43 protein-coding genes and 2 pseudogenes (1 of these 45 cut by a window edge) are annotated in these 57,671 nt (G+C 37.0%); 25 read left to right on the top strand and 20 right to left on the bottom strand.

Annotation, left to right across the window (positions count from 1 at the left end; translation table 11 throughout):
• The 4 genes from MCY_RS01170 to tsaD all read right to left on the bottom strand — a co-directional run.
• Positions 1–721, bottom strand: the 5' portion of a protein-coding gene (locus MCY_RS01170) for a YihY/virulence factor BrkB family protein (RefSeq protein ID WP_026087985.1). Its footprint begins 119 nt before the window's first position; 721 of the gene's 840 nt are visible here — the first part of the coding sequence; the start codon lies at positions 719–721; the stop codon falls past the left edge of the window.
• 1,756 nt (positions 722–2,477) lie between these two features.
• Entirely contained in the window at positions 2,478–3,410 is a 933-nt protein-coding gene (locus MCY_RS01165) for a prephenate/arogenate dehydrogenase family protein (protein WP_007346538.1), read from the bottom strand.
• Between the two features lie 1,196 nt (positions 3,411–4,606).
• Positions 4,607–5,041 carry an EVE domain-containing protein gene (locus tag MCY_RS01160; protein ID WP_007346537.1) on the bottom strand — a complete coding sequence of 145 codons (435 nt, stop codon included), beginning with the start codon at positions 5,039–5,041 and terminating at the stop codon, positions 4,607–4,609.
• 679 nt (positions 5,042–5,720) lie between these two features.
• Positions 5,721–6,815, bottom strand: coding sequence for a tRNA (adenosine(37)-N6)-threonylcarbamoyltransferase complex transferase subunit TsaD (gene tsaD, locus MCY_RS01155; protein WP_007346536.1), 1,095 nt, complete (start codon positions 6,813–6,815; stop codon positions 5,721–5,723).
• A 387-nt stretch (positions 6,816–7,202) separates the two neighbouring features.
• Between tsaD and MCY_RS01150 the strand changes: the two genes are divergently transcribed.
• The 5 genes and pseudogenes from MCY_RS01150 to MCY_RS01135 all read left to right on the top strand — a co-directional run bounded on the left by MCY_RS01150 (position 7,203) and on the right by MCY_RS01135 (position 12,767).
• Entirely contained in the window at positions 7,203–8,393 is a 1,191-nt protein-coding gene (locus MCY_RS01150; protein WP_007346535.1) for a COG4223 family protein, read from the top strand.
• 11 nt (positions 8,394–8,404) lie between these two features.
• Positions 8,405–9,976 (top strand): heme biosynthesis protein HemY, encoded by a 1,572-nt coding sequence (locus tag MCY_RS01145; protein ID WP_007346534.1) that lies wholly within the window; start codon positions 8,405–8,407, stop codon positions 9,974–9,976.
• A gap of 145 nt (positions 9,977–10,121) precedes the next feature.
• The gene (locus MCY_RS01140) at positions 10,122–10,868 is read left to right on the top strand and encodes a glutamine amidotransferase (RefSeq protein ID WP_007346533.1); all 747 of its coding nucleotides are present in this window, start codon (positions 10,122–10,124) and stop codon (positions 10,866–10,868) included.
• Between the two features lie 223 nt (positions 10,869–11,091).
• Positions 11,092–11,322 (top strand): annotated as a pseudogene (locus MCY_RS09875) (integrase); the annotation flags it as partial.
• 341 nt (positions 11,323–11,663) lie between these two features.
• Positions 11,664–12,767, top strand: a complete 1,104-nt coding sequence (locus MCY_RS01135; RefSeq protein WP_007346530.1) for a DUF2125 domain-containing protein — start codon at positions 11,664–11,666, stop codon at positions 12,765–12,767.
• Between the two features lie 1,184 nt (positions 12,768–13,951).
• Here MCY_RS01135 and MCY_RS01130 read toward each other — a convergent pair.
• Complete coding sequence (locus MCY_RS01130; protein WP_007346529.1) at positions 13,952–18,661, bottom strand: NAD-glutamate dehydrogenase; 4,710 nt, start codon at positions 18,659–18,661, stop codon at positions 13,952–13,954.
• A 278-nt stretch (positions 18,662–18,939) separates the two neighbouring features.
• Here MCY_RS01130 and MCY_RS01125 point away from each other — a divergent pair, with 278 nt between their 5' ends.
• The 4 genes from MCY_RS01125 (at position 18,940) to rpsP (ending at position 22,162) form a co-directional block, all read left to right on the top strand.
• Positions 18,940–19,596, top strand: a complete 657-nt coding sequence (locus tag MCY_RS01125; RefSeq protein WP_007346528.1) for a carbonic anhydrase — start codon at positions 18,940–18,942, stop codon at positions 19,594–19,596.
• Positions 19,597–19,838: 242 nt separating this feature from the next.
• Positions 19,839–21,416 carry a signal recognition particle protein gene (gene ffh, locus MCY_RS01120; protein ID WP_007346527.1) on the top strand — a complete coding sequence of 526 codons (1,578 nt, stop codon included), beginning with the start codon at positions 19,839–19,841 and terminating at the stop codon, positions 21,414–21,416.
• A 25-nt stretch (positions 21,417–21,441) separates the two neighbouring features.
• Positions 21,442–21,771 carry a chorismate mutase gene (locus tag MCY_RS01115; RefSeq protein WP_007346526.1) on the top strand — a complete coding sequence of 110 codons (330 nt, stop codon included), beginning with the start codon at positions 21,442–21,444 and terminating at the stop codon, positions 21,769–21,771.
• A 16-nt stretch (positions 21,772–21,787) separates the two neighbouring features.
• Positions 21,788–22,162, top strand: coding sequence for a 30S ribosomal protein S16 (gene rpsP, locus MCY_RS01110; protein WP_007346525.1), 375 nt, complete (start codon positions 21,788–21,790; stop codon positions 22,160–22,162).
• A 123-nt stretch (positions 22,163–22,285) separates the two neighbouring features.
• On the opposite strand, the gene MCY_RS01105 is transcribed toward rpsP, so the two are convergent.
• Positions 22,286–22,501 (bottom strand): DUF1674 domain-containing protein, encoded by a 216-nt coding sequence (locus tag MCY_RS01105; RefSeq protein WP_007346524.1) that lies wholly within the window; start codon positions 22,499–22,501, stop codon positions 22,286–22,288.
• 83 nt (positions 22,502–22,584) lie between these two features.
• On the opposite strand from MCY_RS01105, the gene htpX reads away from it, so the two are divergent.
• From htpX to MCY_RS01090, 3 genes are all read left to right on the top strand, one after another.
• Positions 22,585–23,631, top strand: coding sequence for a zinc metalloprotease HtpX (gene htpX, locus MCY_RS01100; protein ID WP_026087987.1), 1,047 nt, complete (start codon positions 22,585–22,587; stop codon positions 23,629–23,631).
• 47 nt (positions 23,632–23,678) lie between these two features.
• Positions 23,679–25,043 (top strand): RsmB/NOP family class I SAM-dependent RNA methyltransferase, encoded by a 1,365-nt coding sequence (locus tag MCY_RS01095; RefSeq protein ID WP_007346522.1) that lies wholly within the window; start codon positions 23,679–23,681, stop codon positions 25,041–25,043.
• Between the two features lie 64 nt (positions 25,044–25,107).
• A complete protein-coding gene (locus MCY_RS01090; protein ID WP_007346521.1) occupies positions 25,108–26,844 on the top strand; it encodes a heparinase II/III family protein in 1,737 nt (578 codons plus the stop codon).
• A 2,008-nt stretch (positions 26,845–28,852) separates the two neighbouring features.
• Here MCY_RS01090 and purH (MCY_RS01085) read toward each other — a convergent pair.
• The gene (purH, locus tag MCY_RS01085; RefSeq protein WP_007346520.1) at positions 28,853–30,472 is read right to left on the bottom strand and encodes a bifunctional phosphoribosylaminoimidazolecarboxamide formyltransferase/IMP cyclohydrolase; all 1,620 of its coding nucleotides are present in this window, start codon (positions 30,470–30,472) and stop codon (positions 28,853–28,855) included.
• Positions 30,473–31,547: 1,075 nt separating this feature from the next.
• Complete coding sequence (locus tag MCY_RS01080) at positions 31,548–32,330, bottom strand: SURF1 family protein (protein WP_007346519.1); 783 nt, start codon at positions 32,328–32,330, stop codon at positions 31,548–31,550.
• Between the two features lie 276 nt (positions 32,331–32,606).
• Between MCY_RS01080 and rpmB the strand changes: the two genes are divergently transcribed.
• The 4 genes and pseudogenes from rpmB (at position 32,607) to MCY_RS10285 (ending at position 37,160) form a co-directional block, all read left to right on the top strand.
• A complete protein-coding gene (gene rpmB / locus MCY_RS01075; RefSeq protein ID WP_007346518.1) occupies positions 32,607–32,900 on the top strand; it encodes a 50S ribosomal protein L28 in 294 nt (97 codons plus the stop codon).
• Between the two features lie 150 nt (positions 32,901–33,050).
• On the top strand, positions 33,051–33,734 hold the full coding sequence (locus MCY_RS01070) for a VUT family protein (protein WP_007346517.1): 684 nt from the start codon (positions 33,051–33,053) through the stop codon (positions 33,732–33,734).
• A 130-nt stretch (positions 33,735–33,864) separates the two neighbouring features.
• Positions 33,865–34,917, top strand: a pseudogene (purH, locus tag MCY_RS01065) (bifunctional phosphoribosylaminoimidazolecarboxamide formyltransferase/IMP cyclohydrolase); the annotation flags it as partial.
• A 2,087-nt stretch (positions 34,918–37,004) separates the two neighbouring features.
• Positions 37,005–37,160, top strand: coding sequence for a HaeIII family restriction endonuclease (locus MCY_RS10285; RefSeq protein ID WP_155887024.1), 156 nt, complete (start codon positions 37,005–37,007; stop codon positions 37,158–37,160).
• Between the two features lie 63 nt (positions 37,161–37,223).
• On the opposite strand, the gene cobT is transcribed toward MCY_RS10285, so the two are convergent.
• The 3 genes from cobT to MCY_RS01050 form a co-directional block, all read right to left on the bottom strand.
• A complete protein-coding gene (gene cobT, locus MCY_RS01060) occupies positions 37,224–39,122 on the bottom strand; it encodes a cobaltochelatase subunit CobT (protein WP_007346515.1) in 1,899 nt (632 codons plus the stop codon).
• 15 nt (positions 39,123–39,137) lie between these two features.
• Positions 39,138–40,118, bottom strand: a complete 981-nt coding sequence (gene cobS, locus MCY_RS01055) for a cobaltochelatase subunit CobS (protein WP_007346514.1) — start codon at positions 40,116–40,118, stop codon at positions 39,138–39,140.
• Positions 40,119–40,318: 200 nt separating this feature from the next.
• Positions 40,319–40,939 (bottom strand): J domain-containing protein, encoded by a 621-nt coding sequence (locus tag MCY_RS01050; RefSeq protein ID WP_007346513.1) that lies wholly within the window; start codon positions 40,937–40,939, stop codon positions 40,319–40,321.
• Positions 40,940–41,071: 132 nt separating this feature from the next.
• On the opposite strand from MCY_RS01050, the gene MCY_RS01045 reads away from it, so the two are divergent.
• On the top strand, positions 41,072–41,344 hold the full coding sequence (locus tag MCY_RS01045; protein ID WP_007346512.1) for a BolA family protein: 273 nt from the start codon (positions 41,072–41,074) through the stop codon (positions 41,342–41,344).
• 546 nt (positions 41,345–41,890) lie between these two features.
• Here MCY_RS01045 and MCY_RS01040 read toward each other — a convergent pair.
• Together MCY_RS01040 and MCY_RS01035 are read right to left on the bottom strand one after the other, a co-directional pair.
• Positions 41,891–42,859, bottom strand: coding sequence for a tyrosine recombinase XerC (locus tag MCY_RS01040; RefSeq protein ID WP_007346511.1), 969 nt, complete (start codon positions 42,857–42,859; stop codon positions 41,891–41,893).
• Positions 42,860–42,862: 3 nt separating this feature from the next.
• The gene (locus MCY_RS01035) at positions 42,863–43,687 is read right to left on the bottom strand and encodes a SapC family protein (RefSeq protein WP_007346510.1); all 825 of its coding nucleotides are present in this window, start codon (positions 43,685–43,687) and stop codon (positions 42,863–42,865) included.
• A 137-nt stretch (positions 43,688–43,824) separates the two neighbouring features.
• Between MCY_RS01035 and rimM the strand changes: the two genes are divergently transcribed.
• The 7 genes from rimM to MCY_RS01000 all read left to right on the top strand — a co-directional run bounded on the left by rimM (position 43,825) and on the right by MCY_RS01000 (position 49,938).
• The gene (gene rimM, locus MCY_RS01030; protein ID WP_007346509.1) at positions 43,825–44,412 is read left to right on the top strand and encodes a ribosome maturation factor RimM; all 588 of its coding nucleotides are present in this window, start codon (positions 43,825–43,827) and stop codon (positions 44,410–44,412) included.
• A 257-nt stretch (positions 44,413–44,669) separates the two neighbouring features.
• Positions 44,670–45,365 (top strand): tRNA (guanosine(37)-N1)-methyltransferase TrmD, encoded by a 696-nt coding sequence (gene trmD, locus MCY_RS01025; RefSeq protein ID WP_007346508.1) that lies wholly within the window; start codon positions 44,670–44,672, stop codon positions 45,363–45,365.
• A gap of 206 nt (positions 45,366–45,571) precedes the next feature.
• Complete coding sequence (gene rplS, locus MCY_RS01020) at positions 45,572–46,012, top strand: 50S ribosomal protein L19 (RefSeq protein WP_007346507.1); 441 nt, start codon at positions 45,572–45,574, stop codon at positions 46,010–46,012.
• Positions 46,013–46,487: 475 nt separating this feature from the next.
• On the top strand, positions 46,488–46,889 hold the full coding sequence (sdhC, locus tag MCY_RS01015) for a succinate dehydrogenase, cytochrome b556 subunit (protein WP_007346506.1): 402 nt from the start codon (positions 46,488–46,490) through the stop codon (positions 46,887–46,889).
• A gap of 18 nt (positions 46,890–46,907) precedes the next feature.
• A complete protein-coding gene (gene sdhD / locus MCY_RS01010) occupies positions 46,908–47,294 on the top strand; it encodes a succinate dehydrogenase, hydrophobic membrane anchor protein (protein WP_007346505.1) in 387 nt (128 codons plus the stop codon).
• Positions 47,295–47,299: 5 nt separating this feature from the next.
• Complete coding sequence (gene sdhA, locus MCY_RS01005; RefSeq protein WP_007346504.1) at positions 47,300–49,144, top strand: succinate dehydrogenase flavoprotein subunit; 1,845 nt, start codon at positions 47,300–47,302, stop codon at positions 49,142–49,144.
• A 14-nt stretch (positions 49,145–49,158) separates the two neighbouring features.
• Entirely contained in the window at positions 49,159–49,938 is a 780-nt protein-coding gene (locus MCY_RS01000) for a succinate dehydrogenase iron-sulfur subunit (RefSeq protein WP_007346503.1), read from the top strand.
• Between the two features lie 1,660 nt (positions 49,939–51,598).
• Here MCY_RS01000 and virB11 read toward each other — a convergent pair.
• From virB11 to MCY_RS09870, 6 genes are all read right to left on the bottom strand, one after another.
• Positions 51,599–52,660, bottom strand: coding sequence for a P-type DNA transfer ATPase VirB11 (gene virB11 / locus MCY_RS00995; protein ID WP_007346502.1), 1,062 nt, complete (start codon positions 52,658–52,660; stop codon positions 51,599–51,601).
• A complete protein-coding gene (gene virB10, locus MCY_RS00990) occupies positions 52,635–53,792 on the bottom strand; it encodes a type IV secretion system protein VirB10 (RefSeq protein WP_007346501.1) in 1,158 nt (385 codons plus the stop codon). The genes virB11 and virB10 overlap by 26 nt, the downstream gene beginning before the upstream one ends.
• On the bottom strand, positions 53,792–54,598 hold the full coding sequence (gene virB9, locus MCY_RS00985) for a P-type conjugative transfer protein VirB9 (protein ID WP_007346500.1): 807 nt from the start codon (positions 54,596–54,598) through the stop codon (positions 53,792–53,794). The genes virB10 and virB9 overlap by 1 nt, the downstream gene beginning before the upstream one ends.
• 13 nt (positions 54,599–54,611) lie before the next feature.
• The gene (locus tag MCY_RS00980) at positions 54,612–55,301 is read right to left on the bottom strand and encodes a VirB8 family type IV secretion system protein (protein WP_007346499.1); all 690 of its coding nucleotides are present in this window, start codon (positions 55,299–55,301) and stop codon (positions 54,612–54,614) included.
• Positions 55,298–55,441, bottom strand: a complete 144-nt coding sequence (locus MCY_RS00975; protein WP_007346498.1) for a hypothetical protein — start codon at positions 55,439–55,441, stop codon at positions 55,298–55,300. The genes MCY_RS00980 and MCY_RS00975 overlap by 4 nt, the downstream gene beginning before the upstream one ends.
• 260 nt (positions 55,442–55,701) lie before the next feature.
• Positions 55,702–56,025 (bottom strand): type IV secretion system protein, encoded by a 324-nt coding sequence (locus MCY_RS09870; RefSeq protein ID WP_244832534.1) that lies wholly within the window; start codon positions 56,023–56,025, stop codon positions 55,702–55,704.
• Between MCY_RS09870 and MCY_RS09865 the strand changes: the two genes are divergently transcribed.
• Entirely contained in the window at positions 55,927–56,178 is a 252-nt protein-coding gene (locus tag MCY_RS09865) for a hypothetical protein (RefSeq protein WP_244832536.1), read from the top strand. The two genes, MCY_RS09870 and MCY_RS09865, sit on opposite strands and share 99 nt — an antisense overlap.
• A gap of 559 nt (positions 56,179–56,737) precedes the next feature.
• Here MCY_RS09865 and MCY_RS08830 read toward each other — a convergent pair.
• On the bottom strand, positions 56,738–57,613 hold the full coding sequence (locus MCY_RS08830) for a TrbJ/VirB5 family protein (RefSeq protein WP_007346496.1): 876 nt from the start codon (positions 57,611–57,613) through the stop codon (positions 56,738–56,740).
• Positions 57,614–57,671 lie beyond the last annotated feature (58 nt).

Genomic DNA, 57,671 nt, shown 5'->3' with positions numbered 1-57,671 from the left:
TTGAAATATAATCAAACATCGTTAAATATTGTGCAAAAGCAAGCGAAGCCATAAACCATACAAACATTGTCACCACGATTCCTGGTAAAATATCTATAAACTTCCGTTGTCCTGCGGGAAGCCATTTATGAACGATTAAAAGACTGATAAATAAAATAATAATTGCAACTGTATAGCGCCATAAACGAATAACTCCGATATATTCAGTTATAAAAAAAGAATGATTTTGCATAATTTTGATCAGCACAGGCGCTAAGATCAATAAAAAGCTAATCACGACAAGACCAATGGCTCCAAGAATTACAAAAAACAAACTTTGAAAACGACAAAATAATAAACTTCGTTGATCAATAACACGGTACGCTCTATTTAAAGCCGTCCGCAAAGCTTCTATTCCATTAGAAGCAAAATAAGCTGCTCCAATGACAGAAAGCGTCAACACGCCTCTTTGATGAATGGTTAAAACATTAACAATTTCCTGAGATAAAGGTTCTGCAATGACATCAGGCAATAATTGTACTAGTGCTTTAATTTTTTGTGGTGTATAGGTAAAAGCACCTAGAAAACGAGCAAAAGATATTCCAAAAATAAAAAAAGGAAAAAATGCTAAAAGTCCCGATAACGCAACATGGCTTGCAAAGGCACTTCCATTATCACGCCAATAATGACTTATTGCATCACCAAAAATGCGATAGCTATACCAAAAGATATTTTTCAACAAACCTCAATACTTTCTGGTAACATCCTTTTTTCAGTTATCCTAAATTTTATAAAAACCACAAAAACTTTAAAAACAAATATTTTTAGATATAAAGGGCAAGAAGCTATGTGGTCAAGTCTTACTCTGTCCCAAAATTGAAAAGAACAGGCCAAAAGATTTTACCAATTAATTGCTTTTTGCTTGAAGCATTTTCTTTGATATGAGCTACCTAACCAAAGGCTACGAAAAACAAAATGTGAGGCAAAAATTTTCTATGAATTCTTTTATGCGTTGTAAATCTTAATGAACAGAAGACAGATAGATTAAAAGGAAATAGAGAGAAATCAGTTTCTACCTTTAGATCTTTTATTTTGTTCTCAAAAGAAGTTATTCTCGTGCTTTGAAAAGATAAACCGAACAGATACAAGCAAGATTCCTACTTCAATCTGACATACAAAACTAAAAAAACTAACATTCTAAATCATCTTAATATTTATCTTAAACCATGCTGCTACATGAAGTTGGAATGTTGATTGAGACGGAACAATAAAAGTACAAACTTTATGAAATCAATATATTGATTTATATAGCATTCTCTTCTTGTCACTCTTCTCGAATTGAAGCGATTGAAACTATTTACTTGCACGGTACAAGTGTGGCTGGTGTGGGGGTAAAATCACTAGAGAAAAGGAGTAAAAATGCCTTTATGAATTGCTTAAATGCCAAGGGCTGTAGCAACACTTAAGGGTTGGTAAATAGAGTAATGGTATCGGTTTGTTCCTTCATAAGTGTAAAGATATGGTGATGTTCTATAAATTTGATCTTATTCATGGTGGTTTTATCGTTATACCCTTTACGTCCGCCGCGTGAAATGGGGGTGACGAACTTTAAGACATGTTTCTTTAAGAAAGGAAATAACATTATAAAACGAAAAATATACCGATTATAAATTGGAGAATCATTCCTGCTTTTTATAAAGAACTTTGCAAGATAGCAATAATAATGTACTTTTGCATTTATTTACAGGCGTTTGCACAAAACTTCCGCAAATCTCTAGTGTCGTATTCATGACAATTAAATCGATGAGAATATAATTCTTGGATCGATAATATGAAGAGTTATATTATGGAACAATTTTATATGTCTTTGCCATCAGATAAAAAAATTATTGAATACCCTCGTTTTTTCCTAAGATAATTTCTTCTTTTATTTTTCTGGTTGTGATTCTTTTAATGAGGATTGCTTTTAATGAGAATTGTATTTCTATTGATATGAAATAAATTAAACTTGGAAGATATCTCTATGAGTTTTACGTGAATTTATGCGATTGGCTAACAGAACCGCAAGAGCTTCTCATAAAGGGCAAAAGCCATTTTAGAGCACAGGGTAGAGGATAAAGGTAAGCACTCTTAATTATTGTACAAATTATTAAGAACAACACTGTATATTCATGGTAATAAATTGATTTATAATGATAATTAACTGTTTTTCATGTTGAGTGATAATTCCGTATATCGTAAGATTTTCTCATTTCAAATTCGTTTCTGTTGAATCAATCAAAATCATTCGCTTGCACGTAACAAGTGGGATGAGTGTGTGGATAAAAACTATGGAAGAAAGGATTAAAAATGGCTCTTATGAACCGTCTTAATGCAAGGGCTGTTGCAACATTGGGGACTTGAAAATTATAACGCATAATTTAAAAGAACAGATACCCTCATCAAAAAGCATGATAAGAATAAGCAAAACAACATCGCAAAATTAAAAAATCTCTAATTTACATCCTCTCTTTAGAAACGCTATAACGCCCAAAATCAGGGGCATCAATTTCTTGTCCTGCCGCAATGATATTACGACGCACAGCACGTGTACGCGTAAAAAAATTAAATAGTGTTTCACCATCACCTAAACGAATTGCTTGTTCTAAAAAAGCAAGTCCTTCACTAAAACGGCCCAACATTTCTAAAATAGCCTCTTTATTATGCAAACAAATATCTCGCCACATAACGGGGTCAGAAGATGCCAAACGCGTAAAATCACGAAAACCGGAGGCGGAATACGCAATCACTTCCGAATTTGTTACTTTTTCTAAATCACTTGCTGTGCCAACAGTATTATAGGCAATCAAATGCGGTAAATGTGAAACAATCGCCAAAACAAGATCATGATGTTTAGGATCCATCTTTTCGACGCGTGCACCACAAGCTTCCCAAAACGCTGTCAATTGTGCTACAGCTGCTGCATCACTATCCGAAAAAGGCGTTAAAATACACCAGCGATTGATAAACAAATCAGCAAAACCAGCATCTGGACCTGAATATTCCGTTCCAGCAATAGGATGTCCTGGAATAAAATGAACCGTTTTGGGTAATAAAGGTGCCATTTCTGTAATAACTAATTCTTTTGTAGAACCAACATCACTCACAATCGCCCCATGCTTCAAATGATCATGAATGTTTTTTGCTACCTCTGCACTTGCCCCAACAGGAACAGAAATAATAACGAGATCTGCGTCTTCAACAGCTTTTGCATTATCCGTTGTATAAAAATCGCCAAGTTTTAATTCGCGTGCTCTTTCCAATGTTTCTTGACGACGCGTTGCAATAGAAATCTGAACTGAAAGATTTTTCTTTTTAATCACTCTTGCTAAAGAAGATCCAATCAGACCGATTCCAATGAGCGCTATTTTTTCAAATTGAATATGGAGCATCTTTCACCTTTAAAGATTCTTTACCAAATGGAAATAAATACAACTTAAAAATCATCGTTTTTTTGTCTGTTTGTTCAAGAGTTATGCGTAAAACATTAAAAAACTACAACTAGGGAATAAAGAATAACGCATTTACTAATCATCATCTGTGCAAACTGATAACAGGTTATTTTACCTAAAAAATACAAAAAGTGCGTGACAAAAAATGGAACATCAGGTTCTAAATTCTCACTTCATTGCAGACTAGATCGCATTACTAAAACAAAATGTAAGCGATTGATATAAAATATAAATACATTTTCATAAAAATGCATCAGAAGCGGAAGAAAATACCAGTTTTTTCAACTAACTACGATATGCTTATTGATTGATGCGGTTGGTAGATGAGAATGTATTGTGCTATCCTATAGATTATCAACACAAATTTTACGAATATTGAAAACATCGTAAAATAATGTATACAAAGAAATATCGTAATTTTAAAAGAATTTTTTTCTCTCACTTCTTGATACTATAAATCAAACCAATATGAGAAAAACATGCTCTCCCAATAAATAAAAGGTTTGATAACAGAAGGACTGAATATCCCTATAATGATATAGTCACTCTTACGTAAAATAAAACGCCTTAAACAGAATAGATTTGGGTTGCAAATTCATGCGTCGTAACATTGGCACCATGATTTGCTTTTTATAGTCTATTCATACATGGCAATTTTTATAAAAACTGGTCAATTAAAACATGTAAAAAAACGTGGATTCTAAAGGAAATTTATATAAAAATAAATACATTTGAGATATTGATTTTTTTATATTTTATCCTTTATGTGAATGAGTATAATGGTAAATTCATAGGGCACTTCTCTCTTTAAACTTTTAATAAAAAAGCAAGCCAGCACGATCACACACTTTGTCAGCTCTTGGGAGAAAACAGTCCTTTGTATTGGGGACGATTCATAAAAGGCATTTTAGTTTTTTCTTGTACAATTTTTTATCCATATGTCTCATCCGGTTTGTCGTGTACGCGAAAAGTCTTAATTGATTCAACATCAATAGATTTGAAATGATAGAGTCTTACGGTATTCGAGAGGTAATTCAAATAGTATTCGGGTGATTAATTCAAGTTGAATGATGATAAATTATTTATATAAATCAATGATACTGAATCATATGATCTGATGAATAAAAATTATTATTTTAGGATAAAAGCATTTCCTTTTTAAGGTTGCCCATCAAACAGATTTCTTTCCATTCATCTTCTGTCACTGGTTGTACTGATAAGCGACTGGCATTGACCAACACCATATTTGCTAGTTTGGGATTGGCTTTGATTTGTTTTAATGAAACAGGTGTTGGCATATCACAAAGTGCACGGATATCCACACATTCCCAACGTGGATCAGAGCTTGTAGAATCAGGGTGTGCTTCAGCACATATTTCTACAATGCCTACGATTTCTAAACCTTTATTTGAGTGATAAAAAAAACCTTTATCACCATATTTCATGGCACGCATATTATTACGGGCTTGATAATTGCGTACACCATCCCATTGTTCGCCATCAGTTCCTTTTTTCTTTTGCATTGCCCATGACCATTTATGAGGTTCAGATTTAAAAAGCCAATAAGCCATGAGTTTTCCTTTTTCACAAATAGTTATGCATTCATCATGTGCATTTTTATAAGCATCTGTGTAACACCATTAACGATAATTTTTAAAATGAGGTAAAGAATAAGCGTTATCTAGTTTTTCTTATTTCAAAATAATTTGTAATAGAGAAACGCGTTCCATTGATGTTTCATGCTTTATAAAGGTATTTTACTCTTTAATTTAAGCTTTTTGCAAAAAAATATGTCAGTATATCGAAGAATAGACTTAAAATTATTAAGTCATGTGGAGGCTCAGTCATCTTTTTAGCGACGGTTTATTATAGGAACATTGTGTTGAAGAAAATTTAGTGAGAAAATTGATTCTAAAAAGCTTTAAAATTACCATAGCAATGAAACAAATAGATGATCCAAGGTGATGATGCTAAAAAATGAATTTATATTATACTTCGTGTGATAGAGTGCATCTTATTATGCCATAAAATACTATCATTTTAGGTATGTGATATAAGGCAATTTTTTTGAAACTGAAGTGTTTTTAGAATGTGTGGTGAATATTTGGGTTTGTGTATCGAGGTTTTGGTTAAACAAATTGTGTAAGTGGGAAATCAAGGGGAATTCGCTTGATAAGAACTTAGATGGTTTACAGATTGGATTGAATGGGAGTCTTTGTTCTTTGGGGTGTATAATGGGCGTCAATTTTCTTATGCCTTTGTTCCACGGCGTCCCATTCCGATCAAGGGGATGGCTTTTTCATCTAATGGCCAGCGTGAGCGAGGAGCAATGTCTAGAGAGCTTGTTTCTCCTCGTGCGAGCTTTTGTGCACCGGCAAAAGCAATCATTGCAGCATTATCGGTACACAAGGAAAGAGGAGGGGCTATAAATTCAAAACCATGTTGATGGGCAAGTTTTTGCAATGTAGAGCGGATGGCTTGGTTTGCGGCAACGCCACCTGCGATAACCAAAGAAGGAGATCGCTTTCCTCGATTATGAGAGAGAGGATATTGGTGGGTAAAGTGTTGGAGAGCTAGCTGAACACGATCATATACCGTATCGGTCACGGCGGCTTGAAAACTTGCAGCAATGTCAGCAATATCATTTTCTGTAAGAGGGGATATGGCTGTTGCGGCTTGTCGAACAGCAGTTTTGAGACCAGAAAAAGAAAAATCTAACCGTTTTTCACCTTTTAAAGGCCGTGGAAGAGAAATGCGATTTTTATCACCCAATAAAGCTGCTTTTTCAAGTGCTGGTCCACCAGGATAAGGAAGGCCTAAGAGTTTCGCTGTTTTATCAAAAGCTTCTCCTAATGCGTCATCGATGGTGGTTCCTAAACGCTGGTAGTGGCCTACTTCATGAACAAGAATTGTTTGGGTATGACCACCTGAAACTAAAAGTAATAGATAAGGAAAGTTGATATTGTGCGTTAATACAGCTGTTAAAGCATGTCCCTCTAAGTGATTTACAGCAATAAATGGTTTTCCAGTAGCAAGAGAAAGTGCTTTTGCACTCATAACGCCTACCAACAGTCCTCCTATTAAACCAGGACCACTGGTGGCAGCAATGCCATCAATATCTTTTAATTTTGTGTTTGCTTCTGTTAGGGCTTGCAGAATTAAATGATCAAGAACTTCAACATGGGCACGAGCAGCGATTTCAGGAACAACGCCGCCATAAGGGGCATGATGATCAATTTGGCTCCAAACAATATTGGAAAGAATTTGGCTGTTTGATTTATTGTTGTATTCAATGACAGCTGCGGCTGTTTCATCACAACTTGTTTCTATTCCCAGCAGACGCATTTAAAATAAAACCTTATATTGAATTCAATAAAATCTTACATTGAAGCTTCTTTTCTGTGTGCGTATCATGAACCGAAAAAGATTCAAGGTATTTCTCTTATAATTAATTTTTCTATGAGAAAATATGTATTTTAGTATTTTAATTTGAGTTTTATGGCATTATTGATAAAAAATGAAACTGTATTTTTGAGTATAAAATGCAGATATGTTTTTAAAAACTTTTATATTAAAGTCTATAATTGTAAATATTCTTGAGAAAAATGATATTGGAAAATTTCTATAAACTTATACACTTTCGGAGATATTTGAGAAAAGCTCCATTTTTAAAACTTTTTTCATTTTATTATTTTATCATTAAGAAAAAGTGTGTACCAAAGAGTGACAGAAATGGTCGATTCTTCAAAACCAAAAGTTAAATCACATTCTGCTAATACGCGCCGTAAGAAGCCAGTGATTGAGCATGAAATTGTTCCCCATGATTCAGAGGAAAAAGTAAACAATTCTGTAGAATCTCAAGTCATAGAAAAACAGGATATGCAAGGTCAGACTAAAAGTTCCTCCTCTGATACGACTTGGCTTTTTTTGTTCCTTTCTGGAATTTTAGGGGGACTTATTGCTTTGGGAGTTTTTATGGGGCTTCAATGGGCGGGTTTTTTTGCTCCTTATCCTTTTGTGGAAAGTTTTACTGGAGGGGAAAAAGCCTTGCATATTGCTGAAGCTGCAAAAAGTCAAGGTGAAGAAACAAAAAGACAATTGGGGCGTGTGCTGCAAGAAATTGACGTATTAAAAACAGAGTTCTCTTCTTTTTCATCGCATAAGTTTACAGCAACGAAAAATGACGAACAATCGAAAGAAGAAAGCAGAAAAATTTTTGCGATTTTAGAGGAAAAAATAAAAGCTCTTGAAGAGTCTGTACAGACTTTCATTGAAGCTTCAAAAGAAATAGAGGTGGCTTTGTCTGTTGGGCAGAGTAATGCAAATGATCTTGCTACGTTGAAACAAAAATTAGAAACTGTACGAGAAGAAATTGCTGTGAAAAAGAGTGAAAAAAAAGAAATGGATGCTGCACTCTTTATTGCAATTAGTTCATTAAAAAATGCTGTAGAGCGTGGCGGTTCTTATAATAATGAATTAAAGCTGTTACAACAATTATCTCCCTCGATTGATGGACTTGATGTGTTGCAAAAGACAGCCGCTATAGGTCTTCCAAGTTCAGCACAACTTTCAATTGATTTTGCTCGTGTTGCTGATGCAATCGTTGGTACGCAAAATCTTGTTACGTCAGATGCTGATTTTTTTGACAGAATTTTAGCATGGATAAAAGGGCTAATTGTTTCGCGACCGATTGGAAATGTTGAAGGGACAACGTTGGGAGCTATTGCAGCGCGCATGGAAGTTGCTATTCAAACCGGTGATTACGAAAAGGCCTTGAGCGAATGGCAATCATTACCCCAAAGTGCAAAAGATGTTTCAAAAGATTTTGTTCAGCAGCTTGAAAGACATGTTACTGTTCAACAGTTGCTGCAGCAATTGCTATTGTCTGCACAACAAGGATCTTTAAAGGCAACAAAGATGTAAATGGGCTCCAAATGATACGTGTTTTTATTTATATTTTTGTTGTTTGTATCTTCGGTTTAATTTCCGGGTGGGTTGCTAGTCACAATGGTATTTTTGTCCTCACATTTTTGCATTTAAGATTTTCTGCTTCATTGATTACAGTGTTAAGTGTGCTTATTTTGTTTTTTGCAACGCTGGGGCTTGTGTGGTGGTTATTATCTTTCTTTTTTTCCATACCTAGGGCTCTTTCCAATTATTTTTATAAACGCCATCAAAAGCGTGGTTATGAAGCTCTTTCAAAGGGGATTCTTGCAACTTTTGCTGGTGATGGTATGGCAGCGCAAAAAATGGAAGCACAGGTTTCTAAATATCTTGCTGGAGAACAAGAGCCATTAATAAAATTTTTACAAGCACAAACTTTGTCTTTACAAAATAATACTGTTCGCGCCATCGGTCTTTACGAGGAAATGAGAAAGGAAGAGCCTACAAAATTGGTTGGACTTTACGGTTTGTTTCGTGAAGCGATGAAGAGTAAGGCTTATGAGGCAGCGCAACAATATGCCGAAGAGGCATTGACTTTATCGCCGACACTTTTATGGGCGCATCAGGCGGCGCTTGATCGGTTAAGTGCTGAGGGTGAATGGGATAAGGCACTTACTGTTTTTGAAAGAGCGCAAAAAGCTCTACCGCGTTCTGTTCGTTCAACACCAGAGCGTCTGCATATACAGGTTTTATTGTTGGGTGGACAGGCACTTCATCTGTTTGATACACATCCTGTACAAGCGCGTACAGCTATCTTGAAAGCCCATAAATTGGCGCCGGATTTTGTTCCAATAACCGTTATTGCTGCTGATATCCTTTATAAATTAAACGAAACACGTAAAGCGGATAAAATGATTATAGCGGCTTGGCAAAAGGATCCTCATCCTGACTTGGGAACGCTTTATCTTGAAAAAGAAGAAGGAGCTATTGGACGATTGAAAAGGGCTAAAACACTTGCTTCTTACAATAAAAATGCATTTGAATCGATTTTCCTTATTGCAAAAGCAGCTTTGGATGCTGGTGAAACAGTATTAGCAAAAGAGCAGGCACAAAAGGCATTGAAGTATCATCAACGGGAGAGTGTTTATTTATTATTGGCAGATATTGAAGAGGCACAGGGAAACAATCAAGGTGCTGTGCGTCAATGGCTTTCTTTAGCACTTCGTGCTGAACGTGATCCAGTATGGATGTGTGATGGTGTTATTTTTTCTTCTTGGTCAGCTGTTTCTCCAATTAGTGGACGTTTGGGCTGTTTTGAATGGAAAACGCCTCCCCATGTATCTTCTCTCACATTAGAGGCGGTCAATATTGTGCCGAAAAAAGAAGATAAAGAGGATAAAGAGAACGTTGTGGAAAAAAGTAAGGATGTTGAAGATAAGAAGATTGAAAAATTAACGCTTATAGATAATTCTTTTTTGCGGAATACGCAGGTGGAGAAAAAAGATATAAAAGAACAAAATGTAAAAATATTCAACCAGACTCACTTAAATGTTGATGATCCAGGGGTTAAAACAGAAAAAGAAGGAACGTTTTTATCAAGTAAAAAATTTCGTTTATTTTAAATTGCATCAATATGATAATATGAATGTTTGTTCGGAAGAGAAAATTAGTATAAAAAAAATTATCGTTAACCCTTGTCCAATAAAATATTCTCTTATGCTTAAAAAATGAAATTTTGCTTGGCTTGTAGAGGCGATTGATTAAAAAATGTTTTTAAATCAAAGGTGTCTTAGTAAAAAGAAAAAAAATAACAAACCAAGGATTGCTGTTATTATTCATCGGCGCTCCACCTATACGGGTCGTTTGGGAAAATTTTTACAACAAAATGGTTTTGTCATTGATGTTTATCGTCCTATTTTGGGACAAAAACTTCCCGATACATTAAAGCATTATGCCGGCGTCGTTATTTTAGGAGGGCAGATGAGTGTGAATGACAGCGAAGCTTATATTGGGGAAGAAGTTGATTGGATTTCGTTGTCGCTAAAGGAAAATAAGCCGTTTTTGGGTATTTGTCTTGGAGCACAAATGTTAGCGCGAAATTTAGGTGCGCGCGTTGCTACAAGAAGTGATGGCACTGTTGAAGTGGGCTGGTATCCACTAGAAGCAACCCCACAAGGGAAGGAATTGATGAATTGGCCAGAAATGGTCTACCATTTCCATGATGAAGGTATTTATGATTTACCAAAAGAAGCAATGCTTTTGGCAACAGGACATACATATCCTACACAAGCTTTTCGTTATGGAAATAATGCATGGGGGTTGCAATTTCATGCTGAATTTACACGTGCTATGATGCGTCGTTTGGTCGTACATTCGGCACATAAATTGACTGAAAAAGGTGCTCAACCTGCTTATGCACATTTAAAAGGTCGTTTAATCTATGATCGAGCTTTGAGCCAATGGTTTGAAGGTGCATTACGACAGATTTTTTGTACACCAACCGTACCTGTGTAAGCGTGAGAGACACAATATTCATTATCATCCCTGTTGTGCTGTAAAATGACAGTATATTGATTTATAATGATAATTTAGCATTATTCATATTGAATTAGAACCCCGAATAACGTAAGATTCTCTCATTTCAAACCTGTTTATCCTTAATCAATCAAAACTATTCGCTTGCACGTCATAAGTGGAATGAGCGTGTGGATCAAATTTGTATAAGAAAGGACTAAAAATGGCTCTTATGAACCGTTTTAATGCAAGGGCTATTGTAACATTGGAAGCTGGCAAATATAATGGTAGGGCCAGCCTGCTTCTTAATAAGTGTAAAGATGATGGTGCGTAATAGATTTACCATTATATTTTTCATGGATGCCGTCGTGAAATGGGTTGGGGTGCCTTGAGAGATGTTTCTTTAAAACAAGTCCGTGAATTAGCAACCCAATGGTTTTTTGTTTTACATGAGGATCAACTCTATATAGCATCGTTTAAGGTAGAGAGAGAATGCATGTAAAACTTTACACATGAAGTGTTTTTTGTTAGAGGATTTAATGGGTTTTCTTAAAAAAATCTTGCTTGTTGAACGTATAACATCCTGTACTTTAGAACGAAATATATGAGCTTAATGAAGTGGTCAACAGATAAAATTCGCTAGATGAGAAGTTTGATTGTTTACAGATTAGTAAGGGTTAAGGATCTTTGTTCTTTTTAAGGCGGCGAGAAAGTTAAGAGATAAAGAAATTTTTAATGTTGTCTAAATCCTCTCAATTACCATCAGGACGAAAAAGTTTTTCTTTGAGCTATTTAATGTGTGGGCTTTTGTGTCTTGTTCTAATATTTATGTATAGCGCATTTTGGTTTTTTTTTTCACGTAAGATAGAAGGCTATGTTTCTGATATATTTGCAAAAGTATCTTCCCATAATATGGCGATGATATGTGAAAATGTGCACAAGAATGGTTATCCTTTACGTGTCGGTATTGAGTGTGATAAATTTCAATTTTCTTGGCCTTTACATGGGGTTTCCTTATCGACAGGGCGATTGACAGCTGGTGCACCAGTTTATTCACCTTATTTGATAGAGTTTAATGTTCATTCGCCTGCATCGATTGTTTTTTCTGGAAAAACTTCCATAGTATCCCGTTGGCGCAATTTGGCGATTGAAAACGAACCTTATTGGAAAATGGGTAATACATTGAAGTTTATAGCTGAAGGGCTTGAAATTTCTGTTTTTTCCTCTTCCCTTGAAGATCAAAAGCTTCAAGAAGCATTAGGGGGACAAGTGGTAGATAAAAAAACGACACGAGAGAATGTCGAAGATCAGTTATCTTTGCAAAATACACATGATGTAACTATTCAACCATTAGAGCCTAAAGATGCCTTTCAAAAAATAACGGTAGAATTTTTCCGACTTGATCTTAAACATGACGAGAATCATTTCTCAGGACATATAACTTTTGATGGTTTTGATGCTTCTCTGCTTTTTACATCTTCTTTTGTGGATGTTCCTAAAATTGATGGTAATTTGCAATGGATTTTAAATGATGTCTCTCTTCTTTCTGAAAATGAAGGAAAAAGTTGGCAACAGAGATTATATGGGAAAAGTGGACTGTTAAAGCATGGTGAGTTTGTCTTTCATACGGGAGGAGCGGTACGTATTAGTGGACCTTTTTCTTTTGATAATGAAGGATATTTGACAGCAAAATTTGAACTTGTCCATGTTCAGCCGATGAAGCTTCTTGACACTCTACAGCGCTTATTTCCCACGCAGGCCAATAATCTTCAAGCGTTATTTTTTATTTTGAGTGCTCTTCCTAAAAATGCAGATGGCGCTCCTGTTCTTTCTTTGCTTATTAATAATGGGTGGGTCAAATTAGGTTTTTTAAAGCTTGGTCGTCTTGCACCACTTTAGGTTTGAGAGGAAGCTAGCAATAGCGTTTGTATGGAAAAAATGGACTTTTAAAGTAGGGTGATTGGTTTTGCATATAGGGAGAACGGTGCGTATTTGTTAAGCTTTTTTTATGTATGGATAAAGCATATCGCATATATCTGTTTGGAGGTTACCTTTGAAACAGATAAATAGTTTTACTGGAAAAGCATATAAAGTTTTAAAGGGGAAAATTAACATCCATTTTTAAGTTCAATTTTATGTTTTTCAGAAGTATCTACAGCTATGCTTTTTTAATAATAGGTTATACATATCCTTTTATTTCTTTTGTTCTTTAATGGGCTTATGCTATCTCCGTAAAACATAATATATTTTGTATTGCGTATTCATACATTGATTAAAAAAATACCTCTTAGCGTTTCCCATTTCATGACGATATTTTCATTTAACATTAAATCTCTTATGCATTACCATCTCTAGGTGTATAAAGAAGCGAGCTAGGGGCATTATATTATTCTATCTCCCTAATATTATGATGATTTTCTTGCATTTAGAAGATTTATTAGAAGTTTTTTTTAGAGGGTATGAGAGATATTTTTTATATCCCTTTAGTTTTTCTTCATATAGTTTTCCAATTTACGGTATGCAAGGAAAAATGCTTGATTTAAGATAAACAAATTTAAACTGAAAGAAACTTAGGATATCGTGATTCTCCTTCAACATGTAAAATAATACAAGTATGATTGTAGATCAATAGATTATATTTTTATAATGAAGAATATTTGACAGTAAAATTTTAACTTGTTTTTTTTCAATCTATAAAGATCTTTGACATTTTATAGCGCTTATTTCCTACGCAATCCCATAATTTCAAGCATTATTTTTTATAAAAATGCAAGATAATGTTCTTGCTCTTTCTTTACTCATTAACGATGGATGGATAGAATGGGCGCAAAAACTTAGCTGTTTTGTACTACTTTTAAGTTTGGAAGTTTATATTTTAAAGTTGAGAAATCAACCTTGCTTTATGTCTTGAAGTTGTTAAAAACAACCCTGTTGTGATAAGTCGCCGGATTTCTACTTTGGGGGGTGATGTCGAAAAACGCAAACTCCCGCTCTATTTTTATTGGTTCGCTGTAGAGAGCTAAAACAGGAGTTTTTACTAGATAATTTTGTACTTAGCAATAGTTAGCAATAGATTGCCGCTTTTAAGTTTGAAAGCCAGTATTTTGAAGTTGAGAAATTAATCCTGCTATAAAAGTAAAACGAGAAATATTGAGATCGTTTTCAATAAGTGCATGAATACGGTTTGTGATATTATGAATATGATTTTCTTCTGTTTTTTTCCAAGCATCAAAAGGATCTTCTGTCTTTCCATAATTTTTGAGAATTTTCGTCACGATTTTCCGTAAGCTTTCAGAAACATTTTCTTTGGCTTGGCTTAAAGCCATACTATCATAATAATCTAGGATAGAAATTGTTCGGCTAGTTTCATTAATGCGGTTCATACGAATGATTTGCGCAAGTGAAAAATAGATCCTTGCAGTTTTAATAAGATCACTGTTGTTTTGTTTTGCAATCAAAGAGATATCACAGATTATGGGTGCTGCTTCCAAGAGAGCCAATTGTTTTGCTAATGCTTTTGGTGCTCCTTTTTCGCTGTAGTTTAGCGTTTTTTCTTCAACTTTTTTATTAATATCGTTGTTGTGAGAATGCATAAGCTCTTTTTCAATAACACTACGGGCTTGCCTTATTGTTTTTACGATTTCGTCTAATGGATGTGAGAGATTCAGGTTGTGCAAACCCCAATTGGTTGTTTCAAAGAGCATTTGGGTTATTACTGCGTAGAATTTGTTTTGGATAAGACCGGGTATTTTATTATCTAGCTTATCAATTTGATCAGATAATTGAGAAATTTCAAAACCATCGCGGATGGCAATGAAAACGCGAATAATATTTTCAACCTTTTGTTCTGTCACATCGTGTAATTGATTAACAAAAGTAGGGCCTCCACGGTTTACAATATCATTAGCAATTAATGTTGCGATAATATTACGACGCAATTGATGGTTAATAATTTCTTTTTCAAAATTTTTTTGAATTTGGGTTGGAAAATAGTTCAGCAAAGCTGTGTTGAAATAGTGATCATCGACAATGGCACTATGGGCAATTTCTTCTTTAAGGGTTAATTTAGCGTATGCCAAGATAACGGCAAGTTCTGGGCGGAAGAGACCTTTTCCTTGAGTTGTTCTTTGCCGTAAAACTTGCTCATCAGGAAGCATTTCAACTCTGCGATCTAGAAGTTTTTTTTGTTCTAAATCATGCATAAAACGTATTTGATAGGGCAAATCTGCAGTGCTTTGGCTTTCAGCCAAAGAAAGAGCAAGGGGTTGTAAATAATTGTTGCGCAAGACGAGTTGCTCGACTTGAGGGGTCATTTTTTTCAAGAGTTTGTTGCGTTCTTTGCGGGTTAGTGTTTTTGCACGCAGTGCTGATGCAAGAACAATTTTAAGATTGACTTCAATGTCAGAACAATTCACGCCAGCAGAATTGTCAATGGCATCTGTATTGCATCGGCCACCATTTGAGACATATTCAATCCGTCCACGTTGAGTCATGCCAAGGTTAGCTCCTTCGCCGATAATTTTTGCACGTACTTGTTCGCCGGTAATGCGTATTGCATCATTTGCACGATCACTTACTTGGGCATCACTTTCTGTTGCAGCACGTATATAAGTACCAATGCCGCCGAACCATAAAAGATCAACAGGCGCTTTGAGAAGAGCAGAGATAATTTCAAAGGGTGTACCTGTTTTCTTTTCAAAACCAATGGCTTGTGCAGCTTCGGGTGAGAGAGTAATAGTTTTCTCGTTTCGTGAAAAGATACCACCGCCCTTTGATAATTTGGCTTTGTCGTAATCCTGCCAGCTTGAGCGAGGAAGGTTGAAGAGACGCAGACGCTCTGCATAGCTTTCATCTACGTTTGGATCTGGATCAATAAAGATATCGCGGTGATCAAAAGCAGCAATCAATTTTGTTTGTTTGGAAAGGAGCATTCCATTACCAAAAACATCACCAGACATATCGCCGACACCGATGCAGGTGAAGGGCATTGTTTGAATATCGTGATTAAATAATTCTCGAAAATGTCTTTTAACGGCTTCCCATGCGCCTTTAGCTGTAATCCCGATTTCTTTGTGGTCATAACCTGCTGAGCCGCCAGAGGCAAAAGCATCATCGAGCCAAAAGTGGTTTGTTTGGCTGATGGCGTTGGCTGTATCAGAAAATGTCGCTGTCCCTTTGTCGGCTGCTACAACAAAATAGGGATCAGGGTCATCATGACAAATAACATTATGGGGTGCACTTATTTTGCCGTTAATCAGGTTGTCTGTAATGGAAAGCAAAGCCGTGATAAAGTCCGTATAAGCTTGTCGTGCTGCTTCTATGATTACAGCACGATCACTTGTTTGAGGAAGGCGGTGAGGATAAAATCCCCCTTTTGCACCGGCAGGAACAATAACTGCATTTTTAACTTGTTGTGCTTTGACTAAACTGAGGATTTCGGTGCGATAATCTAATGCGCGATCTGACCAACGAATTCCGCCACGAGCGATAGGTCCAAAACGCAAATGGACCCCTTCAACCTCTGGTCCGTAAACAAAAATTTCTCGATAAGGGCGTGGTTCTGGCAAATCTTCAATTTGGCGCGGATTTAATTTGGTGGCTAAAATACGCCGTGGACTTCCATCAGAAAGAGGCGTAAAGGCATTCGTCCGTAAACTCGCATTGATAAGGTTACGATAACGGCGTAAGATGATATCATCATCTAAACCAGATACTTTCCGTAATTTTTCTTCAATTCGCTTTTGAATGATCTGTTGGTTTCTTGCCCGTTCTTTTTCTGGATGGCTTTGATGAAATTTTAAATGAAATAAAGCATAAAGATCTTGGGTAATGTCAGGATAAGCATTTAAAGTTTGAGCAACGCGATCTTGCGAATAAGGAATTCCAGCTTGTTGGAGATAGCGCCCATAATGCCGCAAAATAACAATTTCATGCCAATCAAGCTCAGCTGTTTGGGTGAGGGCATTAAAGGCATCATTATCGGTATTGTGTGCCCAAATGGCTTCAAAGGTTTCAGCGTGTTTTTGACCGTCTTTTTCAAAATCGATACAGAGTTGGAAAATACTTTCGAGTTGCATATCATGAAGGTACACAGAGTGCCCATTGCCATCTGGTAATTCAAGAGTTTGTTCAGCAATAACGCGAAATCCCATATTTTCAAGAAGTGGTACACGTTTGGAAAGAGCTAGTGCTTCATGGCGGTGAAAAAGTCGAAGAGAAATGCACTGTTTTTCTTTGTTTTGTGCGTGATAAAAGGTCACGAAAAGGGGCTTTTTATCATGAAGATTCAGAATATGTCCGGCATCGTTAAGCGCATCTTCAGCTGAAAATAAATCACGATAGCGATTTGGAAACGCGCAGGCTAAACGTGTTTGTTGTTCTGTTACTTTCTGGGTAAGAGCAATGGCTTGAACACTATCTTCCCAACTTCGTGCAATCGAACGGACATGTTGTTCAAGTGTGGAACGTTCATAAAGGGGAACTGTTTCGTTTCTTTTGCGATGGATGATGTAATAGACACGTATAAGGGTGCTTTCTAAAAATAGCGGATAGGATTCAAAAAAATCGCCTTTATAGAGCTCAACAAAATGTTCGCCAACTTTTTCACGTAGGCTGCTGCTGTATTGGTCGCGCGGGACATAGACAAGGATAGAGACAAAACGCCCAAAAGAATCAGTGTGGGCGAGAACGCGTAAACGGGGACGTTCATCTAATTGCAGAATAAGTCTAATATTTTCTGTCAATGTATCAACATCAGAACGAAACATTTCATCTCTTGGATAGGTTTCTAAAACACTGATGAGTGCTTTTCCTGAATAATCGGCGTGATTGTGTCCAAGACGTTGAATAATGGTTTGGGCTTTTTCTTTTAAGAAAGGTATTTGAAAAATAGAACGTGTATAAGCTGAGGAGGTAAAAAGCCCTACAATACGTAATTCTCCACAGAGTTGGTTTTCTTTATCAAAGATTTTAAGACCAATATAATCGAGCCAAACAGAACGGTGAATTTTGGAGCGGCTGTTAGCTTTTGTCACGATAAACAGATTATCGCTTTCCATGAAGGATAAAACTTCTTGAGGAGGTTCTTTCATACTTTCATCGTCAACAATATGAATAGAAGCATCCGTAAGTATACCAAGTTCAATGTTACTTGCTATAAAGGATTTTAGGGGCTTTTGGTCTTTGATGAAGTTATAAGTGCGCATACCAAGAAAGATGAAATTATCATCTATTAGCCAGTGAAGAAATTCGATAGCTTTTTCGCCTTCTTGTTTGTAGTGTGGGGGAAGACTTATATGGTAGGCATGAATATGTTTTTCAACTTCTTCAAGCATAGGTTTCCAGTCTTGTACAGCAATATTAACTTGTTCAAGAACTAAGGTGAGTTCTTGTTCAAGTTTTTGCACCTGCTGTTTGTTTAATGATTCAATATGAATTTGCATCAGACTGATGCGTTTTCCAGAAGCACAATCAAGAATGGGGTGAGCAATCAAATAAATATGGTTTTTGTGTTGATTGAAGACATTTAAAATAGAATCGAGAAGGAAGGGTTTGTTATCATTGACAAGCGTGATAACAGTTATAGGTCTGTTATTACGGGTCAAATTTTGTTCAAAGGAGATGGTATTTTTTCCTGTCTGATGGAGATTAAAAACTTTCACCGCTATGGCTGCGGCTTTTTGAAGCTCTTTATTCTCGTAATAAGCAGTATCTTCTTTATCGGTTTGAGCAAAAAGGATTTGTTCTATTTTCTCTCGGGTGTTTTTTGTTTCTGATGCTTTTTGTTGAAACACATTCATTCTCCCTTTTTGTGCTCGTAAGGGTCTTTTTGATATTATTTAAGAGTAGACCGTTATATTTTTTTATACTGTAACATCTTCTTCCTAAAGAAAATAGCTCTTTATTTGGAAGGAATGAATTTGTTTTTGCTATTTTTTAGTAATAGTTTATATTTCAAAGAAATATTTTGCGTCAATGAACGTCAATGAAAAGGTATTTTTAGTAGTTTTGTATATTAATAGTTTTTAAATACACAAAATGAAAGTAAATATAAGCAAAAGTTAAAGAGAGAATGACGCATTTACCAGAAAGACTTTTAAGGGGTTACAAAAACTTTATAAACAATCATTTTTCATATAAAACAGCGCATTATCAGCAACTGGCAATTGAGGGGCAGAAACCTGAAGTTTTGGTCATTGCTTGTTGTGATTCGCGCACAATACCAGAAGTGATTTTTGATGCTAAGCCAGGAGAAATTTTTACCTTGCGCAATGTAGCAAATGTGGTTCCTCCTTTTTCTCCTGATAACAACTATCATGCAACATCAGCAGCTCTTGAATATGCTGTGCAATTGCTTGAGGTAAAACATATTGTTGTTTTTGGGCATGCCCACTGTGGGGGAGTTTGTACCGCTCTTAAGGAAACGTGTAAATCTTTACCGTCAAATGATTTTATTGGTCAATGGATAAGTCTTTTAGCGCCGGCAGCAGAAATTGTTTTGAATAATAAGTTACTGTCGTGGCCAGAAAAACAGACGGCATTAGAGCAGCTTTCTATTCGCCATTCGTTAAGAAATTTAGAGACGTTCCCGTGGATAAAGTTTAGAAAAGATCAAGGTTTTTTGACATTGCATGGGGTTTGGTTCGATATCTCTAGCGGAAAATTATGGAGTATGGAACAGGAAACAAGTTGTTTTATGTGTGTTGAACTTGAAAGTTTTGGCGTGTAAAATTCGTTGTTTTTATTGCTTCGTATAATTAAAGATTAAAGGCATTTTATGATAAATCTTGACAAAGTTAGGGTTTTATTGTTTGAAGGAGCGAGCTTTCAGTGACAAAATTAACTTGGAGCCACCGACTGAGACCCCACTTTAAGGGTATAAAGAGATCTCAGAGGTCAACATCCGACGGCGCGGTGCGTTCTCGGATGCTACTTTGGTTTGTTTGTTATGCAACGATAACGAGGTGAATGATGTTTGAATCTTTGCAAGAACGACTTGGTTCTATTCTGTCTCATTTAACGGGGCGTGGCGCTTTGTCGGAGCAGGATGTTGCAGAGGCACTGCGTGAAATTCGTCGCGCTTTATTGGAAGCTGATGTTGCCCTTGATGTTGTACGGTCATTTATCGATAGAATTCGTGAAAAAGCTGTTGGGGCCGAAATTATTAAATCAATTAAACCTGGACAAATGGTGGTTAAGATTGTTCATGATGAATTGATTCATATCCTTGGAAATGAAAGCGTTCTGAGTGATTTAAATGCACCAGCACCAGTTGTTATCATGATGGTTGGTTTGCAAGGTTCAGGAAAAACAACCACAACAGCAAAGCTTGCAAAACGTTTAACTGATAAGCACAATAAAAAAGTTCTCATGGCGTCTTTAGACACACGTCGTCCTGCTGCACAGGAACAATTGCGCCAATTAGGAGAACAGGCAAAACTTGAAAGCTTATCTATCATTGCAGGACAGTTGCCTGTGGATATTACAGCACGTGCCGTGCAAGCCGCTAAATTAGGCGGTTATGATGTGCTTCTTCTTGATACAGCAGGACGTAATCATATTGATGAAGCTTTGATGCTTGAATTGGCTGAAATTAAAGCTTGTTCCCTTCCTCATGAGGTTATGTTAGTGGCTGATAGCTTGACGGGGCAAGATGCCGTTCATCTCGCCCGTTCTTTTGATGAACGTGTAGGAATTACAGGGATTATTTTAACACGAATGGATAGTGATGGACGCGGTGGTGCTGCTCTTTCCATGCGTGCTGTTACAGGTAAGCCAATTAAAGCAATTGGAACTGGTGAAAAAATAGATAATTTAGAAGACTTTCATCCTAGTCGTATTGCTGATCGTATTCTCGGAATGGGGGATATCGTTTCTTTGGTTGAAAAAGCTGCTGAAACAATGGATCATGAGAAAGCTGCTGCTTTTGCAAAAAAAATGCAAGCAGGAAAATTTGATCTGAATGATCTTGCTGAACAGCTGCATAAAATGAAAAAACTTGGCGGAATGAGCGGTATTATGAGTATGTTGCCAGGATTGGGAAAAGTCAAAGAACAAATTGCTGCAGCCGGTCTTGATGATCGTTTGTTTAATCGTCAATTGGCTATTATTTCATCCATGACACTTCAAGAACGTGCAAATCCAGAGATTTTAAAACATAGTCGAAAACAACGAATTGCTAAGGGGTCCGGTACAACGGCGGCTGATATTAATAAACTTTTGAAAATGTATCGACAAATGGCTGATATGATGAAAGCTATGGGCGGTAAAGGAAATAAAGGAAAAAGTGGTTTGATGGAAAAAATGTTGGGAGGGCTTGGTTCCAAAATGGGGGTGGGAGATATGGGAAAATTGGGTGGAAATTCTCCAGCTATGCCTGATTTATCGGGATTGGATCCAAAGCAATTCTCAACGCTTCAAAAGCAGATTGAAAATGGTAATGGAGGGAAGATTTTGCCCGGACTTCCGGGACGTGGTCCTATATTTCCTGGTCTTTCCAATGGCATTGCTGATAGGGGAGAATTTCCTCAGCATTTTAAGAAAAAATAAGATGCAAAGAGGGAAAGGAATAGTGATGCAGGAAACAGTATTAAACGAATTGGCGCATTTACGGGCGTCTATTGATAATTTTGATGCTACCTTGATTCATATTTTAGCAGAGCGTTTTCGTTGTACAAAAGCTGTTGGGCACTTAAAAGCCCGTTATAATTTGCCTAAAGTAGATCCTCTGCGTGAGCAACATCAGGTAGCGCGTTTGCGGCAATTGGCGATGGATAGTCATCTTGATCCGGATTTTGCTGAAAGATTTTTAAAATTTATTATTAAAGAAGTTGTGCGTCATCATGAAATGATTGATGAAAAGCAAAAAACAAAAAAAGTTAAGTTAAACGAAAGCCAGAGCTGACAATAGGAGATAAAATATGGCATTGAAAATTCGTTTGTCCCGTGGAGGTTCAAAAAAACGTCCTTATTATCATATCGTTGTTGCAGATGTGCGTAGTCCGCGCGATGGACGATTTCTTGAACGTGTTGGTGCATGGGATCCAATGTTGCCTAAAGGCGGACCGAGGGTAAAACTTAATGAAGAGCGTATCCAGTATTGGCTTGGGCAAGGAGCTCAACCAACAGATCGCGTTTTACGGTTTTTAGATGCGGCTGGTTTAAAAAAACGCCCAACCCGCAATAATCCACATAAAGGTGAACCGGGTAAAAAAGCACAAGAACGTATGGCAGCAGCAAAGCAAGCAGCTGAAGAAACAGCCGCTGCTGCTGAAGCAGATTCTGTTTCAGAATAAGAAGTGTCATCGTTTAGTCAAAACGTCTTTGAAAATTCTAAAAGAATAAATGTTCTCCGTTTTTACTTAACAAAAACGGATCTTCTTTAAATAGTTGTTTTTAAGAAGCGTTGTTTTTTAGTTTTAAAAGTCAATAGCGCGGCCTTTAATTTCCCAGTCTCCATAGCGGGAAGGGTCTTTACCGCCGCGTCCACCATTTTCTAAAGGTTGTTCTTTTTTTGCTTCGCTTTTTCGCCTTTCTTCAGCTTCTTTGAGGGCGCGTTGTGCTGCGGGAGAAAGAGATTGTTGTTTAATGAAATTTGCGTTTTTTGGTTTTTTTTTCTCATCTTTTTTATTCATTTTACACCTATTCCATTGAAGAAGCAGAAAGTAAACCCCATCATATAGTATAGATTGTATTTTATCATGGAGTTTTTTTAGGAATGAACATAATGCGTACAGCCATGCTTTTGGCTTTTTTGACCGCTCTTTTTATGGGGGTTGGTTATCTTATTGGAGGGGGCAGTGGCATGGTCATTGCTCTTTTGATGGCAAGTGCTTTAAACTTTTTTTCTTATTGGAATTCAGATAAAATCGTTTTACGCATGTATGGGGCACGTGAAGTTGATCAGCACTCAGCACCGGTTTACTATAAAATTGTAAGCGATTTAGCACAAAGGGCTTCTCTTCCTCAACCAAAAGTTTATGTTATTGAGAATGAACAGCCAAATGCTTTTGCAACGGGACGTAACCCGCAAAATGCAGCTGTTGCTGCAAGTACTGGATTGTTAAAACGGTTAAGTGCTGAGGAAATTGCTGGAGTTATGGCGCATGAACTCGCACATATTGAACATCGTGATACGTTAACAATGACTCTAACTGCAACAATTGCAGGGGCAATCTCAATGCTTGGTAATTTCGCTTTTTTTATGGGAGGACAACGCAACTCTTCAGAAGATTCTCATGGTGTTGGGGCAATTGGAGGGTTTATTGCATTGCTCGTGGCACCTTTTGCAGCGATGCTGGTGCAAATGGCGATTAGCCGTACGCGTGAATATGCTGCAGATCGGAGGGGAGCTGAAATATGCGGTAATCCTTTATGGTTGGCCTCGGCATTGCGTAAAATTGCTGATGGGGGAAATGGAGTATATAATGAAGAAGCAGAGCATAATCCAGCAACCGCCCATCTGTTTATTATTAATCCTTTGAGTGGTGAGGGAGCGGATAGTCTTTTTTCAACACATCCAGCAACTGCAAATCGTATCGCCGCTCTTTATCGGCAAGCAGAAGAGATGAAAGGGGCTCTTGTCAAAAGTGTGGAATGGAATGAAGAAGGCAGTATTCATGAAAAAAGCAACGGGATGAACTATGAAAATTTTCATAGTGGTTGGGTTCATACATCAGATGCGACAGAAGATGATTCTTTTCAGCGCGTTACAAAACGCCCTTCTTGGCTTCGTTATGAAAATTCAAAAAGATCTCGTTCATAGAGTTATTGAGGGAGCCTTTGAGAAAACAGTGATATAAAGGTGTTGTTTTGAAACACAAAAAAGTGGGGCATGTGTCTGAAAAAAATGTTCCAGGATTAGCTGTACGGCAGGTGTGTGTGCGTCTTTTAGGGGCAGTGCTTGATAAGTGTACGTCGCTTTCTGGTTTGATAGATAATGAATATGGGCATCCACAATATTTAAAACTTTCACAACGAGATCGTTTGTTGTGTCGGGCTATTTTGACAGCTTCATTGCGTCATCGAGGGCAAATTACGACGGCTCTCTCACGCTTTTTGGCACGTCCTTTGCCTTTACAGGCACTTTCACTTCAGCATCTTTTGCATATCAGTGTTGCGCAAATTCTTTATCTTGATATTCCTGATCATGCGGCTATTGATTTAGCTGTACGGGTGGCAAAACTTGATCCTCGTATGCAGCGTTTTGCGGGGGTAGTGAATGCTCTTTTGCGAAATGTTGCGCGAGAGGCAGTATCTCTACGCCGATTAATTCCTACCATTGAAGATGTTCCAGCGTGGTTTGGACAACTTTTAGTATCAACTTATGGGATGGAAAAGGCACATCAGATTATAGCAATTCAAAGCGTGGAGCCTCCTCTCGATTTAACAGTAATATCTGATAGTGTTAGATGGGCTGAAAAGCTTGGTGGTGTGGTGTTGCCCAATGGTTCTATTCGATTGAATCGTCTGGAATGTTCTGTTGCTGATTTACCTGGCTATCGTGAAGGTGGTTGGTGGGTTCAGGATTTTGCTGCTGCGTTGCCTGTTTGTTTACTGGGAGAACTGCGGGGTAAACGCGTGGCTGATCTTTGTGCGAGCCCTGGGGGAAAAACAGCGCAATTGGCTTTGCAGGGGGCGCAGGTGACAGCAATTGAGCTTTCTTCTAACCGCGTAAAGCGTTTAAAAGAAAATATGGAACGACTTCATTTTTCAGTTCACATTTGGCAGGGGGACGTGAGAAATTTTCATCCTACGCAGCTTTTTGACGCGGTTCTTCTTGATGCTCCTTGTTCTTCTACAGGAACGATTCGCCGTCATCCAGATATTTTATGGACAAAATCAAAAAATGATATCGTTAAATTAGCAGCATTACAATATGATTTGCTTGTCGCAGCAATTGCTTTGATCAAGGAAGGAGGACGGATTGTTTTTTCTAATTGTTCATTGGCAAGAGAAGAAGGCGAAGATCTTATTGGGAAAATTTTATCAACACGCACTGACATTGTTTTAGATCCTATTTGTCCAAAGGAAATGGGAGCCCTAGAACATTTGCTTTGTGAGGGGATGTTGCGTACAACACCTGCGAATTTTTGTCATAAAAATTTTGATGCTAAGCAAACTGCATTTTTAGGAATGGATGGTTTTTTCGCTGCGCGTTTACGAAAAGTTGCTTAATTAACGCTTCATTTACAAAAATGGTCGAAATTATACTCGATTCAGCATAAATGGAGATGGAATTTTGGCGGTTGCGGTAAAAGCTTCTCAGGTAAAAGTGGCAGCCTATGTCGATACGCTGCAGTACGTTATGCGGCGTTTATGGGTTGGACCATTATTTCGTTGGCGATTTTCAGGGTTTAGTCCTCATAAAATTTTAGCCCATCCTATTGATTTGCATGTGTCTGATCCGATGATGGCGCATGAATTTTATCATGGCCGTTTTGCTTTTGCTGGTCATATTGTTCATTCTGGTGCTGTTTCACCATTTTCATTAGTGCCGCCAACGCTGGAATGGGAGGCGGCTCTACATGATTTTCATTGGTTGCGCCATATGGAGGCAGCAGAAAGTGATTTAGCTTCTGCACATGCGCGCTCTCTTTTAGAAGATTGGCTCGAACATGCTGGTAAGAAGGTAAAAGGTCTTGCCTGGAGTGATCCTGTTGTGGCGCGGAGATTGATTTCGTGGATTTGTCATTCAAAAATGTTGTTAAAAGGGGCAACTGAGCGGTTTGAAAAACGCTTTTTACGTGCGCTTGGTTTGCAATTTCGTTATTTGCGCGTAACAATTTGCAGTATGGAGCACAATGACCAACGCTTACAAGCAGCAGTAGCTTTGAATTTCGCATCTCTTGCTTTGCCTGTTTGTGCAGTAGTGAAAAAAAAGGTACAAACTACGCTTATAGAAGAGCTTTCTCGTCAAATCTTAGTTGATGGTGGGCATATTTCCCGTAGTCCTATCATTTTGCTTAATTTGTTATCAGATTTGTTATCTTTACGTCATCTTTTTATGCGGAGCAATGAAACAGCACCACGTATTTTGATTGATTCTGTTGAGCGTATGTTGCCAGCTTTACGATTCTTTATTCATGAAGATCAAACATTGGCGCATTTTAATGGGGTTGGCCCCCTCGCGTTGGAACGAGTATCGAAACTTTTGGAACTTGATGAAACAGGAGGGCAGCCTTTTAGTTATGCTCGTTATTCAGGATTTCAGCGTTTAAAAGCCAATAAAACAACAGTGCTTGCAGATACAGGAAAGTTTCCACCACGCTCTGTCGCATGGAAGGCTTGTTCTGGGTGTTTGTCTTTTGAAATGTCTTCACAAGGGCATCGTTTTATTATCAATACCGGGGTGAAGCTTGATGGGCGGGAAGATTATCGACATTTAGGACGTGTTACTTCAGCTCATTCAACAGCTACGCTTAATGATTGTTCGGTGGGGGGTTTTTATAAAAAAAAGAAAAGCGGCGCTTCCTTTTTGTTTAATGGACCAACGGATGTGCAGGTACGCCGTATAGAGGATTCAGAGAAGACAGGTTTTATAGCGAGTCATAATGGTTATGTGCGCTCTTTTAATCTTATTCATGAGCGTGGTCTTATTTTGGCGACAAATGGAGATATGATTGAAGGATTTGATCGCTTTTTTATGTCAAATAAGGGGGGAAAGAGATATAAGAGTGAACAAGACTATGTTGCTGTTCGGTTTCATATTCATCCATACGTTGAAGTTAATTATGATGGTAAGCGTGTATGTTTAGCCGTAAAAAATGAGAATGTGAAGGAACAGCAAATATGGTATTTTATTTCACCTGATGCAGATATTTGTCTTGAAGATTCGATTGATTTTGCGGAATTAACAGGACCACAGCGGACACAACAGATTGTTTTATATTTTCGTCCTGCATTTCAGGAAAAAGTTCGTTGGCGTTTTATCCGTGAGGCACTGGATGAAAAATCAGAACATTGTGCCAATTTATAGTTTATATCTTGCGTATTCCAAAACATCACCGTTTCATCATCGTTTAGTATGGTAATATTATCAAAATTTTAAGACCATGTAAATTTTTGTACATAAGGTATTTTTTAGAGTAGATGATGAGTATTTTTAGGCAAGGTTTGCCCATAGAATCTCAGAAGGTGGTGTTAAGAGGGATTGGTTTTAGAGAAACAGGGCTGTTAACAGATTATTGTTGATAGATCGGCTGGTTAAGAATCTTTATCCTCTAAAGGTATGGAGAGAAAATTAAGCTATTGCTTATCTTTAAAAAGTTCTTGAGTGTGGTGTTGTGATTAATGCTTATTTTTGGGGGGACGGTTTAAGATAATCAAATATTTTCTTGCAAATACACATTCTTGTTTTAAAGAAGTATTTTTCAGTGTTTATTGTTTCCATTTTACGAAGATGTTCGTGTAGATTATCATATCAAAATATAATGTAAAATTATGTAGGATTATTATGCTTGGCGTTTTTATTGTCTCTTTTTATATTGTTTTATGAGTATCAAAAGCATCATATGCCTAACGCAAAATATAGAATAATTCTTTCTCTTTACAAACTGCAGACCAACAGAAAAATCCTCTGTCCAAACTTCCAATCTTTCAAGATAAACCAATATGTTTCTAGCGTCTAATATTTCCCTTTTATTATTGCATTAAAGTTCTTCATAAATAAGTTTTTATGAGCGGAGGAGGATGAACCTTGAGAGATGCTTCTTTAAAGCAAAAGCATGTAAATTTGTAACATGTAATGTCAGTTTAATTTTGGATCTTTTATTTTGTCAGCAGGAGATGATTTTCTGTGAAAAGCGAGAGAAAAAGAGAGTGTGATACACAATCTCCATTCTCTAAAAGGTATAGGTATTTTTGAAAATTGTAAAACCGAATAAAAAAGACAGTAACACATCTCACTTTGCAAATACCTTCTCTGACTTGACTTTGCGCTTTTTATGCAAATACGTTTTTTACGTTATATTCATAAAAATCAGATTGATGGGGATCTATGGATAATCTCTGGATGGGAATAAAAAAAATTGATGTGATACTAAAAAAGTTTTGCATATATTACTATTATTACTATGCGCAATCATTTTTACGCTTAATCAAAATGTAAGTTGATATTATAATCTATTTTATCTACCTCCAATGTTGTTCGATAGACTTGTGCACTTACGGGGGGCATAAAAAAAGCTTTTTTCTTTCTTAATTACTTTTATTCATACGCAAATCTTGCTGTGATGTGCAAGCGAATGATTTTTGTTGATTTAACATGAAACAATTTGGGACGACAAATTTACAGTATAAGAACTTCTTATACGTGGAATAACAATGCATTAATTTTAATTAAATCAAATGTTTTGCATCATGAAAACATTGAGAATTCAAGAAATAATTCATAGCAGTGGTGACGAAAAAATAAAGTCACAATAACCAACCAAAAACTGATTATTTTCTCATAGTGAAGCATTCTCTAAAATATTTTTCAAATAACTTTTAAGAAGATTTATGCAAATAACGTCGTGCAATTAAACCAGTATCACCGTAAATGCCAAGATCATTGAGTTTATATGTTGAAAGACAGCTTAACGCATTAACGATCCAACGATAACGACGTCAATTACTATAAGAACGTAGAATATTCACGCCATCTACTTAAAATTTGTATCACACTCTTCCGTGAGAAAAAAGCATATTACTAAAAATAGTTGTACTATAATGTCATAATAAGTATGCATTTACACATAAAAAAGCCCTTTGAAACTTGTCTCATGTGAAAGAGCAACCATTAAAGTTATTAGTAACAGTAATATTCTATGCTTAAAACAATGGTTAATTATGTGCGTTCGTTGCGATAATAAACTTCTTCATCGCACATAGAACTTCCTGGTTGAATAACAGCTTCCATTTCAACACTTATCAATCAACATGCAGCGATTATAAAAAACTTCCTGAAATATTCGTCTTATATGAAGAGAAAATCACAAAAATTATCAATGGCGGAAATGCCGTGTTCCTGTAAAAACCATAGCCAACCCTTGTGCATCAGCTGCGGCGATAACTTCTTCATCGCGCATAGATCCTCCTGGTTGAATAATGGCTGTTGCACCTGCTTCAGCTACTGCTAATAAACCATCTGCAAAAGGAAAAAATGCATCTGATGCAACAACTGATCCTTTTGTAAGAGTTTCTGTTAAGCCTGCTCTTTGGGCACTTTCTGCTGCTTTACTTGCAGCAATTTTTGCTGAATCAAGCCGGCTCATTTGTCCAGCACCAATTCCAACTGTTGCATTATTTTTCGCGTAAACAATAGCATTTGATTTAACGTGTTTTACGACACGAAAAGCAAATTGAAGATCACGCAGTTCATCTTGAGTTGGTGCCCGCTTTGTCACCACTTGCAATTGGAGATCATCAACCACCACATTATCACGTGATTGCACTAAAATGCCTCCCGCAAGTGTTTTTGCAAGAAGTCCTCCACAACGTGGATCAGGGATACCACCTGTAATGAGCAAACGAAGGTTTTTTTTCTGCGCAATTATTTCACGGGCAGACATTGTCGCATCAGGAGCAATAATAATTTCCGTAAAAATTTTAACAATCTCTTCCGCACATTCTTCATCAAGGGGCTGATTTAAAGCCACAATTCCACCAAACGCTGATACATTATCACACATAAGAGCTTTCAAATAAGCTTCTTTCAAATTTTTCCCTTCTGCAACACCACAAGGATTAGCATGTTTAATAAGAGCAACAGCAGCAGTGTTTTGTGGATCAAATTCAGCTACAAGCTCAAAGGCTGCATCCGTATCATTTAGATTGTTATAAGAAAGTGCTTTGCCTTGTAAAAGTTTTGCTGTTGCAATACCAAAACGTTGGTCATTATTGCGATAAAATGCTGCTTGTTGATGAGGATTTTCTCCATAGCGCATAACATTTTCAAGATGACCAGAAAAACTCTGCCACAATGGCATTTCAATTTTTAAATCGCGCGCAAACCATGCTGCTATTGCTGTATCATACGCAGCAGTATGTGCATAAGCCCGCATTGCTAGTTGACGACGCATGGATAAGCTTAAACATCCATTATGCTGCTTTAATTCAGCTAAAACCGCATCGTAGTCGTTTATTGCGGTTACAACACCGGTATAAGCATGATTTTTTGCTGCCGCACGAATCATTGCTGGTCCACCGATATCAATATTTTCAAGAATCGTTTGATTATCCGCTCCCGATTGGATCGTCTCTTCAAAAGGATAAAGATTCACAATTAAAAGATCAATTCCATAAATGTTGTTCTTTTCCATAGTAGCTCTATGGCTAGGATCTTCTCTTATTCCTAACAAAGCACCATGAATCAAAGGATGGAGTGTTTTAACACGCCCATCCATTATTTCAGGAAATCCTGTCACTTCAGCAACATCTTTTACAGGTAAACCAGAAGTTATAAGAGCTTTGGCTGTGCCTCCTGTTGAAATCAATTCAACATTGTAAGCAGTATGAAGGGCTTGTGCAAATGCGACCACACCTGTTTTATCAGATACAGAAAGAAGAACACGACGAACCCGATGAAGATCAGGTGTGGAAAATTTTTTGGCAACAATACCCATAATAAAAGCCTTAAAAATGAAAGAGTTAAAACTATAATAAAATAAGAGTGTACGATTATACTATAAACTTTTAGCAGAATACACCGAAAGGATAAATTGTCTTGTTAAAATATACTAAGAATGACACTGCTTGTTTCTATATCCTATTGTTCTGTAAAATACCGTCACTTGAGGTGTGATGATAGAGGATAAAATTTCATTGATACATTAAATATTTTTTAGTGCATGGTAAATATTATTAGATAGAGCTTTTTCGTGGAGTTGTTATAATTATATAAGTGGAAAAATAACAGGGATCTACTTGGTAAGAATCCAGATTGTTTAAAGATCGGAGTGGATTCAGAATTTTTGAGCTTTGAGATGGTGGAAAGAAGTCAAAAAATAAAACCTTGTTTACTATAAATTGATTTATAATGGTAATTGAGCTTTCTATGTTGAATGATAGCACTGAACGTAATTAGATTTTCTCATTTTACTCCCTTGTATTCAGAGACAGAAACTTTTCTTATACAATGCTTAAATGCAAAAATAGAGCAACAGTGAGAGCTGAGAAATAAGATGATATTAGCCTATATCTTAGCATAAAAATGAAATACAATGAAGCCTTATCTTTTATGAGGACGAGCAACATCAAAAGATGAAATAACATTGAGAAAGACAAAGAACTTATTCAATGATTTTAGTGCTTTTAATGATAAAGAGATGCAAAACTCTGTTGTCTTATTGCATTTCTTCTATTTTTTAGCCAAAGATTGCTCATATTGTTTTTTGTCAATTCTCAATATTTTAACAACGCTTGGCATTTGAGATAGAAGAGATATTTATCTTCGCTTGTAGGGTGCAAAATAATGATTTTGATTGCTTCAGCATAAGAAGATTTAAAGTGAAAACTTCTTACGATATCTAAGGCCTTTTTTACAGTTATAATATGTTAGTATTATTATAAATCAAGTTATTGTCTCTTGAAAGGCCAGATTTTCAGTGTGTAAAGCTTTTAACATAACAATGTTAAGATATGCTCTATTGTAAAGCGCATTAATAACTGTATTTGGGAAGGTATTTTTCTTGTTATTTTTCAGTTTTTCTGCCGTAGCAGAAAAAGAAAAGCTCCTAATACCCCAGCTGCTAAAATAAACCACGTGATTGCGTACACAAGATGATTATTTCGAAAATGCACAACAGTGAGGCCAGTAACAGGAAAATTTGCTTGTGTAGCTGTTTTTTTTCCAGCATCAATGAAATACGGAGCAACAGTGGATAGACCAAGTTTTTGTGCCATAGTAGAAAGATCACGTGTATACCATAAATTCTTGTCAGGATTATTTTTACGTGGAAAAAATCCATTTTTTTCACTCATACGTAATAAACCTATGATTGTCGTTTGTTTTTCTGTGGTAGAATTTTGCTGAGATGAAGCATTTGTATGCAATTGCTCTGAGTGTTGAAAATTGTTACGTTCATCCATGGGGATAAAGCCACGGTTAATAAAGGTTAGTGTATTGTCAGTGGCTTGTAAAGGAGTCAAAACCCAATAACCCGTAGTATTTTGAGCGGTAGCAATGACCAAAATGTTTTTATCTGTTAAAAGTTTTCCTGTAATAATAACAGGTTGGTATTCGTATTTTTCAAAAGTAACATCTCCCCATTGATTTTTGGGGGGAGCTTTTATGGGAGACAAATGAATGCGCTGATTGGCACTGGTGATAAGATTTGTTTTCCAATTTAACCGTTGTACTTGCCATATACCTAATGCGCTAAAGAGAAGGAAAAGACAAATACATAAAGTTCCGAACAAAAAAGAAGAAAAACGTCTAGGATTTTCTTGAAGCTTTGTCATAGTGGCTTCTTTTTTTCTCATGATTTATACTTCCTTTCAGGACAATACGTTTTCATTTTAACATGGTGCAACTTTTAAAAAAGCATTTTATACGCTTTAATTTCAGAAAAAGAAAAAGCGTGTCCTCATAGAAGATGAAAAAGGTTTTATAAAAGACTTGACCTTTTGTTGTCTACACCCTATTAGAAAGAAGCTTCCCAATGCTCATTCGAGGTTGTCGTATGTATGTTTTGCGTTCATTCTATTTTTTTGAGTATCGGGATTTGTAAAATTTCTTAGAGTTTAAGGGTGAAATTTATGTCTCGTGCATGTGAATTGACAGGGAAGGCAGTTCTGTATGGTAATAATGTTAGCCATGCAAATAATAAGACTCGGCGTCGTTTTTTACCGAATCTTTGCAATGTGACGTTGATTTCAGAAGTGTTACAGCAAAGTTATCGTTTGCGGATTTCAGCGAGTGCGTTGCGTTCTGTTGAGCACCGCGGTGGTCTTGATGGTTTTCTGATCAAAGCAGATGACAAAGAATTATCGCAACGTGCCCGCTTATTAAAACGCCAAATCGTTAAGAAAAAGGCTGAGCAAGAGAAATGAATGAAAGGCTAAACAAGCCGCATAGCTTTTAGCACCATTGTTTTAGGTTTAGTATTACTTTAATTTCTATTTTTGTACTAAAAACGTACTTTTTAGGAAATTTGTTAGTTAATCATTTTACTTTATTGGTTCCATGTTACAGGTTAAAAAATGCCATCAAGTGGTTCTTTGTTAGAACAGCAAAAGAAAAGATATATTATTTTTTCTATTTTTGCAATGTGTCTTGCTGTCACTGCTTCTAATATTTTGGTTCAATATCCTGTCTATTGGTTTGGTTTGAATGAGCTTTTGACTTATGGTGCTTTTACCTATCCATTTGCTTTTTTGATCAATGATTTAACTAATCGTTTTTATGGTCCATCTGCTGCACGTCGGGTGGTTTATGCTGGTTTTTTTGTGGGGGGAATCGTTTCTTGGGTATTAGCGACGCCGCGGCTTGCAATTGCTTCTAGTTTAGCATTTTTATTTGGGCAACTCATTGATATTATTGTTTTTACTCCGTTGCGGCGTAAAACATGGTGGAAAGCACCTTTAGCAGCAGCGTTGGTTGGTTCGGCTTTGGATACAGTGCTGTTTTTTTCATTTGCTTTTTCTAGCTTTTTTGCAGTTCTTGATAAAATAATGGGGTATGCTGATAGTTCACTCATGGAGAGTACTTTTTGGGGTGGGATGGGTATGCCAGTTTGGCTTTCACTCGCTTTTGGTGATTTTTCGGTAAAAATTGTGATGAGCCTGTTTATGTTGATTCCTTATGGAACAATTCTTAACATTATAAAGCTGCCTTTTTATCAAAGTCATTCAAAGGATGATTCTTCTTTTGTTTGTAATCAGTAATGATCTTTGTCTTTTTGTTTTTTTGAACCAAGAGAATTGTACACTATGCTTTGCGGGGCATGTTAATTTATAATAATATCTTATGACTTGCTAACTAAAGTTAAGAGCTCTAACACAGAATGTTTTTATTACTTATGCACATACTGCTGCGTATGATACAGCAATAGCAGCATGGTTTGCGCGCGATTTAAAAATTGAAATGCCATTGTGGCAGAGTTTTTCTGGTCATCTTGAAAATGTTATGCGCTATGGAGAAAATCCTCATCAACAAGCAGCATTTTATCGCAATAATGACCAACGTTTTGGTATTGCAACAGCAAAACTTTTACAAGGCAAAGCACTTTCTTATAACAATCTAAATGATACGGATGCAGCCTTTGAGCTTGTAGCTGAATTTGATCCACAAAACACTGCTGCTGTTGCTCTTATTAAACATGCTAATCCTTGTGGTGTTGCAGAAGGGAAAAATTTGAAAGAAGCTTATTTGAAAGCTCTTATGTGTGATAATGTATCAGCGTTTGGTGGAATTGTGGCTTTAAATCAGCCCCTTGATGAAGAATGTGCGGAAGAGATTGTTAAAATTTTTACGGAAATTATTATTGCTCCTGATGCGACAATGTCTGCCCGTGAAATAATTGCGCAGAAAAAAAACCTTCGTTTGCTCATTACAGGTGGTATCCCTGATCCACGTTGTGGAGGACTTCTTGCAAAAACACTTGCGGGAGGCATTTTAGTGCAATCACGTGATAATGTGGTGGTTGATGATCTCCAATTGCAAGTGGTGACAAAGCGGGCACCAACTCAAGATGAACTGCGTGATCTTCAATTTGCTTTTCGTGTCGTAAAACACGTTAAATCAAATGCTATTGTTTACGCGAAAAATAATGCAACAGTTGGAATTGGTGCTGGACAAATGAGCCGGCTTGATTCAGCAAAAATTGCTGCAAGTAAAGCAGCAGAAAGTGCCCAAAGAGCAGGCTTAACAGAAACTCTTACAAAAGGATCAGTTGTTGCATCAGATGCATTTTTTCCTTTTGCAGATGGTTTATTAGCAGTAGCTGAAGCAGGTGCAACAGCCATTATTCAACCAGGAGGATCTATGCGCGATGAAGAAGTTATCGCCGCAGCTGATGCACAAGGGTTGGCTATGGTTTTTACAGGAACACGGCATTTCCGCCATTGATAATTTTTGTGATTTTCTCTTCATATAAGACGAATATTTCAGGAAGTTTTTTATAATCGCTGCATGTTGATTGATAAGTGTTGAAATGGAAGCTGTTATTCAACCAGGAAGTTCTATGTGCGATGAAGAAGTTTATTATCGCAACGAACGCACATAATTAACCATTGTTTTAAGCATAGAATATTACTGTTACTAATAACTTTAATGGTTGCTCTTTCACATGAGACAAGTTTCAAAGGGCTTTTTTATGTGTAAATGCATACTTATTATGACATTATAGTACAACTATTTTTAGTAATATGCTTTTTTCTCACGGAAGAGTGTGATACAAATTTTAAGTAGATGGCGTGAATATTCTACGTTCTTATAGTAATTGACGTCGTTATCGTTGGATCGTTAATGCGTTAAGCTGTCTTTCAACATATAAACTCAATGATCTTGGCATTTACGGTGATACTGGTTTAATTGCACGACGTTATTTGCATAAATCTTCTTAAAAGTTATTTGAAAAATATTTTAGAGAATGCTTCACTATGAGAAAATAATCAGTTTTTGGTTGGTTATTGTGACTTTATTTTTTCGTCACCACTGCTATGAATTATTTCTTGAATTCTCAATGCTTTCATGATGCAAAACATTTGATTTAATTAAAATTAATGCATTGTTATTCCACGTATAAGAAGTTCTTATACTGTAAATTTGTCGTCCCAAATTGTTTCATGTTAAATCAACAAAAATCATTCGCTTGCACATCACAGCAAGATTTGCGTATGAATAAAAGTAATTAAGAAAGAAAAAAGCTTTTTTTATGCCCCCCGTAAGTGCACAAGTCTATCGAACAACATTGGAGGTAGATAAAATAGATTATAATATCAACTTACATTTTGATTAAGCGTAAAAATGATTGCGCATAGTAATAATAGTAATATATGCAAAACTTTTTTAGTATCACATCAATTTTTTTTATTCCCATCCAGAGATTATTCATAGATCCCCATCAATCTGATTTTTATGAATATAACGTAAAAAACGTATTTGCATAAAAAGCGCAAAGTCAAGTCAGAGAAGGTATTTGCAAAGTGAGATGTGTTACTGTCTTTTTTATTCGGTTTTACAATTTTCAAAAATACCTATACCTTTTAGAGAATGGAGATTGTGTATCACACTCTCTTTTTCTCTCGCTTTTCACAGAAAATCATCTCCTGCTGACAAAATAAAAGATCCAAAATTAAACTGACATTACATGTTACAAATTTACATGCTTTTGCTTTAAAGAAGCATCTCTCAAGGTTCATCCTCCTCCGCTCATAAAAACTTATTTATGAAGAACTTTAATGCAATAATAAAAGGGAAATATTAGACGCTAGAAACATATTGGTTTATCTTGAAAGATTGGAAGTTTGGACAGAGGATTTTTCTGTTGGTCTGCAGTTTGTAAAGAGAAAGAATTATTCTATATTTTGCGTTAGGCATATATAGATATTCTCGTGAAATGGACTTGAAAGCGAGGTGGAGTGTTTCTTTAAAGTAGACGGCGAATACGCTATATAAGGGTGTCCTATTTTTCGTGTTTTTTCTTATATTTTATGTGCGTAAAGGCTTTTTCTTTGATCAATGAGATGAGAGCTTATGTTGCATAGTTTATCCGTGGAAAATACTGTTTTGAAAGGTTAGGGAGCCATTTGCCTTTCGCTTGTTTTGGACATTTTTTGGGTCAAAATCGTTATGAATCTATTTCTGCTAATTCTTTTATAAAATAACGCTTAGTGTTTAAAACATCTTATTGGGGGAATTCTTCTTTTGTGTATAATAAATATAACTTTTATCTTCTTGTTTTACTGCAAGTAGAAGATTGCACATTATAATTTCGTATTTTTTGTGAGAACAGCATTTTAAGCCATGTTCTGTAGAGATATTTTTCTATGTACGTGTATTTCAATATCTAAATATTGAGAAATAACATAAGATAGAAACAAAAACGGCTGATTATTCAACATTTTAATTTAAATAGTACTTTAGGGCATGGTCATAAATGCAAAATTTCAAAGGAAACTGAGCAATGGCAATAAAACCAGAGAAATAAATTCATTACAATTGACAAATTTATTATAATTTTTGAAGAGTTATGGAGAATTTCTTTTAGAATTCATAATGCATCAAGTAAAGTAAAAACTTCTTTAAAGGAAGTTTCCTTAAAGTTCGATCTTCAATTTGTAGGATTTTTTCAGGTTTTTCGCTATTAAATTCCAATGGTGTAATGATAGAGATAACTTTAAAATGGAATAATTAGCTGATTTAAGGAAAGCTTATTTCTTATAAATACGAGGCATTTTACCACTAAAAAGTAATTCTAATTGTTTTGTTATGGCGTCAGCAAGTTCTTCAGCATTCATAATTGTTACAGCATGTTGGTAATAACGTGTGACATCATGACCAATTCCAATGGCAATGAGTTCGATGGGGGAATGTGTTTGAATTTCTTGAATCACTGCGCGTAAATGTTTTTCTAGATAGTTACTGGAGTTGACTGATAATGTCGAATCGTCAATAGGGGCACCATCAGAAATGATCATGAGAATGCGACGTTGTTCACGCCGTGATAAAAGGCGTTGATGAGCCCAAATCAACGCTTCTCCATCGATATTTTCTTTTAATAATCCTTCTTGCATCATTAAACCTAAATTGCGTCGTGCTCGACGCCATGGGGTATCAGCACTTTTATAGATGATGTGACACAAATCATTAAGGCGTCCAGGATGGTTAGGCTTATCTTGTTCGAGCCATTTTTCGCGTGATTTTCCCCCTTTCCAAGTTTTGGTGGTAAAACCTAAAATTTCAACTTTGACACCACAACGTTCAAGAGTTTGTGCCAAAATATCAGCACAACTTGCGGCAACGCTAATAGGGCGTCCGCGCATCGAGCCAGAATTATCAATAAGGAGTGAAACAACCGTATCCCGAAATTGGGTATTGCTTTCCATTTTAAAAGAAAGGGGTTGCATGGGATCAATAATCAGACGTGGAAGTCGTGCTGTATCCAGATATCCTTCTTCAAGGTCAAAGTTCCAGTTGCGATTTTGTTGAGCCATAAGGCGGCGATGGAGACGGTTTGCTAAACGTCCAACAATGTTTTGGAGATGGCTGATTTGCTTATCAAGACAACGGCGTAAGTGATCTAACTCGTTTTCAGAACAAAAATCTGTTGCTTCCAAAATTTCATCAAATTGACGGGTGAATATTTTATAATTGCCAAGTTTTTCCATTTGTTCCGAATTGGAAAAAAGACGCTTGGGGTTACGAGAATTTTCTTTCCAAGGTCCATTTTTTTGTTCAACGTCAGTTTGATCACTGTTGCCTGATTGTGTTGCTTGTGTTTTGCCTGCGTCTTGCACATCACTTTCTTGTTCGGTGTTTGTTTGCTCTTTACTTTGAGAATATTTTTTGTTTTGATTTTCTTCTTCTGTTTGATTTTGAGGTTTACACGCGTTTTTTAATTTTTTATTATTTTCGCCGTTTGAAGTTTTATATTGTTTCTTTGTCATTTTAAGTGTCGCAAGCATTTGGCGAACGAGCTGTGCAAAAGCCTGTTGGTTGTAAATATGGTGTGTGAGCTCATTGAGTTGTGTTGCGGCTTTTTGTTCGAGTTCTTGACGCCACAATTCTAACACAGGACCTGCTTCTTTTGGGGCTAAGCGCTTTGTGATTTTTTCGCGCAATAAAAGTGCAATCGCTTCTTGGAGGGGAGCTTCACTTTGGCTACTAATCTTATGATAATGAGCTCTTTTGTATTTATCGGCGAGCATGACATCAAGGTTTTTTGCAAGCCCCTCCATGGCTAAGATGCCAATTGCTTCAACACGTGTTTGTTCGAGAGAATCAAAGATAGCTTGTGCTTCTGATTCTTGTGGAGAAAATTGCATGTGAATGCGGTTATCATGCCATGCTTTGCGCAGAGCCATGGAATCACCTAAGCCACGGGTAACCGTGATATCTCTATTTGTTGCGTGTTGTGGTAACTCTGGTAAACGCGCACAATTTTCGCTTAAAGATGGCTTGTTGAAGCTAAAGGAAACTTCTAGATGGGATGTACCGGCAATTGCACGCATACAGGAGGAAAGAGCTTTCTTAAAAGCTTCATTGTTAATAATTGGGGGGGAAGAGTTGTTTGTCAAGCTTTTGTTGTTGCCGCCAAGGTTGGTAGTCATGATTGACATATTCCTCTAAGACAAGACACTCTGCATGAATGATTCGGGAAGCTCTTGTCCAAAGACGCGTTGATAAAATTCTGCGACAGTGGTACGCTCGAGTTCATCACATTTATTGAGAAAGGTTAATCGAAAGGCAAAGCCGACATCTCGAAAAATTGTCGTATTTTCTGCCCAAGTAATGACAGTACGCGGGCTCATGACGGTTGAAAGATCACCATTGATAAAAGATTGACGCACCATATCAGCAACATGAACCATTTGTGAAACTGTTTTTTTCCCCTCTGTTGTTTGAAAAGATTTAACCTTTGAACAAACGATATCAACCTCTTTAGCATGGGGTAAATAATTGAGTATCGCGACAATAGACCAGCGGTCCATTTGAGCTTGATTGATTTGTTGGGTACCATGATAAAGACCAGTGGTATCACCAAGACCAATGGTATTTGTTGTGGCAAAAAGACGAAATGCTGGATGTGGAGAAATGACACGGCTTTGATCAAGTAAGCTTAGTTTTCCAGAAGTTTCAAGAACACGTTGGATGACAAACATAACATCAGGGCGACCCGCATCATATTCATCAAAAACAAGAGCAATATTATTTTGATAAGCCCATGGCAAAATGCCCTCTTTAAATTCAGTGACTTGTAAGCCATCTTGTAAAACGATAGCGTCTTTTCCTAGAAGATCAATACGACTTACATGACTGTCAAGATTAATACGAAGACAAGGCCAGTTAAGACGCGCAGCAACTTGTTCAATATGCGTTGATTTCCCTGTACCGTGATAGCCAGAGATCATGACACGGCGGTTAAAGGTAAAACCTGCAAGAATCGCTAAAGTTGTTTGCTGATCAAAAAGATAATTGGGATCAATATCAGGGACATGGGGAGTTTTTGTGTTAAAAGCAGGGACTTTCATATCTGTTTCAATATGAAATAAATCACGAGCGCAAAGTGTAATATCGGGCAAATTTTCAACGGTAAGATCTGTCATTGTATTTCTGGAAGGGAAAGGACGCTATTTATTTATAAAAAACGATACAAGAGTTAAAGCATTTATGCAATGCTCTATAACAAGAGACTTAGATACGAGGGAAGATCTTATGACATATTCTATAATGTTTTAAAAAGAATAATATCCTGTGAAAATAAGAAGGGTCTAAATGAAAATGAGTTCGTATTAAGTGCACCTTTTTAGCACAAACCAGATTTTTTTAGCAAATTATAAGCATGCAAAACATCGCGAAAACGTTCTTCTGAAGCACGATTACCTCCATTGGAATCAGGATGATGCTTTTTTACCAATTCTTTATATTTCATTTTGATATCTTTTGCTGAAGCGTTTGCTTGTAAGCCCAGTGTATCAAAAGCTTTTGCTTCTAAGGGCTTTAATTTTCGTGAGAAATTATTTTTTGCATGCCGCTCAGTAAAAAGTGTAAAAGGATCACGCATACGATTTTGATAGGCCGCTGTTCCTGAGCGAATCTTTGAATAATTTGCAGCTGTTTTTTTCGATGTGCCATTGCTCAAATCTGTAGGCCATGTTGGTCGATGGCCTGTGAGAGCATCCTTTTGAAATTTTGCGATATCTTTATTGCTAAGACCAGAGAAATAATTAAAATTTTTATTATAGGCACGCACATGTTCAATACAAAAATATAGATATTGTCCTTCATGATTTCGACCTGCTGGTGCTTTATGGGTTCCTGTTTTTTCGCAGCCTTCCCACTGACACTGTTGTGCTTCTGGTTTAGTGTTTTGTTTTTTATTTGAGCTTATGCGAATTGAATCAAATAATTTAGATGTTATTGTCATATTCTTGATTTATGCAAAATTGATTAATTTTACAAGAATTGACTTTTGAAAAATTTGTTTTCACACTTATTTAATTATTTTAATGATGAAAAAGCTGTAGTGTTGCAAATTCGTTTTGTTAAGGAATGAAAAATGTCTATAGAAACAATAATCAAGAGAAAGCTTCAAGATGCTTTTCATCCGCAGAAACTTGAAGTGATTAATGAAAGTCATCTTCATGAGGGGCATCCTCATAATGAACATGCTTTTGATGGGAAGGGAGAAACACATTTTCGAGTGAAAATTTTATCTTCTTCTTTTTCCAATATGACGCGTGTAGAAATACATCGAGCGATTTATCAAGTTTTACAAGAAGAGCTTGCTACTTGTGTTCATGCTTTGGCACTTGAAGTTGCAACGCATTAAGTTTTTTCTTAAAAAAATTTCTTAGAGTGATTTTTTTGTTTAAAGAAACACCTCTCGATACTATTTTACACTCATTTTGCGACAGCATCCGTGAATGGTGTAATAATAAGCTTCCATAAAGTGCATAAAATATATTGAGTCCCCATTTTACGCTTCATAAAAGAATAAGCTAATATGATCACTCCTTTTTTAGCGCTTAGGGTATTACGCGGTTCTTAGCACTGAGGATGATTCATAACAGGTACTCCTTTCTTGTACAGTTTTTCTCTATGGTCAAGTCGCTTATGACGTGTGCAAAAAAGTGGTTTTGATTGCTTTGACATGGAAGGAATTTGAAATAAAAGAATCTTACAGCATTAAAGTTTTTTTATGCAAGTTGAAAACGCTATATTATCAATATAAATCAAAATGTTGTAGTTTTTCAGATATAACGCGTGTAGAAATACATCGAATGATTTTATCCTCATTTTACAAGAAGAGTTTGCTATTGGTGTTCACGTTTTGGCACTTGAGGTTGAAATGCATTAAATTTTTGATGAAATACTTTTAAGAACGAGGATGGGCCTTTTGATAAACTTTTAACAAATGATCTGTATCGACATGAGTGTAGGTTTGGGTGGTGGAAAGACTAGCGTGCCCAAGAAGTTCTTGAATCGTGCGCAAATCTCCCCCTCGTGATAAAAGATGAGTAGCAAAAGAATGGCGTAGTGTATGAGGAGTGGCCGTTTCCGGTAAACCAAGACTTGTACGTAAGTTGCGGACAGTTTTCTGAATAATAGCGGGCTGTAGCGGGCCACCTCGTGCACCACGAAATATGGGTTGGTTATCTCTTAAAGGATATGGACAACATTTGAGATAATTTTGTACAGCTTCGTAAACAATTTTGAGAAGGGGAACAAGGCGTGTTTTGCCTCCTTTTCCAGTTATAAATAAACTTGTTTTTTCAGAATCAGAAAATTGTTCTGGTGTGAGGCTTAAGGCTTCTGATATTCGCATTCCACAGCCATAGAGTAGCATAAGGACAGCAGTATTACGAGCGATAATCCAAGGTTCATTTTCTAGCTGATTTTCTTGTTTGACTATGTCGAGTGCTGATTTTATCTCTAAGGGTTTTGGAAGCAATTTGGGGTGTTTGGGACTTCGGATAAGTTGAGCTGCGGGAATGTTGACAATTCCTTCACGCGATAAGTGCTTGAAAAAAGAGCGTATCCCTGCCACCTCACGGCTTAAAGAACGCGCACTCACATTGTTTGTACGCCGATAGGCAAGATAAGCACGCAAGTCACTAACGCGTAAATGAGCAAGATCTGTAAGGGTTGGAGTATGGCTTAAGTGTTGACAGAGAAAAGATAAAAATTGCCGTGTATCACGTTCATAGGCTTGCGCTGTTTGTGCGGACATACGACGTGTTTTTATGAGATTTTCTAACCAGTTTTTCCTTGCGGTTAAAACCGCATGATCTGCTGGAATGAGAGGAGTATTTTCATCTTTTCTCTTGTCGTTTTTGATGGGCATTATCTAATTGAGGGTTTCTTTCTTTTTAGATTGTTCTTCGTCAGAAGAATGGCTATTCTTGTTTTGAGGGTGCTCTTCATGATTGCTCAGGTGTTTTTCACCTTTAATAGAGAGTATTTTTAAAAGATTATGAGTTGACATCAAGTGCGCAAAAATTAATCCTAAAAAGCCATTTTTATGAAGTTTAGCAAGTTGGCTTGCTGAGAGTTTATTCAGTTTTTCTTCATCAACAACCCAAAAATGTTCCAATTGTGCTGAGAGACCTTTATCGTTTTTCACATTGATTGATTTTTGGCTTAAAAGATTCATTTCCACAATAGCGTCAATAAACTCAGAAGTTTTCTCCATAGCGATTTTAAAACTTTCAAGAAAACGAATACGTTCTTCCATAAAAGGAGAAATAGAGCCATCAGAATTAAAAAGCTCTGTTCCTGCAACTTCATTAAACATACCTGATTGTTGATCAAAACAAACAGAAAGTTCTTTTTCATTACTAATTTGTGCTAAAACAAAAGGATAGCGACGGACAAAAGCGGGAATGTAAGTATGGGTTTTCCAACTTTTATCAGAGGCGATGTAGTCATTTTCATCGTTAGAAAGACCTACGAGAGCAGCCGATGTATAGTGCCGCTTTTTTTGTTCATCTTCGGCACACATAAATAAAATAGGATAGTCTAGTGCTGCTTGAAAATATTCAGTACTTGCTAAAGGAACCCAGTGCGTATCTTTGGCAAAAGACATATCACTTGGGGGAGCAAATTTTAGATTTTTATGGGAAACTTTGTCGATTGGGGTGATATCTTTGTAAAATAGCATAATATTTGCCATACGACTTCTCCTTTAGTTAATTTAGTTTTGTTACCAAGACAAGATAGGTCTTTTTGGAAGATTGTCTCATATGGCAACAAGATTGAATAGAAAATTATAAGATTGAAGGCTTCGTTTTTAAGAGATAATGTTTTTACATGAAATATAATAAAGAAGAACCTAAAAATAAAGTCTATCTTGCCATCGTTGGTATGCCTCATGGTATAAAAGGGGATGTTTTTGTTAAAATTTTAAGTGCCGATCCCCAGCGGTTTAAATCTTACGGTACTCTTTATGATGATATGGGGCGTTCTTATGAAATTGTAACTCTTCGCATGCAAAAAAATAAGGCGATTGTACGTTTTAAAGGAGTAAGAAGTCGTAATGATGCTGAGTCTTTAAAAGGGATTCGTCTTTATGTGATGCGTGATCAATTAATTGATGATTTAGATGAGGATGAGTTTTATCAATTCGATTTACTAGGGCTATGTGTTCAAGACTGTGAGGGGAAAATCTTGGGTGAAGTGTGTGGTTTTTTTAATTTCGGAGCTGATGATTTGCTTGAAATACAGTTGAATAGAGGCAAAGAAGTGCTTATTCCTTTTAGTAAGGCAGCGGTGCCAGAAATTTGTGTGGATTCTGGTTTTCTGGTTGTTGATCCCATAGCAGCTGGTCTTAGCTATAGGAGAAAAAATAATAAAAAGAAAATTCTTGAACCTAAAAAAATAAAAAGTGGAAAATGTTAAGAATGCAAGTGATTCCAAGCAGAGATGTTGATGTTTTTGATGGCTAAATGGGTTTTGGATTTTTTAGAGGGGGGGGGGTAGAAATAATGGTCTATATTTCAAAGCGTAAGTGTTGAAGATAGTATTGAATATGGCAAAGATAGCAGATAGAGGAGATCCAGATTAATGCTATAGCCTTATAAGATTTGTTTTGGATATTTTCGCTATACAAGTCTGTTTTAGAGTCTGTTTAAGAAAATGAGGATGAAAAAATAAAAATGAAGTTTCAGGCGCGCGTTTTAACTCTTTATCCTGAAATGTTTCCTGGTTTCTTAGGGTATTCTTTAGCGGGGCAAGCTTTAGAGCGCGGAATTTGGTCATTGGAGACAGTACAGATTAGGGATTTTTCTTTGGATAAACACCATAGCGTTGATGATACACCGGCTGGTGGGGGAGCTGGGATGGTGATGCGGGCGGATATATTGGCAGCAGCTCTTGATAGTTGTCCACAGGATTCACCAAGGTTGTTGATGAGTCCACGCGGGCGCCCTTTTGATCAAGCTTATGCGCGTAGTTTGGCTCGTGATACGGGAGTGACGTTGGTTTGTGGACGTTTTGAAGGTGTTGATGAGCGGGTCATAGAAGCACGGGAATTAGAAGAAGTTTCTATTGGTGATTATATTCTTTCAGGGGGTGAAACAGCTGCGCTGGTTATCTTAGATGCTATTATACGTCTTCTTCCCGGCGTGATAGGGAATGAAGCTTCTGCAAAGTGTGAAAGTTTTGAAAATGGTTTACTAGAACATCCCCAATATACGCGTCCTTCTCTTTTCGAGGGACGGGGAATTCCGCCTGTGTTAGTCTCAGGTCATCACAAAGCGATTGCAGATTGGCGTCAAAGCCAAGCCGAATTGTTAACACGGCAACGCCGCCCTGATCTTTATGCACGTTATAAAAAATATCAGAAAACTTGATTCATATGATAAGGTGGTGTATTGGCTCTCTTTTTAGAGAGTTTGTTTGTAAAAGGTTTTCTATCGTTCCAAAATTAGAATGAAGGAATAGTGTAGTCGCTTCTGCATAAGGCATAACTTGAAGGGCTTCTTTTTTTGAATAAAAGCTTTTGGGGTAAGAGTTGAGCGCTCTGACTATTCGATAAAGAACATGAAGGATAAAAGAAATGAATATTATCGCACAGCTTGAAGCTGAACAATGTGCAAAAATTGAAGAAAAGCGCCAATTCCCAGCTTTTCAACCAGGGGATACAGTTCGTGTTATGGTGCGTGTAACGGAAGGTACTCGGACGCGTGTTCAGGCTTATGAAGGGGTTTGTATTGCTCGCTCAGGTGGTGGGTTGAATGAGACCTTTACAGTCCGCAAAATTTCTTATGGTGAAGGGGTGGAACGGGTATTTCCTGTTTATTCTCCTGCAATTGAAGGTGTTGAGCTTGTGCGCCGTGGTAAAGTGCGTCGTGCGAAACTCTATTATCTTCGTGGTTTGAGAGGTAAAGCTGCACGTATTGTTGAAAAGATAGATTATCGGAAAAAAGCTGAAAAATTTGTTGAGAAAATAGAAGCAGACCCTGTAAGTGCAGATGCTGAAACGCAAGTTACTGAGTAAAAATTATATCAACTAAATTTTATGCAAAAGCGGCTTTTATGCCGCTGATTTGTTTTTTTTATGATTCTTTTTGTCCTTTAAAAGGATTGGATAAGACATAAAAATATTTAATCTATCCAATTTCTCTATATTTTTATTCTGAATAATTGATCAAGTTTAGAATATTGTTGCGCATATCGTAGATATTCAGGAATACAATTATAGTTTTAAAAAGTGTCTGTTTATCTTTGATAAAAGAGGTTAGACCTTTGACGGGAAGATAAAATTGTATTAAATTAGAAAAAGTTTTGCGGATTATATCTGTGGAATGATCGGTTTTTTTATGCGTGACCTTTAATCCGTTATTTGAGACAACCGACCTGTAATATTGGTATCTTGAGATGCCAGACAAGTAAGAACGAGATAATGTTTTTGTCGTTTTATACGAATTCTCTCGTTTATTGTGGTTGTAGTGAAAATCAGGTCAGGATATTTTATGACAGAGACAACTAGGATAAAAGATCGCCCTCGTTCCCCTCATGTAAGTATTTATCGTTGGACAATTACTATGGCTATGTCCATTGCGCATCGCATTACAGGTGTGGCCCTTTATGTGGGAATGGTCTTTCTAGCAGTTTGGTTAATTGCTATTGCGTGTGGGGAGGAGACATTCAGAGTCGTTCAAGAGATTTATGGTTCTTGGTTTGGATTGTGTATCTTGTTCCTTTATACTTTGGCAGGGGTTCATCACATGGTTGGTGGTATTCGCCACATTGTTTGGGATTTGATGCCTTTTCTTTTGGCAAAAGAAAAAGCAACAGCTACTGCTTGGGCAACAGTGTTTATTTCTCTTATTGTTACTTTTGTAATCTGGATTATTGGGTATAGCGTTGTTTAGCTGGGGGTGAAAAGGGATATGGAAAAAAACTTTCAAACGGAACTTGGAAAAGTACGGGGGCGTGGAAGTGCTCATGAAGGTACAGAGCATTTTTGGCTACAGCGTTTGACAGGGTTTATCAATATACCGTTTTTGATATTTTTTATTGTTCTTATTCTTTCACTTGTGGGAAAAGATTATAGTATTGTGCGTGCACGGCTTGCACATCCTGTTGTGGCTATTTTGATGGGATTGATGACTTTTTCAGTCCTTTATCATATGAAACTAGGTATGCAAGTGGTGATTGAAGATTATGTTCCACGTGAAGGTTTCCGGATACTCTTTTTGATATTAAATATCTTATTTTGTTTTCTCATAGGGGGTATCATTATTTTTTCTCTTTTGAAAATTGCATTAGGGGGCTAACAAATATGGCAAGTACAGGATCATCTCTGGGTGCTAAAGCAGGTAATGCCCCTTATCGCACTGTAGATCATAAATTTGATGTTGTTGTTGTTGGGGCTGGTGGGGCAGGTTTACGTGCAACACTGGGTATGGCAGAACAAGGGTTAAAGACAGCTTGTATCACGAAGGTTTTTCCAACGCGCTCACACACGGTTGCAGCACAAGGGGGGATTGCCGCATCGCTTTCAAATATGGGACCTGACAATTGGCAGTGGCATTTATATGATACCGTGAAAGGCTCTGATTGGTTGGGGGATACCGATGCAATGGAGTATTTGGTGCGTAATGCGCCTGCAGCCGTATACGAATTAGAGCATTATGGTGTTCCTTTTTCGCGGACGCAAGAAGGAAAAATTTATCAACGTCCTTTTGGTGGACATACAACACGATTTGGTGAAGGTCCCCCCGTTCAGCGTACTTGCGCAGCCGCTGATCGTACGGGGCATGCCATTTTGCATACGCTTTATGGGCAAAGCTTAAAAAATAATGCACAATTTTTTATTGAATATTTTGCACTCGATCTCATTATGACCGATGGGGTTTGTACAGGGGTTGTGGCGTGGAATCTTGATGATGGTACAATACACCGTTTTTCTGCCAAAATGGTTGTTCTTGCAACCGGTGGATATGGACGGGCTTATTTTTCTGCAACATCGGCGCATACCTGTACGGGTGATGGGGGGGGAATGATCGCACGTGCTGGATTACCGATGCAGGATATGGAGTTTGTGCAATTCCATCCGACAGGAATTTATGGTTCTGGATGCTTAATTACAGAAGGGGCTCGTGGTGAAGGGGGCTATTTAATCAATTCTGAAGGTGAACGCTTTATGGAGCGCTATGCTCCTTCCTTTAAAGACTTGGCTTCACGTGATTTGGTGTCGCGTTGTATTACAATTGAAATTCGTGAGGGACGTGGTGTTGGACCTAAAAAGGATCATATTCATTTGGTTCTCAACCATATTGATCCTGCGATCTTGCACGAGCGTTTACCGGGTATTTCAGAATCAGCACGGATCTTTGCTGGGGTGGATGTAACAAAAGAACCTATTCCCATCTTACCAACTGTTCATTATAATATGGGGGGGATTCCTACCAATTACTACGGAGAAGTTCTCAATCCAACGGCGGATTCGCCTGATCGTATTCAACCAGGGCTAATGGCAGTAGGGGAAGCTGGATGTGCTTCTGTTCATGGTGCTAATCGCTTGGGATCAAATTCATTGATTGATCTTGTGGTGTTTGGTCGTGCTGCTGCCATTCGCGCAGGCGAAGTTATTGATCGCAAAACAGAAATCCCACCGCTCAATGAAGCAGCTTGTGAGGAAATTATAGCGCGTTTTGATCGTTTACGTTTTGCGCAAGGGGCGATACCAACAGCTGTCTTGCGCGAAAAAATGCAACGCACAATGCAAGAAGATGCGGCAGTTTTCCGTACAGAAGATTCTTTGCAACAAGGATGTCAACGGATGAATAAAATCTGGGGAGAATTGTCTGATCTCAAAGTGACAGATCGTTCCCTGATATGGAATTCTGATTTGGTTGAAACATTAGAGCTTGAAAATCTCATGGCAAATGCAATCATGACTGTTTATTCTGCGGAAGCACGTTTAGAAAGCCGTGGCGCTCACGCCCGTGAAGATTATCCAGAGCGTGATGATAAAAATTGGCGTAAACATACGCTCTCATATTTATCAAAAGAGGGTAAGGTGACGTTAGCATATCGACCTGTTCACGTGAACCCGTTAACATCTGAAGCTGATGGTGGAATCGATTTAAAGCGCATTGCACCTAAAAAACGTGTTTATTAAGGGGAGAATGAAATATGGTACAAATTAAGCTTCCCAAAAATTCACAAGTGAAAGCAGGAAAAGTTTGGCCAAAACCTGAAAATGCTACAAAAATAACAGAATTTCACGTTTATCGTTGGTCGCCTGATGATGAAGAAAACCCTCGTTTGGATACCTATTATGTGGATCGTTCTGCTTGTGGCCCGATGGTTCTTGATGGGCTTTTATTTATTAAAAATCATGTTGATCCAACTTTGACACTTCGTCGATCTTGCCGTGAAGGTATCTGTGGTTCATGTGCGATGAATATTGATGGAGCCAATACATTGGCATGTACCAAAGGTATGGACGATGTAAAACACCCTATTAAGGTATATCCTTTGCCTTCTATGCCAGTTGTTAAAGATTTGGTTCCTGATTTGAACCGCTTTTATGCGCAACACCGAGTTATCGAACCTTGGTTGAAAACAGTTTCTCCAGAACCTGCAAAAGAATGGTTACAAAGTTATTCTGATCGTCAAAAAATCGATGGTCTGTATGAGTGTATCTTGTGTGCGTGTTGTCAGACATCATGTCCAAGTTATTGGTGGAACGGTGATCGTTATTTAGGACCTGCTGTTTTGCTGCAAGCTTATCGATGGATTGCAGATTCACGTGATGAGATGTGTGGTGAACGTCTTGATAATTTAGAAGATCCTTTCCGCCTTTATCGTTGTCATACGATTATGAATTGCGCGCAAACTTGTCCGAAGGGATTAAATCCAGCTAAGGCAATTGCTGAGATTAAAAAACTCATGGTCGAACGCCGACTTTGAAAATTTATTGACTGATGGAATAAAGCTAAAGGTAGAATTGTGGGCGTAGATATCTAAAATACAGCATCTGATTATGAAGAGGAAATAGCTATAATCATCTTAAAAATGAAGTAATCCTTGTAGAAAAATCCTTATAATTGATGAAATTAAGAAAACTGATGGTTGAGTGTTATCTGTGAAAATTTACCGATTAATGAATGGCAAAGTGAAAAGCAGAAAATTGTGCATGTTTTGTGTCTTTTGAGGTTTAGTTTCTTAAAACAGAAAGACAATCTAATGGAAAAAATACAAAGTCATAAAGGTAAGAATCAATCCCCATCCCTGCTATTTTACCATTTTATTTCTAATTCAAAACTTTCTCATTTTTAAAAGACTTTAAAGCAATGTCCTTTAAAATAATGGAGTTACGCATTGCTTTGCATGTTTGTTTTTGACATTCTTTATATAATCATGATTCTCATGCAAAATAGAGCGCCATGGTGGTTGCTAGTTCATGTGTTTTTTAAGAGATATTTCGCAATGGTATATGTGAAGGATATAGCGATAAATCTCCCATGAATAATATAAGGCTTCATGGATAAGATGAAGTTCATAGAATACTTCCATTTTTATACTTAATAAAGAACAGTTCTGTACTATCACACACTTTGTCAGCTCTATAATATTGTGCCACACTCTTGGATATTGCGATAATCCTGTGGGTAACAACCCTGAGTATTTGGTACAATTCATGAGCGGTATTTTTCGTTTTTCTTGAAGTGTTTTTATCCTCCACGTCAGTTTTTCTTGTGATGTTTAAGCGAATGGTTTTGATTGATTCAGTATAAACAGATTTGAAATGAATAATCTTACGGTATGAGGTTTTCTTATCCAGTAGGAAATACAATAAAATATTTTTATAAATCAATGTGATGTTGGTCAAAAAGTGGAATTGTAGACTTGTGTTTGTAGGAATTTTTGCTATTTGAGATGAAGAGAAAAGAGGAGGAATATTCAGAGGAGAGCTTGTTTATGTGTTTTTATAGGCATTGTTCCGTAGAATGTGGACATGAGTCAAATTATATGGTTAGCAAGGCTTGTTTAAAAGAAATTTAATTGTTTACAAATTAATAAGGCTTAAGAATTTTTCTTCATCTAAGGAAGAAATTGATATGCTGCTATACTGTTTGTGATCGAATGGAATATGATTTATAGATGTTCAATCGGAGCAATAATACGTTTATATTGGTTTTCTGTATCTGAAGGTTGTTTATAAAAAAACAACATATTTATTGATTACTTGGAAATAGAGTTTAGAATTTTTAAACAATAAGCTCCCGTCTTTAAGGCGATCATTATTTGTGATGATTGAAAAGACTTATTTCTCACTAAATTTATATTGATAGATGAATTAAGATTCATTTCTTTTTTTGCATTAACACACATTTTTAGAAGATAAATGGAAAGAAGGATTAAAAATAAAAAAACTGAAAAAGAATCTCAGGTGCAATTTGGTTTTCTCGTGAAGTTGTTGTCTCTTAACTTTTTTCTTCTTTTGTCATTAAGAGTGTAGAAAATGCATTGGAGAAACAAAGAGAAAAAAGGAGATAAATAAAAAAAAACCGTAAATTAGTTACGGCTTTTTTTGTTTGTATAATCTTATCGAGAGAGAAATTCCCCCTTAAACAATTTTTGATTTCGCAAAAATCGGGTCGTAAAAGACTTCAGAAAGCTTTCTATCTTTAAAAAACAACACGACGTCAACTGTTGTGTAGAGAACGATTTTTATCATTTCTAAATCGAGTTGGCGACCAATTTCTGATCTTTTAATCAAGGTGGCACACCGTTCAAATGTCTGCAAGGCGCTGTTGGCGTGTGTTGTTGTAATCGATCCAGGATGACCAGTGTTGAGCGAATTAAGATATTCCCATGCCTCATTGCCTCGTAATTCAGCGAGAAAAATTCTGTCAGGCGATTGACGCATACACGCATCTAGACATTCTTCAGCTGAAACACGGCCTACACTGTTACCATAAATCATATGTACATGATTAGGATGGTTGGGTAGAAAAAGCTCATGGACATCTTCAATTGTGATAATACGCTCTTCTACAGGGACCTTTTCAACTAAGGAGCGGGCAAAAGTCGTTTTACCAGATCCTGTCTTGCCTGCAATGATAATGTTGCGTTTGTAAAGGACGCATTCTTCCAAAAACTCAAGAATTTTTCCATTACGTTTATGTTGCAAGAGTTGAACTTCAAATGGTTCCAACCGTGTGAAGTCTTGCTTCGATAACAAGCTATTTGCTTCTTTGGCTGAAGGTTTATTAAAACTCACGTCAGAGAAATCATCAAATGCACCTTCTTCTTTGAGTTCTTTTAGTGTCTTAACTATAAGAGAATGTTTACGAATCACAAAAGAAAGAGAACCATCTACAACAGCTGGTGTTTGTATAATTGTACCACGTTGTCCACCAGGCAATAGCACATAATTAATACTTTGAGGAGCCATACCATTATAAACAATAATAGCTGTAATAAGCGTTTGCAAAAAAGCAGTTGTTAATTCTGGTGCACTATGTACCTGCCAACCCTTGAAGCTTTTTGTCCATACTTCACAGGGGCGGCAGATTGATAATTCAGTAATCTCCGGATCTTCTAAAAAACGATCAAGCGGTTGTAGGAGCTGATAAACTGCTTGATCTTTCTGTATTGGGTTAACGGGTTGTGAGACTGTAGACATCGCTGAAATCCAGATCACGAGCAACAAAGATATTAACTCGTTCGCCTTGGTTTTTGTAAAGTGTTGGTGTGATATTGATGGAATTTCTAAGAACATCAGCTACTACTGATCCAGCACTATTAACAGTTTGAGACTGACCAGTTTGAGACTGTGAGTCCTCTTTATTCCCTTTATTACTATTTATATTAATTTTGTCTTTCACCCATTCTCCTAAATCACCGATGATGCTGACCATAATTGCACCACTAAATCGTTCCCAAAAGTGATTGTCAACCCAACCACCGATACCTGCTTCACCAAGAGAACCTGTACCGGGTGAGTCAATATTGATAATAACACCAGAAGGTGTTTCGATGCGTGACCATTGCACAAACACACGTGCTTGCCCTTGTTGTACGCCGCTTTGGTAAAAACCAACAACTTTAGAGCCACGATCGAGCAAAACAACACGACCACTTGTGGAATAAATATCACGTGTTAAATGACATGTCGTCATGCCTGGTATTGATGTGACAATCTTTGTTTCCAACGTACAGTCTATTTGCGTCCCTTGCGTAATCAAAAGGTCACGATCACCAAGTCGTTGCGCATGTGACTGACTTAAACGTACGGGTTGGAGTCGATCAGATAATCCACCACTATCCTTTTCTTTATTGTTTGCCTCTGTAGATCCTTCACTACCATTATTAAGACTAGAACTAAACATACGTTGGCGTGCTAAGTCTTCAGAATCTTTGATCATATTTGAAGGCATGGTCGTTTGAAGAAGTTTACTCAAAGCCGGTGGAATATCCAAAGCTTCGTCTTCTGTTTGTGCGGGTTTTTCATCTTCTTCTACAAACTTTGGCTCTTCTATAACTCGAGGGGTATAGCTCGGTATAATTTGTTTTACGGTTTGTTGTGCCTCTTCTTCCACTTCTACAGTAGTACGCATTCTAAAAGCTTTCCAAGTCAGAGCAATTGGTATTGCTATTATGACAATAAGTCCTACTATTAACAATGCACGGGTACCTGGAATTTTAGGACGGCGCTCTAAACCTAGTTCGGAGCTCCCATAGGCATCTTCAATATGCTTTTGCTCGACGTTGTCCAGTTTTTTACTCTTTTCCTCTCCTTTCTCATTACCAAACATTATTTTTCTCCTTTATTGATACGATAAACCACCGAAGATACTGTTCCTGTTGTGTTTGGTATACCATTGGGGTCATAGGCTTCATTAAACACAGCTAAAGCACGCTGACCAAGCCGTATGAGCCATTTAGGATTGACCTTATGAACGGCGATAATATCGTTAGAACTGCCGATAACAGTGCGTGGTATTAAGCTTTCATTTCCTTCAGCATCTACTACATAAATCGATGGCATATCCGTATTGGCAGAAAACTTAAAATAAGTAATACGCCCATTGTCCCAAACATTTATCGGAGCAATATCTTGGTTACCGCTCATTGTATAACTAAGATTATAGCCTTTTACGCTTTGGTGAAAACCACGTTCAATCGCAAGGCGTTGCTCATTTGCTTCTGATTTGTCATTGTTTAAATCAGGATAATGGAAAGCCAATTCATATGTTGATCCCGCACGGTCATTTCGAAATTGTAGCCGAAATTTATAGCTGCGTTTGTCGGTTACAATGATGAGATTGGTATTGGCAAGTTCTGCTTTAGGCTTGATGAAAATATGCCTCCCTTTATGCGCAAAGGCATAGGCTTCCGAATCACCAAAGGCATGAGTGATATACTGTTCACCCTTTTCAAGAATGATATGTGTTGCTACACCAAGAACTGTTTCGATTTGAACCACATCGGCTTCATTATATGTTATGTAGCGAATGCGATGATCATATTGTGAGTTTGATGGGCTTTTGAGTGCTTGCACAGGTACCGTATAAAGAGAAGAAAACGAAGACAATAGAACAATGAATGCAAGTTTTTTCATAACAATCAATTCCTTAATCATTCAACAGTATTTCCGGTTCAGAACGGTAACTTGTCACTTGAAAACCAAGAGGGTTAAGCAATCGATCGGATAATTTCATCGGTGTACCAACATAAGTATAGCCAATTGTTGCAATTTGGTGTTGTTTGGGGCCAATTGTGCCATTGCTTTCATGTTGTTGCGTCGTAAAACGTACAGTTGCTTGACCATACCCATTGGGCTGAATTGATCGCACTTTAACTGTGATACGTGCTTTGTTGGAAAGCAATTTGTCTCGTGCATTTTCTCCATCAAAGATTTTATAATACTCTTGCTGAACAGCTGCTGCACTTAAAAGGGCTGTTGTCTCATAGTTCAATTGGATGGTATCGTAATCGTAATTTTCTCGGTTCAGAATATATTGGTTAAGCCAATATCTGTCTACAACTTCACCGTAGCTGGTTTCATGTTCGCGCATGATCGAGATAACATCAACTGCACCTGTTGTATTATCAACGCGTAATACTAATGGAGTTGGAGCTTCTTGAGAGAATCCCACGACCCCACATATCATACCGAATAAGCCAAAAATCCCTACAGCACTCGCTACACGCCATGCCGCTCTACGCGATCTTACAAATTCATCTATGAGATCACGCTCTAAACCTCGACTTTCTTCATAATAGCTACTCAGTTGTTTGGCTTTCACTGGTTTTGTTTTCATATGTCTCCTCGCTTGATTTCGGCAGGGATTGTTTTGTTAATAGGTATACGGTTTCTATCATTTGGTTGTTTCAGTTTTGGTGCTAACGCACAAGCTGATAAAAAGTTCATAATCAAAATTATAAAAATGACCGACTTCATTTTAACACTCCTATTTATTCGATAATTAAATAAAGCCTAACATTTATTATCATTATTATAATTTTAATGATAAAGTAAAGTGTATAGTTTACGATAGTTTATCTTTTCTTAATTTTATTTTCTAATTTGCGACAATAGCTCAATTTCAGTGCAAATATCCTGAGAGTGTTAACCGGTTATTTGATAGGGCTATTTTCGACGAGAAGCAGAGCCTGTTGCCTTTAATCTCCACAGATAGCCGAATGATGTTATGCCTTTTGCTAGAGAATGGGCAATGCTGGACAGTTGAATATCAGGACAATAGGGATAATAGATAAGGTGAGGGCATTACCAAGCGCACAACCTATATTTTGTTCGTCATCGAATTCCAGATCGGTTGTATAATTTGCAAAGATTTGTAGTTTGTAAAGATTCTGCATCATTAAAGTGAATATGGTGGCTAGAAGCATAAGGAAAGTTGTATAGCTTAAGATTTGGGATATCCTTTGTTCAAGGAAGCGATGGGTAGGTTGCCAGAGCAAGGCGATGATAAAGAGAGGTCCGATCCCTACGAGGAGTATGAGAACGATTTTTGTCATCAAAATGAAAGCACCACCAATTGCGACAAGGAAGTTTGTTGCAAGCAAGATGAGGATACCGAAGAGATCGTAAGTAGCCCATTACCATTTAAGAAAGCTGCTTCTTTGAAAGCTTCGGCTTACACGTATGAAATCGTTGGCTGCGATTCTGTCAATTAGGGTGGCTAATTTTGTGTCATCGAGAGAACTTTTCATCAGTGCGTTTAAGAAGTATGCTTATAATCAATTTTATAATTTACCGCAGATAAAGTCTCACTGTTGATAAAGTTCTGCTGTCAGGGTGAATTAATAATACTTACTTTCAAGTTGATGGTTCACGAATCCAGCGAGCGGCTATCTATTGCTCTACGCATAACGAACCATCCATATACGATGAACGATGTGATGAATTCTACGGTTCTGAAGGGTGTGATTATTATGATTGCGATTGAGGAGATATCCGTGACATATATCTTTGTTGGCTTATCAATAGGTCAATGAGTTGTATGAAGATTATAAATGTTACAATATTCCCCTTTAGCGAATTTTCAGTTTTCTATTATCTTTGGATATTGATATGCCTAGAAATATTGATACATTTTGTATTGTTTATGTAAACTTTATATGCGCCTTCAATTTACGAAGAGAGAACATAAAGACTCTTCAGTGTTTATGTTCTCTACATAGAAAAGAGATAAATGATATAGGCAAGATAAATATAGAAATACTCTTATCTCAATCAATTAGGCCTTATTTGGGGTATTGTTTTATTATTACGTCCCAAAACCTTTATATTATGTTGCCGCTTTTGCCGTTTTTGGAGTAGATGCTCTGCATCGCTTGAATATGAAACCATTTGTAGTTTCGTTATTTCATTTTGAAGCTTGGTAGACATGAGCTTCATATATGTCTGTAAGTGTGCAATTTCTTTCATATCGTCTGTTTCGTTGATTTCTTCTTCTAGTTTTTTAATTTCATCAAAACGATTTTTTGCATTTTCAAAAGCTTGCCAACTTATAGCTTTATCAACAATGCCTAAAAAGTCGGAACGTTTAGAAATAGATTCACGCAAATTATCAATAGTATCAGCTCTACGTTCTTCTTCTTGCTTAATTTCTGTAATCCATTTTGGGATATCTTTATTCATTTCCTTATGTTTATTTTCTTTATAAATATTTTCCGGCTTTTGAAGAAAAAAATCATTACCCTCATATGGCATATTTCCTTCGAGATCTTTTAGTTTATCTCGATTACCCGTTATAGATCCATATATTTTTTCCAAGATTTTTCGCAGTGCTTTATTATCGTTATAATGTTTTTCTAAAGTTTCTAGAGAATGAGTAGCTTGTACTGGATTAGATTTTGAAGCTGGTGCTGTAGGGCTGGTATTTTTAGAAGAGGATTGTGGAGAATTCTGAGAGGTAGGTTGTGTTGGAGATGGTGCTTGTGGTTTAGCCGGATTTTTATATTTTGGGTTTTTACACATTGCCTTTATAGGCAGATGAGCTTCTTCTTTTTTACAAGCTATCCACTCGGATTCTGTATTGTTACTTTTTGCTAAGCTTGGTGTTCCAAGAAATACACCTATTGCTATGATAATAATCAGCTTTTTCATATTTTACTCCTTTTTATGTTCACATCTTTAAAAAAACTGATCATTAGATTGCTAACTT

Origin of the sequence: Bartonella rattimassiliensis 15908 (assembly GCF_000278215.1) — a bacterium.
Taxonomy (GTDB): Bacteria; Pseudomonadota; Alphaproteobacteria; order Rhizobiales; family Rhizobiaceae; genus Bartonella; species Bartonella rattimassiliensis.
Note: the sequence above shows the minus strand (reverse complement) of the source record. Positions and strands in the feature narration are given on the sequence as shown.

Bases quoted from the DNA above. Each gene is read 5' to 3' on its own strand.
- MCY_RS01165 (WP_007346538.1), bottom strand. From the start codon at position 3,410: ATGCTCCATATTCAATTTGAAAAAATAGCGCTCATTGGAATCGGTCTG.
- MCY_RS01160 (WP_007346537.1), bottom strand. From the start codon at position 5,041: ATGGCTTATTGGCTTTTTAAATCTGAACCTCATAAATGGTCATGGGCA.
- tsaD (WP_007346536.1), bottom strand. From the start codon at position 6,815: ATGCGTCTGCTGGGAATAGAAACAAGTTGTGATGAAACAGCCGCAGCT.
- MCY_RS01150 (WP_007346535.1), top strand. From the start codon at position 7,203: ATGGTCGATTCTTCAAAACCAAAAGTTAAATCACATTCTGCTAATACG.
- MCY_RS01145 (WP_007346534.1), top strand. From the start codon at position 8,405: ATGATACGTGTTTTTATTTATATTTTTGTTGTTTGTATCTTCGGTTTA.
- MCY_RS01140 (WP_007346533.1), top strand. From the start codon at position 10,122: ATGTTTTTAAATCAAAGGTGTCTTAGTAAAAAGAAAAAAAATAACAAA.
- MCY_RS01135 (WP_007346530.1), top strand. From the start codon at position 11,664: ATGTGTGGGCTTTTGTGTCTTGTTCTAATATTTATGTATAGCGCATTT.
- MCY_RS01125 (WP_007346528.1), top strand. From the start codon at position 18,940: ATGACGCATTTACCAGAAAGACTTTTAAGGGGTTACAAAAACTTTATA.
- ffh (WP_007346527.1), top strand. From the start codon at position 19,839: ATGTTTGAATCTTTGCAAGAACGACTTGGTTCTATTCTGTCTCATTTA.
- MCY_RS01115 (WP_007346526.1), top strand. From the start codon at position 21,442: ATGCAGGAAACAGTATTAAACGAATTGGCGCATTTACGGGCGTCTATT.
- rpsP (WP_007346525.1), top strand. From the start codon at position 21,788: ATGGCATTGAAAATTCGTTTGTCCCGTGGAGGTTCAAAAAAACGTCCT.
- MCY_RS01105 (WP_007346524.1), bottom strand. From the start codon at position 22,501: ATGAATAAAAAAGATGAGAAAAAAAAACCAAAAAACGCAAATTTCATT.
- htpX (WP_026087987.1), top strand. From the start codon at position 22,585: ATGAACATAATGCGTACAGCCATGCTTTTGGCTTTTTTGACCGCTCTT.
- purH (WP_007346520.1), bottom strand. From the start codon at position 30,472: ATGGGTATTGTTGCCAAAAAATTTTCCACACCTGATCTTCATCGGGTT.
- MCY_RS01080 (WP_007346519.1), bottom strand. From the start codon at position 32,330: ATGAGAAAAAAAGAAGCCACTATGACAAAGCTTCAAGAAAATCCTAGA.
- rpmB (WP_007346518.1), top strand. From the start codon at position 32,607: ATGTCTCGTGCATGTGAATTGACAGGGAAGGCAGTTCTGTATGGTAAT.
- MCY_RS01070 (WP_007346517.1), top strand. From the start codon at position 33,051: ATGCCATCAAGTGGTTCTTTGTTAGAACAGCAAAAGAAAAGATATATT.
- cobT (WP_007346515.1), bottom strand. From the start codon at position 39,122: ATGACTACCAACCTTGGCGGCAACAACAAAAGCTTGACAAACAACTCT.
- cobS (WP_007346514.1), bottom strand. From the start codon at position 40,118: ATGACAGATCTTACCGTTGAAAATTTGCCCGATATTACACTTTGCGCT.
- MCY_RS01050 (WP_007346513.1), bottom strand. From the start codon at position 40,939: ATGACAATAACATCTAAATTATTTGATTCAATTCGCATAAGCTCAAAT.
- MCY_RS01045 (WP_007346512.1), top strand. From the start codon at position 41,072: ATGTCTATAGAAACAATAATCAAGAGAAAGCTTCAAGATGCTTTTCAT.
- MCY_RS01040 (WP_007346511.1), bottom strand. From the start codon at position 42,859: ATGCCCATCAAAAACGACAAGAGAAAAGATGAAAATACTCCTCTCATT.
- MCY_RS01035 (WP_007346510.1), bottom strand. From the start codon at position 43,687: ATGGCAAATATTATGCTATTTTACAAAGATATCACCCCAATCGACAAA.
- rimM (WP_007346509.1), top strand. From the start codon at position 43,825: ATGAAATATAATAAAGAAGAACCTAAAAATAAAGTCTATCTTGCCATC.
- trmD (WP_007346508.1), top strand. From the start codon at position 44,670: ATGAAGTTTCAGGCGCGCGTTTTAACTCTTTATCCTGAAATGTTTCCT.
- rplS (WP_007346507.1), top strand. From the start codon at position 45,572: ATGAATATTATCGCACAGCTTGAAGCTGAACAATGTGCAAAAATTGAA.
- sdhC (WP_007346506.1), top strand. From the start codon at position 46,488: ATGACAGAGACAACTAGGATAAAAGATCGCCCTCGTTCCCCTCATGTA.
- sdhD (WP_007346505.1), top strand. From the start codon at position 46,908: ATGGAAAAAAACTTTCAAACGGAACTTGGAAAAGTACGGGGGCGTGGA.
- sdhA (WP_007346504.1), top strand. From the start codon at position 47,300: ATGGCAAGTACAGGATCATCTCTGGGTGCTAAAGCAGGTAATGCCCCT.
- MCY_RS01000 (WP_007346503.1), top strand. From the start codon at position 49,159: ATGGTACAAATTAAGCTTCCCAAAAATTCACAAGTGAAAGCAGGAAAA.
- virB11 (WP_007346502.1), bottom strand. From the start codon at position 52,660: ATGTCTACAGTCTCACAACCCGTTAACCCAATACAGAAAGATCAAGCA.
- virB10 (WP_007346501.1), bottom strand. From the start codon at position 53,792: ATGTTTGGTAATGAGAAAGGAGAGGAAAAGAGTAAAAAACTGGACAAC.
- virB9 (WP_007346500.1), bottom strand. From the start codon at position 54,598: ATGAAAAAACTTGCATTCATTGTTCTATTGTCTTCGTTTTCTTCTCTT.
- MCY_RS00980 (WP_007346499.1), bottom strand. From the start codon at position 55,301: ATGAAAACAAAACCAGTGAAAGCCAAACAACTGAGTAGCTATTATGAA.
- MCY_RS00975 (WP_007346498.1), bottom strand. From the start codon at position 55,441: ATGAAGTCGGTCATTTTTATAATTTTGATTATGAACTTTTTATCAGCT.
- MCY_RS08830 (WP_007346496.1), bottom strand. From the start codon at position 57,613: ATGAAAAAGCTGATTATTATCATAGCAATAGGTGTATTTCTTGGAACA.